Annotated in this window: 45 protein-coding genes and 3 tRNA genes; 42 read left to right on the top strand and 6 right to left on the bottom strand. The window is 48.8% G+C overall.

Going from position 1 to position 48,007, the window contains the following annotated elements; genetic code table 11:
* Positions 1–262 precede the first annotated feature (262 nt).
* The 5 genes from DWX59_RS27210 to DWX59_RS27190 all read right to left on the bottom strand — a co-directional run bounded on the left by DWX59_RS27210 (position 263) and on the right by DWX59_RS27190 (position 4,697).
* Entirely contained in the window at positions 263–1,477 is a 1,215-nt protein-coding gene (locus DWX59_RS27210) for a tyrosine-type recombinase/integrase (protein WP_117563284.1), read from the bottom strand.
* 172 nt (positions 1,478–1,649) lie between these two features.
* Positions 1,650–2,657, bottom strand: a complete 1,008-nt coding sequence (locus DWX59_RS27205) for a hypothetical protein (RefSeq protein ID WP_117563283.1) — start codon at positions 2,655–2,657, stop codon at positions 1,650–1,652.
* A 178-nt stretch (positions 2,658–2,835) separates the two neighbouring features.
* Positions 2,836–3,993, bottom strand: a complete 1,158-nt coding sequence (locus DWX59_RS27200; RefSeq protein ID WP_117563282.1) for an FtsK/SpoIIIE domain-containing protein — start codon at positions 3,991–3,993, stop codon at positions 2,836–2,838.
* 58 nt (positions 3,994–4,051) lie between these two features.
* Positions 4,052–4,408: a hypothetical protein gene (locus tag DWX59_RS27195; protein WP_117563281.1), complete on the bottom strand. Its 357-nt coding sequence runs from the start codon at positions 4,406–4,408 to the stop codon at positions 4,052–4,054.
* Positions 4,409–4,475: 67 nt separating this feature from the next.
* On the bottom strand, positions 4,476–4,697 hold the full coding sequence (locus DWX59_RS27190; protein ID WP_117563280.1) for a hypothetical protein: 222 nt from the start codon (positions 4,695–4,697) through the stop codon (positions 4,476–4,478).
* Positions 4,698–4,935: 238 nt separating this feature from the next.
* Between DWX59_RS27190 and DWX59_RS27185 the strand changes: the two genes are divergently transcribed.
* Positions 4,936–5,541, top strand: a complete 606-nt coding sequence (locus DWX59_RS27185; RefSeq protein ID WP_117563279.1) for a helix-turn-helix domain-containing protein — start codon at positions 4,936–4,938, stop codon at positions 5,539–5,541.
* A 59-nt stretch (positions 5,542–5,600) separates the two neighbouring features.
* Here the strand turns inward: DWX59_RS27185 and DWX59_RS27180 are convergent, their stop codons facing one another.
* Positions 5,601–5,858, bottom strand: a complete 258-nt coding sequence (locus DWX59_RS27180) for a helix-turn-helix transcriptional regulator (protein ID WP_117563278.1) — start codon at positions 5,856–5,858, stop codon at positions 5,601–5,603.
* A gap of 148 nt (positions 5,859–6,006) precedes the next feature.
* Between DWX59_RS27180 and DWX59_RS27175 the strand changes: the two genes are divergently transcribed.
* The 41 genes from DWX59_RS27175 to DWX59_RS26975 all read left to right on the top strand — a co-directional run bounded on the left by DWX59_RS27175 (position 6,007) and on the right by DWX59_RS26975 (position 47,845).
* Positions 6,007–6,459, top strand: a complete 453-nt coding sequence (locus DWX59_RS27175) for a hypothetical protein (protein ID WP_147325879.1) — start codon at positions 6,007–6,009, stop codon at positions 6,457–6,459.
* Positions 6,460–7,159: 700 nt separating this feature from the next.
* Positions 7,160–8,386, top strand: a complete 1,227-nt coding sequence (locus DWX59_RS27170) for a DUF3798 domain-containing protein (protein WP_117563276.1) — start codon at positions 7,160–7,162, stop codon at positions 8,384–8,386.
* Positions 8,387–8,538: 152 nt separating this feature from the next.
* Positions 8,539–10,125, top strand: coding sequence for an ATP-binding cassette domain-containing protein (locus tag DWX59_RS27165; protein ID WP_165643224.1), 1,587 nt, complete (start codon positions 8,539–8,541; stop codon positions 10,123–10,125).
* Positions 10,115–11,209 (top strand): ABC transporter permease subunit, encoded by a 1,095-nt coding sequence (locus DWX59_RS27160; protein ID WP_117563274.1) that lies wholly within the window; start codon positions 10,115–10,117, stop codon positions 11,207–11,209. Before DWX59_RS27165 ends, DWX59_RS27160 begins: the two co-directional genes overlap by 11 nt.
* Positions 11,202–12,689 (top strand): ABC transporter permease, encoded by a 1,488-nt coding sequence (locus DWX59_RS27155; protein ID WP_117563288.1) that lies wholly within the window; start codon positions 11,202–11,204, stop codon positions 12,687–12,689. Before DWX59_RS27160 ends, DWX59_RS27155 begins: the two co-directional genes overlap by 8 nt.
* 70 nt (positions 12,690–12,759) lie before the next feature.
* Complete coding sequence (locus tag DWX59_RS28960) at positions 12,760–12,897, top strand: hypothetical protein (protein WP_166460315.1); 138 nt, start codon at positions 12,760–12,762, stop codon at positions 12,895–12,897.
* On the top strand, positions 12,894–13,616 hold the full coding sequence (locus DWX59_RS27150) for a DUF554 domain-containing protein (RefSeq protein WP_117563273.1): 723 nt from the start codon (positions 12,894–12,896) through the stop codon (positions 13,614–13,616). Before DWX59_RS28960 ends, DWX59_RS27150 begins: the two co-directional genes overlap by 4 nt.
* Positions 13,617–13,649: 33 nt before the next feature.
* Complete coding sequence (locus tag DWX59_RS27145; RefSeq protein ID WP_117563272.1) at positions 13,650–14,816, top strand: aminotransferase class I/II-fold pyridoxal phosphate-dependent enzyme; 1,167 nt, start codon at positions 13,650–13,652, stop codon at positions 14,814–14,816.
* 68 nt (positions 14,817–14,884) lie between these two features.
* Positions 14,885–15,412 (top strand): VanZ family protein, encoded by a 528-nt coding sequence (locus DWX59_RS27140; protein WP_117563271.1) that lies wholly within the window; start codon positions 14,885–14,887, stop codon positions 15,410–15,412.
* Positions 15,409–16,158 (top strand): tRNA pseudouridine(38-40) synthase TruA, encoded by a 750-nt coding sequence (gene truA / locus DWX59_RS27135; protein ID WP_117563270.1) that lies wholly within the window; start codon positions 15,409–15,411, stop codon positions 16,156–16,158. The genes DWX59_RS27140 and truA overlap by 4 nt, the downstream gene beginning before the upstream one ends.
* Positions 16,155–17,339, top strand: a complete 1,185-nt coding sequence (locus DWX59_RS27130) for a cation diffusion facilitator family transporter (protein ID WP_117563269.1) — start codon at positions 16,155–16,157, stop codon at positions 17,337–17,339. Before truA ends, DWX59_RS27130 begins: the two co-directional genes overlap by 4 nt.
* Positions 17,340–17,365: 26 nt before the next feature.
* Complete coding sequence (locus DWX59_RS27125) at positions 17,366–17,899, top strand: RNA polymerase sigma factor (protein ID WP_117563268.1); 534 nt, start codon at positions 17,366–17,368, stop codon at positions 17,897–17,899.
* A 151-nt stretch (positions 17,900–18,050) separates the two neighbouring features.
* Positions 18,051–18,122 (top strand) — tRNA-Gln (locus DWX59_RS27120).
* Positions 18,123–18,274: 152 nt separating this feature from the next.
* On the top strand, positions 18,275–19,306 hold the full coding sequence (locus DWX59_RS27115; RefSeq protein WP_117563267.1) for a lysylphosphatidylglycerol synthase transmembrane domain-containing protein: 1,032 nt from the start codon (positions 18,275–18,277) through the stop codon (positions 19,304–19,306).
* A gap of 153 nt (positions 19,307–19,459) precedes the next feature.
* Positions 19,460–20,134 carry a YczE/YyaS/YitT family protein gene (locus tag DWX59_RS27110; RefSeq protein ID WP_117563266.1) on the top strand — a complete coding sequence of 225 codons (675 nt, stop codon included), beginning with the start codon at positions 19,460–19,462 and terminating at the stop codon, positions 20,132–20,134.
* A gap of 269 nt (positions 20,135–20,403) precedes the next feature.
* A complete protein-coding gene (locus DWX59_RS27105) occupies positions 20,404–21,432 on the top strand; it encodes a Gfo/Idh/MocA family protein (RefSeq protein WP_117563265.1) in 1,029 nt (342 codons plus the stop codon).
* 107 nt (positions 21,433–21,539) lie between these two features.
* Positions 21,540–22,532: a LacI family DNA-binding transcriptional regulator gene (locus tag DWX59_RS27100; RefSeq protein WP_117563264.1), complete on the top strand. Its 993-nt coding sequence runs from the start codon at positions 21,540–21,542 to the stop codon at positions 22,530–22,532.
* A 107-nt stretch (positions 22,533–22,639) separates the two neighbouring features.
* Positions 22,640–23,704 carry a uroporphyrinogen decarboxylase family protein gene (locus DWX59_RS27095; protein WP_235845203.1) on the top strand — a complete coding sequence of 355 codons (1,065 nt, stop codon included), beginning with the start codon at positions 22,640–22,642 and terminating at the stop codon, positions 23,702–23,704.
* Positions 23,694–24,740 carry a Gfo/Idh/MocA family protein gene (locus DWX59_RS27090; protein ID WP_117563262.1) on the top strand — a complete coding sequence of 349 codons (1,047 nt, stop codon included), beginning with the start codon at positions 23,694–23,696 and terminating at the stop codon, positions 24,738–24,740. The genes DWX59_RS27095 and DWX59_RS27090 overlap by 11 nt, the downstream gene beginning before the upstream one ends.
* 16 nt (positions 24,741–24,756) lie before the next feature.
* On the top strand, positions 24,757–25,935 hold the full coding sequence (locus tag DWX59_RS27085; protein ID WP_147325877.1) for a hypothetical protein: 1,179 nt from the start codon (positions 24,757–24,759) through the stop codon (positions 25,933–25,935).
* Positions 25,936–26,066: 131 nt separating this feature from the next.
* Positions 26,067–26,138 (top strand) — tRNA-Gln (locus DWX59_RS27080).
* A gap of 182 nt (positions 26,139–26,320) precedes the next feature.
* Positions 26,321–28,024 carry a methyl-accepting chemotaxis protein gene (locus DWX59_RS27075; protein WP_117563260.1) on the top strand — a complete coding sequence of 568 codons (1,704 nt, stop codon included), beginning with the start codon at positions 26,321–26,323 and terminating at the stop codon, positions 28,022–28,024.
* Positions 28,025–28,210: 186 nt separating this feature from the next.
* Positions 28,211–28,282 (top strand) — tRNA-Gln (locus DWX59_RS27070).
* A gap of 34 nt (positions 28,283–28,316) precedes the next feature.
* Positions 28,317–29,078, top strand: a complete 762-nt coding sequence (locus DWX59_RS27065; protein ID WP_227117241.1) for a Crp/Fnr family transcriptional regulator — start codon at positions 28,317–28,319, stop codon at positions 29,076–29,078.
* A 72-nt stretch (positions 29,079–29,150) separates the two neighbouring features.
* Positions 29,151–30,278, top strand: coding sequence for an anaerobic sulfite reductase subunit AsrA (asrA, locus tag DWX59_RS27060; protein ID WP_227117085.1), 1,128 nt, complete (start codon positions 29,151–29,153; stop codon positions 30,276–30,278).
* The gene (gene asrB, locus DWX59_RS27055) at positions 30,278–31,072 is read left to right on the top strand and encodes an anaerobic sulfite reductase subunit AsrB (protein WP_117563259.1); all 795 of its coding nucleotides are present in this window, start codon (positions 30,278–30,280) and stop codon (positions 31,070–31,072) included. The genes asrA and asrB overlap by 1 nt, the downstream gene beginning before the upstream one ends.
* 10 nt (positions 31,073–31,082) lie before the next feature.
* The gene (gene asrC / locus DWX59_RS27050) at positions 31,083–32,045 is read left to right on the top strand and encodes a sulfite reductase subunit C (RefSeq protein WP_117563258.1); all 963 of its coding nucleotides are present in this window, start codon (positions 31,083–31,085) and stop codon (positions 32,043–32,045) included.
* Positions 32,046–32,066: 21 nt separating this feature from the next.
* Complete coding sequence (locus DWX59_RS27045) at positions 32,067–34,172, top strand: molybdopterin oxidoreductase family protein (protein ID WP_117563257.1); 2,106 nt, start codon at positions 32,067–32,069, stop codon at positions 34,170–34,172.
* A complete protein-coding gene (locus DWX59_RS27040) occupies positions 34,153–34,575 on the top strand; it encodes a 4Fe-4S dicluster domain-containing protein (protein ID WP_117563256.1) in 423 nt (140 codons plus the stop codon). Before DWX59_RS27045 ends, DWX59_RS27040 begins: the two co-directional genes overlap by 20 nt.
* Positions 34,572–35,819 (top strand): NAD(P)/FAD-dependent oxidoreductase, encoded by a 1,248-nt coding sequence (locus DWX59_RS27035; RefSeq protein WP_117563255.1) that lies wholly within the window; start codon positions 34,572–34,574, stop codon positions 35,817–35,819. The genes DWX59_RS27040 and DWX59_RS27035 overlap by 4 nt, the downstream gene beginning before the upstream one ends.
* A 4-nt stretch (positions 35,820–35,823) precedes the next feature.
* Positions 35,824–36,762, top strand: coding sequence for a TDT family transporter (locus tag DWX59_RS27030; protein WP_117563254.1), 939 nt, complete (start codon positions 35,824–35,826; stop codon positions 36,760–36,762).
* A gap of 211 nt (positions 36,763–36,973) precedes the next feature.
* Positions 36,974–38,176 carry an acetate/propionate family kinase gene (locus DWX59_RS27025; RefSeq protein WP_117563286.1) on the top strand — a complete coding sequence of 401 codons (1,203 nt, stop codon included), beginning with the start codon at positions 36,974–36,976 and terminating at the stop codon, positions 38,174–38,176.
* A 90-nt stretch (positions 38,177–38,266) separates the two neighbouring features.
* Positions 38,267–39,019 carry an acyl-[acyl-carrier-protein] thioesterase gene (locus tag DWX59_RS27020; protein ID WP_117563253.1) on the top strand — a complete coding sequence of 251 codons (753 nt, stop codon included), beginning with the start codon at positions 38,267–38,269 and terminating at the stop codon, positions 39,017–39,019.
* On the top strand, positions 39,012–39,845 hold the full coding sequence (locus DWX59_RS27015) for a CvfB family protein (protein WP_117563252.1): 834 nt from the start codon (positions 39,012–39,014) through the stop codon (positions 39,843–39,845). Before DWX59_RS27020 ends, DWX59_RS27015 begins: the two co-directional genes overlap by 8 nt.
* Positions 39,846–40,067: 222 nt before the next feature.
* The gene (locus DWX59_RS27005; protein WP_117563250.1) at positions 40,068–40,910 is read left to right on the top strand and encodes a YitT family protein; all 843 of its coding nucleotides are present in this window, start codon (positions 40,068–40,070) and stop codon (positions 40,908–40,910) included.
* A 227-nt stretch (positions 40,911–41,137) separates the two neighbouring features.
* Positions 41,138–42,250, top strand: coding sequence for an ABC transporter ATP-binding protein (locus DWX59_RS27000; protein WP_117563249.1), 1,113 nt, complete (start codon positions 41,138–41,140; stop codon positions 42,248–42,250).
* 141 nt (positions 42,251–42,391) lie between these two features.
* Positions 42,392–43,480 carry a PucR family transcriptional regulator gene (locus tag DWX59_RS26995; RefSeq protein WP_117563248.1) on the top strand — a complete coding sequence of 363 codons (1,089 nt, stop codon included), beginning with the start codon at positions 42,392–42,394 and terminating at the stop codon, positions 43,478–43,480.
* A gap of 13 nt (positions 43,481–43,493) precedes the next feature.
* Positions 43,494–44,162 (top strand): cell division ATP-binding protein FtsE, encoded by a 669-nt coding sequence (ftsE, locus tag DWX59_RS26990; RefSeq protein ID WP_008726081.1) that lies wholly within the window; start codon positions 43,494–43,496, stop codon positions 44,160–44,162.
* Positions 44,163–44,168: 6 nt separating this feature from the next.
* Entirely contained in the window at positions 44,169–45,077 is a 909-nt protein-coding gene (locus DWX59_RS26985) for a cell division protein FtsX (RefSeq protein WP_117563247.1), read from the top strand.
* Between the two features lie 33 nt (positions 45,078–45,110).
* Positions 45,111–46,319 (top strand): murein hydrolase activator EnvC family protein, encoded by a 1,209-nt coding sequence (locus DWX59_RS26980; protein WP_117563246.1) that lies wholly within the window; start codon positions 45,111–45,113, stop codon positions 46,317–46,319.
* Positions 46,320–46,363: 44 nt separating this feature from the next.
* Positions 46,364–47,845 (top strand): S41 family peptidase, encoded by a 1,482-nt coding sequence (locus DWX59_RS26975; protein ID WP_227117081.1) that lies wholly within the window; start codon positions 46,364–46,366, stop codon positions 47,843–47,845.
* Positions 47,846–48,007 lie beyond the last annotated feature (162 nt).

The following is a 48,007-nucleotide window of genomic DNA, read 5'->3' as shown; positions in this document are numbered from 1 at the left end:
AAGGCGAGGGTCGCGGGTTCGAATCCCGTCTCGCGCTTTTTATGTGGGCTGAAATTTCCTTGATTTATAAGGGGTTTCAGCCTTTTGCGTTCCCCAAAATGTTGTAGACAGTTGTAGACACTTCTCATTCTGTCCTGATGGAGAAAAGGCGATAAAGTTCGAGTCCCGTCTCGCGCTCTTTTTATTTGTTGCGGAAGCCTTGATTTATAAGGACCTCCGCTATTTTTGTGTGTCTTTCAGGCTGTAGACAGTTGTAGACAGCTTACAAAGCCTTAGATATGAGGTCATAGGTTTCTTTCTCTGTTAATGGATTGTAGATATATCCGAGAGTGGTATTCAAGTTGCTATGTCCCAGAAGTTCCCGTATACAGTCGAGGGGCACACCGCTGGCGTTTAAATTGCTGGCAAACGTCTTTCTCATTTTGTGGGTGGACTTTGTAGACAGTCCTTGACGTTCCGCATACTTCTCCAGTACATAGGCAATCTGCCTAGATGTAAGCCGTTCCCCGTCTCTCATGAAAATATAATCGCCGGTACGTTCAATCTTTTGCAGAATATAGATTGCTTTTGGAACCAGAACCACGAACCTGTCACGGTTCGTTTTTGTATGTTCTACTACCTCATATTGGTTTGTAACCTGATTTCTGACTTCTTCACGGACAATATGCAGATGGTTGATATTGATGTAATCGTCCCATTTTAAAGCGACCAGTTCCCCCACCCGTAAGCCAAGCAGGAAATTTAACTTGACGGCTAGGAAAGCGGTATCTTCTGTTTCTGTATACATACAGTCAAGATACTGGTTCAAGTCTTTCAGTTCATCAGAATTATAGGTTTCTGTTTTTCCTGTTTTCCTGACTACCTGTTTAAACTTGACAAGAATCTGAACCTTGTCCATAGGATTCTCGGTGAGATACTTTTTTCTGATGGCATATTCAAACATACCATTTAAGATTGTCTTGATATTGCCCCATTCTTTACGGGGAAGATTAAATTCCCTTACAATGCGGTTGCACTCTGTTTCAAGCAGTAATTCATCTACCCGTTTGATTTTCTTATCATGCAGGGCAGACGGTTCAAAATATTTATGGTAATGCTGTTTATGCCGCTTAATGGTGTTGGGGCTATTGGTTACGGTCTGTTTATACTCCAACCATTCCTCATACAGTTCGTAAAAAGTCATTTTGTCAATGTGCGAATTTTGGAAGTATATTGGAATCAGCTTATCCAATAATTCATCTTCCGTTTGTGCCTTGATATTCTTTCGTTTTCCGTCTGAACCTTTATAACAGGTCTGCCACCGTCCGCTCTCTTTGGCTGGCGGGGTGATGGCGTAAGTATGTATTTTCCGGACTTGTTCTCTCTTTGTTGACATAAGCGTATCAAGCACACTGTCTGTACTGATTATACCGCAGTCAAGAGCCTCTTTCAATAAAGAAAGATTGAAGATTTCCGAAGTGTTTTTAATGTCATTCATATACGCCGCCTTGCAACAGGCACAGGGAACAAAGATTTTTTGTGGGATTGTTTGATTGAAATTTGATATGGTTTATGATTTTATAATTTGTAAGTATGATTATTTTTGTTATCGTTTTTGGTTTGTAGTAGTTTTATCAGCGTATATTGTGAAGTCCCAATGCCTGTCAGATTTAATTGTTAAATGGTGTATCTGCCCTGTTAGCCGGCTGGAATCCATGCAGATAATCAATAGTATCATATTCCTGCCATTCATCGGGAGCCGTGTATATCCTTACCTTGTGAATACGCCGTATAAGAGCGCTCCAAGTCTCTGCCTGTTCCAAGCGGATATTATGGTATTGGTCATCTAGTTTCCAGTTGGAAACGATATACACGAAGTTATAACAGGCTTGCCGGTTGTTGTATCGTGCAGGAAGTTGCAGGGGGTAGATGTCAAGATAGTTCAGCATATTGCCTATGGGTAAATCGCTTCTAAATTCTTCAAAGACTATCACATCTTCCCCGGAATAGGTGTCGAATGGGTGCTTGTAGTCCGTTACCCGATACACATTGGAATCTCCGTGGTTATCAAGAATATACCTTGATTTCCCATAGCCGGTTGAACCGCTCACATAGGTTACTAATAGATTCATGCGCCGTTCCGCCTTGTAGCGGCTGGAAAGTATCTCTAAACGTGCTTTGTCAATGTGCTGTAGGTTCAAGAGGTTGTCAGGATTGATTTCCAAAATCTCCACATTGGAATAGCCGTCTTTAATCATCTGATAGAGGTTGGCTAAATCACTTCTTCGTCCCTGTCCCGTTTGTGGCATGGTTCCCCATTCCTCAAAGGTATCTTTTAAATTGGTAGTTTCCTTTTCTGTATCTCCCCACTTGCCCTCTTTGCGGATATATGCCCGGTTTTCTTCTGCAGTTCCCTTCGCTTCTTCAATATGAGCAGAGGGAAAGGTTTTCTTTATGCTGGAAAAGTAGACAGGATTCTTAAATTGTGTAAATAGATGGGTATGCGGAGCCTTAGCAACTTCATCACACATACACCAGTAAATAATATTCTCCCAACTGGACAGCTTTTCTTTAATCGCCTGATGGGAACAATTTTTGTGCTTTTCCGGGTTGTTAAAGGTTAATTGGTATTTTCGGCTACGCCGATTATTATTTGTGTTTGTCTTTTTGGTTGTCATCGTATTTCCTTTCTAGGTTCCGACACAGAGCCGACACAATCGGAGGATATGCCGGAACCATTGATTTTAAAGGATTTTTGCGTTTTTAACACTGACACACGAAGTCTGGGTAATACTAAGCCAACTTCGGCAGAATGGGCGGCTTTCGCTCCGCTTCGCCACCCATTCTGTACGGTAATTAACGACACATGGCTTGTCTAATAGAGGCATTCAGCAGTTCAATATCTTTAATTGGAGCGACTTTCACCTTTTCAATTCCCTTTCCGTCAATGAGTAAATATCCTTCACCTAGTCCATTGTTGCGTCCGTCCATCTTGTCCTTGTAATCGCTAAAAAGCATTTGCCTTTGTTCCTTAGATAAGTTACCAAGGGCAAGGATAGCCCGGAACTGGTCGCGTGCGCCAGCTTTAAAATGTTCTGCATCGGCACGCTGTACGCCGATTAACAATCGAATACCCAAACTGCGCCCCATAAACAGCATATTAGCAACCATCATTTTTAACTCCTCGGCGGTTTTCTTGTCTTGTGCTGATATAAGTGCGCCGTACTCATCAATCAGTAACACTCGCATTTGTTTATTGCGATCTTCATTATTGGCTTCAAGCCGTTCAGAAAATTCTTGATAAAACGCTCTGATACCATCTGGTACATTCTCATAGCCATAAAAATTAGGCGTGTCCTCAAAATGTGCAAAGCTGCTTTTCTTGTAGTCACAAATCGTGATATTTAAACCGGGAATATACTTTGCATAAATTCCAAGCAGCACCGTAAGGGCGTAACTTTTGCCGCTTCCTGTATTGCCGACACAAAGAAGGTTAGGCAGCGTGCAGAACTCCTTTACAAAGTTTTCGTTATTCAGCGTAATGACAGTAGGTCGTACATACTTACGTGGTGTAGCATATAGACGTGTACGTGTGCTTTTATTGCACAGTTCTATACGGTCGATACGTACATTTAAAGCGGTATTAAGCTGTTCTACTTTGCCCTCTAATTCACTAACTGTTATACCTTTGTTTTCAATTTCATATATTACGCCGTGTAATCTGTACTTATCTAGGCAAATAAAACGTAAGCGGGGATATTCATTGGAAGCGTTTTTTATTCCATTACGCTCACAACATAGTTTAAATCGAATTGCCTTAAAAGGCGGGGTACAGAGCAGTTGCACAAGGCAAACGAACCCCGTCCCTAAAAGAGCAATAACAACCATATCACGGGTAAAGGCTCCAAGAGGTGCAGGAATTAAAGAACGTTGCAACCATATCCCAGCAGAAACAGGTAAATACAGAATCGCTAATAACCATTTCGGTTCCGTAAGATTTATAATTTTACTCATATAGTCTCCTTTTTATAGGACTGGGGGAATGACTGCTAGTATTCCCCCGTCTGAACCATTATTTTACTATTTCTACGCCTGTTGCCGTAGCTGACATTATCATCTTTCCTCCGATATTATACAGAGTGATACGGCAGTCGGTAAATTTCACTACAAATAACTCAATATTTACAAGACTTGTTTCAATTTCTTCATCGGTGATATTTGGAAGAGGGTCTGTTTTTCCCTCGATTTTGACCGTTAAAGAGGTAAAACAATTTCCCTGCAAAGCAACTGTAATTTTAGTACCGATAGGGGTCTCACTTGTTCGCTTGCCGTCTTCGTAGAAATAAATAGGACTTTTTCCAGTAAGAACTGCAAATTCCTGTCCTTTATTGATGGCAGGTAGAGAGACCTCAAGTTTGTTGTTTGCCATAATATTTTTTCCTTTCTTTAATACGCTGTTAATCTTCAGCAATACAATTTTGCTTGCTTTATTTTTCTTACTCCACAGTAGCGGTTACAACCCTAGGTACGCCCTCTTGTAACTCAATGAGCATACTGACTATCTCACCTTTTTCGCTAGGGACAACGTTAAACGCTGTAACAGGGGAAGAATCCTTGCCTGCAAGAAACTCAGCGTAGGCTTGTTCTTCCATGAAAATAATTAGATAACCGTTTTTGAGTCCTTGCGGTGCAATAATAGAAATTGCGGTTTTTTTCATTTGAAATTCCTTCTTTCTTTACCTTGTCGCTGCTTAGCTAAGGCGGCAACAAAGCTGTTTTATTCACAAGCACTTGTTGAATTTAATTATAATACTTATATGTTGTAAGTAAACAAAATGAGGGTATATTCACGGTAAACAAATATAAATGCATAAATGAATATATTACTAATCTTGGTTGACACATACACGAATATTTGGTATCTTGTATATAAGAAAAATATGGAGGTAATTATTTATGGATACTAATTTTCCGTCTTCTCGATTGGCTGAATTACGAAAGAAACATAAACTTACACAGGAAAAAATGGCAGAGCAATTAGGGGTTAACAAAAATACTTTAAGTGCAGTAGAAACATCAAGGCGGCTCTTGACTATTGATAAGGGAATTGAGATAGCAGAAAAATTTCATGTTTCATTAGATTGGTTATATGGATTGAAGGACGCAGAAAAAAAGAGTGATATTTTGGATAACTTTAGTTCTTTTTTTAATTTTAGCAAATGCACAATACCTGTTGAAGATAAGACACCATACGGTGGAGTTTCATTTTTGACTATGCAGCTTTCAAACGTTGTGAGGGATTACCTTTTAGAAATGAATGAAATTGAAAAGATTTACAATGAAAAGAATTTGCCGGAGCCTGCTTATAAGGCTTGGTGTGAAAGTGTAAAAGCTCAATACTTAGAAAGACTAGAGAGACAGGAAGAATGCGAAAAAATTGAATTTGTTTTGATTGAGAATGATAAAAAGTTAGGTGCTAACGTTGCATATGGCATAGCGCGCAGACAATTACCGGACATATCAGCACAAATTGAATTTGACAAATTAAATTCTAATGATTAACATAAAACACCCCTTGCTATACATTTATGTATACAGCAAGGGGTGTTTTCATAATACCGTTATTTATCTCCTGTTTTTTCAATCAGCTTATCCAAGCTAACCCCCAACGCAACCGAGATTTTATAAAAGGTTTCGACCGAAAAATTATAGCCCACCTTTTCGCTCTCAATCTGCCGTATAAAGTCATGGGATAAATCGACCATTTCCGCAAGTTGTGCAGAAGTCAGCCCCTTTTCTTTTCGATATTTCTTGATGTTGCGCCGTATCGTATCATATATATTTTCATCAAATTGTAGTTGTTCTACTTTTTTTGTCATATGAGCCACCACCTAACAAAATTGTACTGTCAGATAACATAAAAGTATGTTAGGGAATAGCTCACAAATTATACTTGATATTATGAATGAACAATGATAAGATAATTTTAACAGAAGCCATTTAGAGAACCGGGAAAGGGGTAATATTATGAGAAGAAAATATTTAGCATTGGCAACAGCAACATTTATGGCGGTTATGCTTATGAGTTCAACAGCTATAGCTGCGGAGTGGCAGCAAGATAACGTTGGTTGGCGGTATCAGGAAGATGATGGTTCTTATACGATGAACACATGGAAATGGATTGGGGATAAATGCTATTTTTTCGCCGCTGACGGATATATGCTGTCCAACACTGTAACACTTGACGGATATACCGTAGATGAATCTGGTGCATGGGTACAGGATATACCAAAGGTAGAACGGGATTGGTATATTGGGGAAGATGGATTAGCACATGGCCCAGAGGGGGACAAGGAAGGTTACACTTACATTCCGGGATATGGATATGTTGACATGAGCAACGCAGGCGGAGCTATACAGGGTGATAACGGAAATTTTGAAAGTGATTTAACTGGAATTAAAATTGGAAACATGGGATAAGAAATGGTATTTCGTTTAAAGAGTAATCAAGAGGTTGATAGATAAAAGCTGTCTATCAACCTCTTATATATAGTATGGGAGTATTCGACCGTAGTAGAAAGCAGTAAAGGGGCAAGATGTATCTGCTCCGCAGACCCCTTGACAGCTTTCCTCTCTGATTTACAAGTTGTAGACAGCCTGTAGACACACGTTAGACAGTGTGCGTTCCTCCTTGATTTTAGTAGCTTTTCCGACATTGGGAGAGTTCGAATCCCGTCTCGCGCTTTTTTATTGGCTGGAATTTCCTTGATTTACAAGGGATTTCAGCCTTTTGTGTTGTCATTGTGTTTTATCATGGACCGGAATCCTGCAGCAATGAAGGGTTCCGGTTCTTCTAAATTGAAAGTAAGCGGATATAAAATTTTTTTATTATCCCGCCTTGATTTTCCTGGATGAATAAGTTTACATAAAATTCCACCGCCTTCAATATTTTGTTTTGTAATATAAAAATCAAAGAAATTCTTATTTATAGGTAATAATATAGCAGAATTTAAAGTTTTCCGTTAGAAAGTAGTAAATAATGTATATTTTTAGTAGACATAAACTATTTTTATATGGTATAATTTTTAACATGACTGTACCTTAATTGGATGGTGTCCATAAGGCATTTCAGTCCATGAAAGGGAAGTTGAAGAAAACGTTTATTAAAAGGAGAGAGAGCATGAAAAAAAGATTATTGAGCTTTACACTGGCAGCCGCGATGGTATTCTCACTTGCCGGATGCCGCAGCGCAGAGCCCGCAGCAACTGAGGCCCCAACCACCATTGCAGCCACCACCGCAGCCGCAGAGGGCGGTGAGGCAGAAGCGGCAGAGGGGGAGGAGACAGAGGCCCCTGCTGCAGATTTCAAGATTGGTATCATTACAGGTACTGCTTCCCAGGGTGATGAGGAAATCACACAGGCCAACAAGATGAAGGAAAAGTATGGCGACATGATTGTTACCTCTACATACCCGGACAACTTCTCCACTGAGACTGAGACCGTTATCTCCAACGCAGTTGCCATGGCGTCTGACCCGGCTGTTAAGGCGATTGTTTGGTGCCAGGCCATCCCGGGAACCGCCGCAGCCATTGATAAGGTACGTGAGACACGTCCTGACATGATCTTCATCACCGGTACACCAGGCGAGGATCCAGGCGTCATCAACCCCAAGGCTGACATTGTTTTACAGGTAGATGAGCCAGGATGCGGAGTCGTGATTCCTCCTCAGGCAAAAGCCCAGGGAGCAAAGACCATGATTCACTATTCCTTCCCGCGTCATATGAGCTATGCCCTGATTGTTGCCCGTCATGAGAACCTGAAGAAATATTGTGAGGAGAATGGCATTGAGTTAGTTGATGTAACCGCTCCTGACCCAACCGGTGATTCCGGTATCACCGGCGCCCAGCAGTTCATCCTTGAGGATGTACCGCGTCAGATTGAGAAGTACGGCAAGGATACCGTGTTCTTCACAACCAACTGCGGCATGCAGGAGCCGTTAATCCGTTCCGTATTTGAGCAGGGCGCTATCTATTCCTTACAGTGCTGCCCATCTCCATTCCATGCATTCCCCGCAGCCCTGAACATTGATATGGCCGGACATGAGGCTGACGTGGACTACATGTTAGAGCAGCTTCAGGCCAAGGTTGATGAAGCAGGCATGAACGGAAGGGTTTCCACATGGGGCGTTCCGTGTAACATGCTGTTTGTTGAAGCCGGCGTTGAATATGCAAAGAAGGTATTAGAAGGACAGACCAACGGTGTTGTCCTGGACGACCAGCTGCTCCGCGATACCCTTCAGGAGTGCGCAGGCGAGATTAAGATGACCATTGACAATTATGTAGATGACAGTGGTAATGCAAAAGACAACCATTACCTGGTAATGGCAGACTTCGTTACATTTGAGTAATTCGTACATATTGTAAGAATTCATTGTATCTGTGGTTTCGCCGTCCTGCACTGGCAGACGGCGAAACCTTTTTAAGGCGGCCAGGTGTTTGTTAGAAGAAGTCCGAAGGAAAAGAGGTTGTTAACTTGGATAATACACAGTATGTCCTGGAAATGGATAATATCACAAAAGAATATTCCGGTAACCAGGTACTCAAAGGAGTAAACCTGCACATTAAACCAGGTGAAATCCATGCCCTGATGGGTGAGAACGGAGCCGGAAAATCTACACTCATGAATATTTTATTTGGTATGCCGGTAATCCACTCAACCGGCGGCTTTGGCGGAACCCTTAAGATGGCAGGCCAGCCAGTGGATATTGACACCCCATTAAAGGCAATGGAGTTAGGGATTGGAATGGTTCACCAGGAATTCATGTTGATTCCGGGTTTTACCGTGACGGAAAATATAAAGATTGGACGCGAAATTAGTACCCCGAATCTGGTCAGCCGTGTCTTTGGAAAGGCCATGGAAGGCCTGGATGTGGAAGCCATGGCAAAGGACGCAAGAAAGGCCCTTAAGACCATAGGGTTACAGATAGAAGATTATGTTAAGGTAGCCGGCCTACCGGTTGGTTACATGCAGTTTATTGAGATTGCAAGGGAGATTGATAAGACAGGAATCCGCCTGCTGGTATTTGATGAGCCTACGGCTGTGCTCACCGAATCCGAGGCTGACCGTCTGCTGGAAGCCATGCGGGTCATTGCTTCCCAGGGCATTGCCATTATTTTCATCACCCACCGCCTGGACGAGGTCATGGCAGTGGCAGATGGGATGACCATTCTCCGGGATGGTGAGTTCGTGGCGCGCAGGGAGATTAAGGACACCAATGTGGTTGAGATTGCGGAACTGATGATTGGCCGCAAGGTGGAGAAACTGGTGGACACCAGCGAAGAGGACAGGCGCGTAATTAATGACAGGGATATTGCGGTAAGCCTTAAGGATTATTATGTGGATATGCCGGGCGAGCAGGTAAAAGGGATTAACCTGGACATACGGAAAGGGGAAATCTTTGGAATCGGCGGTCTGGCCGGACAGGGGAAACTGGGAATCCCCAATGGTATCATGGGACTTTATAAGGCGCAAGGACAGGTCCTGATTAATGGTGAGCCTTTGAACCTGGATAAACTGGGCAGCGCCCTGGAACATAAGATTGCATTTGTTTCCGAGGACCGTAAGGGGGTCGGGCTCCTGCTGAATGAAAGCATTGAACATAATATCATCTTCTCAGCCATGCAGACCAATAACAAGTTCCTTAAGAGGGTCCTGTGGATGCGGCTTTATGACAAAAAAGCGGCCAGGGAACACGCCCAGGAAATGGTCAAACGGCTGGATATCCGCTGTACGGGTATCCGGCAGGCAGCAGGAAGGCTTTCCGGCGGCAACCAGCAGAAGGTATGTCTGGCCAGGGCGTTAACCCTGGAGCCTGATATCCTGTTTGTATCGGAACCCACCCGGGGGATTGATATCGGCGCCAAAAAGCTGGTGCTGGAGTATCTGGCAAGGCTTAACCGTGAACAGGGAATGACGGTCATTATTGTTTCCTCTGAACTGGTGGAACTGCGTTCCATCTCAGACAGGATTGCCATTATATCAGATGGCAGGCTGTCCAGGATATTAAGTCCGGATGCTCCTGACGCGGACTTTGGCCTGGCCATGTCAGGTACAAAAATAAAGGGAGGGGAAGCCTATGAATCATAATCCCGTGAAATCGGCAATACGGCAGTTTGGTCTGCCGCGTATCATCATCGTAGGTTTTTTTATCTTTTTAGTGATTGCTGCAGGCGGGTTCCAGATGAATCTCATGCAGCTGTTAAGTGACTGTGTCCGCAGGTGGGGCATGTTCGGCATCCTGACCCTGGCCATGGTCCCGGCGGTGCAGTGCGGCATCGGCCTGAACTTTGGTATCTCCATGGGTATTGTAGGCGGTCTGCTGGGAGGCCTGATTGTAATTGAACTTGATGTTGCAAGGATTCCTGCCCTGGTAGCTGTGGGACCCATGTTTGGGATGTGGGTATCCGTGCTGGTGGCCATCCTGATTGGCGTTGTCCTGGCAACGGGAATCGGATACCTATACGGCCTTCTGCTGAACCAGGTAAAGGGTTCGGAAATGACCGTTACAACCTATGTGGGTTTCTCCATCATCGCATTCATGAACATGCTCTGGATGCTCCTCCCGTTCCAGAACGGGGAACTGAAATGGCCCAATGCCGGTAAGGGATTGAGGAATACCATTTCCCTGTCCACATCCTTCAGCGGTGTGATGAATGATACCCTTTCATTTAAAATCGGTAATTTTACAGTACCCACGGGCCTGCTTCTTTTCATGTTCTTCATGTGCCTTTTGGTATGGCTGTTCATGAAGTCAAAGACCGGCATGGCTATGTCCGCAGCCGGATCCAACCCCATGTTTGCAAAGGCGGCCGGAATTAACGTGAACCGGATGCGTCTGGTAGGGACCACGCTTTCCACGGTCCTTGCCGCGGTGGGAATCATTGTATATGCCCAGGGCTTTGGATTCATGCAGCTGTACAACGGCCCCATGATGATGGGATTCAACTCCGTGGCAGCCGTGCTGATCGGAGGCGCTTCGCCAAGACGGGCAAGGATTTCCAATGTATTGCTTGGCACCTTCCTGTTCCAGGGCATCCTGGCGCTGGGACTGCCGGTGGCAAACCAGTTTATACCGGAAGGAAACCTGTCGGAGGTAATGCGTCTGATCATCTCCAATGGTATCATCATCTACGCATTAGCACAAACGAAAGAAGGTGATGGACGTGAATAGAAAGAAAGCATTGGATGTTTTATTTAAGAATAAAGTTGTCATATTGTTCGTCATCCTGTGTGTGGGCGGGACAATCGCTTCCAAGCAGCCCCTTACCTTTGTCATACCTGAGCTGTTTACGCGTATTGCACGTAACTCCTTCCTGGTGCTGTCCCTGATCATACCGGTCCTGGCAGGCATGGGACTGAACTTTGGTATTGTAATCGGAGCCATGGCGGCCCAGGTAGCCATTTTCCTGACTACTTACTGGGGCTTTGTGGGGATTGGCGGCTTTTTGCTGACCGTTGCCATTGCAACCCCGATTGCCATGTTTTTCGGCTTCCTGGTGGGCAAACTGTTCAACCACATGAAGGGCGCGGAGATGATTGGCGGTCTGGTCCTCTCCTATTTTGCTGAAGGCCTGTACCAGCTGCTGTTCCTGTTTATTTTCGGCGGCGTGATTCCTTTATACAATCCCACGCTGATGATTGCAACCGGAGTGGGTGTAAAGAATACCATTGACCTTAAGGATACGGTTAAGTATGCCCTGGATACGGTCCCCATGCTGACCATCATTGAGATTGGCTTCTATATCTGTGTGGCTGGCATCATTGCAACCATCATCATAAAGAAGACCAAGAATCTTGAGATTAACTGGAAGGCCGCCATAATCAAGCTGATCCTGGCAGCTGCGGTTTATGGTGTGACCTATGTGCCTGCAGTTGAACAGTTCCTGGCAACGGACCGTCTGCTTCTGCTCAACGCCATTGAGCTGGGCTGTGCCGGCACCTTTATCTGGCAGATATGGAAGTTCCTGGCATCTAAGTTTATTTACAAAAAGGACTTTAACAGCAAAAGGGCGGCTGTCAACTGTGTGCTGGCAGCAGCCGTATATGGCCTTACCTATATACCGGCTGTCTTTAAGGTCCTGATTGTGGTGCACCTGCCGGTCATGACCTATCTGTGCATCGCCGGACTGTGTTTCTTTAACACGGCCCTTATGCGCACCCGTCTGGGACAGAACATGCGTACGGTCGGACAGAGCCGTACCGTTGCCAATGCGGCTGGTATCAATGTTGATAAAACACGTATCATTGCCATGATTTTCTCAACGGTCCTGGCCAGCTGGGGACAGCTGATCTTCCTGCAGAACGTGGGGACCTTCTCCACCTATGGGGCACATACCCAGGTTGGGCAGTTTGCGATTGCAGCCCTTTTGGTAGGCGGCGCTTCTGTACAGAAGGCCAGCAATAAGCAGGCAATCCTGGGAATCATCCTGTTCCATACCCTGTTCATCGTAGCGCCCCTGGCAGGCAAGGAACTCTTCGGGGATCCGGTCATCGGTGAATATTTCCGTGTATTCGTATCCTACGGCGTGATTGCCATGGCCCTTGCAATGCATGCCTGGAAAAAGATAATGAAGCCTTCAGCCGCACCGCCGCCACCTGCGGGTGCCCTGAGCGGCAGCGGCGGCAATCCCGGTCCGGGAGCCGGCGCGTGATTTGATATTACCATGACAGCAGGCAGGAAGTTTCCTTTGGGAAGCTTCCTGTCTTGTCATATCTGGAAAATTGTACTATAATAGGCGAAATGGACTGTCCTATCCCAATGAGGCGCCAATCACGCGCATAGGAGCAGGAGGCGTTTTGGAACGGCGCCGTCTGCCAGGGCAGGAAAAGGTTACGGAACAGGCAGGTATAGAGGGATGACAGGATTAGGGACAATCGTAAATATAGGGGCCATTCTGGCCGGATGTCTGGTTGGGATGCTGCTGAAGGGAGGCCTTCCAAAACGCCTTCAGGACACCATTTCCAGCGCAGTGGGGCTGTGCGTGGTGTTTGTGGGGATAACCGGGGGCATCAAAGGCCTGATGACCATGTCCGGCAGCGGCTTTGAGACAAGGGATACCCTTGTGACCGTTGTGTGTATGGTGGCGGGAGCGGCCCTGGGGGAGTGGATCAATATTGAATATAAACTGGAGCAGCTGGGGGATTGGTGTAAGTCCAGGATTCCCGGGGGTCAGAAGTCAGGGACTTTTACAGAGGCATTTGTCAGCTCATCCCTGCTGTTCTGCGTGGGCGCCATGGCAATCGTGGGTTCACTGGAGGACGGGCTCAGCCATAATTACAGCACGCTGTTTACAAAAGCAGTGATGGATGGGGTGCTGTCCATTGTATTTACCGCGACCCTGGGCATTGGAACTGCTTTCTCCATCTTTCCGGTGGGGATATACCAGGGCGGCATGACTGCGCTGGCCGGACTGGTGAAGCCGTATCTCACGGACCTGATGATTATCAGGATGTCCTGTATTGGCTCCATCCTTATTTTCGGGCTGGGACTGAACCTGGTCCTGGGAAGCAAGATTAAAATCGGCAACCTGCTTCCGGCGGTGTTCCTGCCGCTGATTGCATGCGCCCTGGGTTTTTAGGAAGATTCGGATATATAAGGGAGGATGACGGAAATGGAATTTGCAAAGAGGATGGACCGTTTTGGGGAGGGAATCTTCTCAAAGCTGGCTGAGATTAAGAAACAGAAGCTTAAGCAGGGGGAGGAGGTCATTGACCTTAGTATCGGAGCGCCAAACATACCGCCCGCGTCCCATATCACAGAGGCGCTCTGCAAGGCTGCCGCCGACCCTAAGAATTATGTGTATGCCATCAGCGACAGGAATGAGCTGCTGGATGCTGTTTCCGGCTGGTACAGGAAACGCTATGGGGTTGTACTGGACCCTGACAGGGAAATCTGTTCCCTGCTGGGCTCGCAGGAGGGGCTGGCGCACATTGCGCTGACCATGGTGGATGAAGGGGATATGGTGCTGGTTCCTGACCCCTGTTACCCTGTGTTCGGGGATGGTCCCCAGATAGCGGGCGCCAATCTGTATTATATGCCCCAGAAAAAGGAAAACGGATATATGATCCGTCTGGATGAGATACCTGAGGACGTGGCGGAAAAGGCAAAGCTGATGGTTGTCTCATATCCGAACAATCCCACCACTGCCATGGCGCCTGATTCATTTTATGAGGAATTGATTGCATTTGCGTCCAGACATGATATCATCGTGCTTCACGACAATGCATACAGCGACCTTGTGTTTGACGGAAGGACCTGCGGCAGTTTCCTGGGTTTTCCAGGCGCAAAGGAGGTTGGGGTGGAATTTAATTCCCTGTCCAAGACATATGGCCTGGCAGGCGCCAGGATTGGGTTCTGCCTGGGCAATGAAGCGGTGGTTTCCAGGATCAAGCTGCTGAAATCCAATATGGATTACGGCATGTTCCTTCCCATCCAGGCAGCTGCCATTGCAGCCATAACAGGAGACCAGTCCTGCGTACATACCACGATGAAGGCCTATGAGACGCGCCGCAATATCATGTGCGACGGATTTACCGGAATCGGATGGAAGATGGAACGGCCCGCGGCCACCATGTTTGTGTGGGCTGGGATTCCGGGGAAGTTTAAATCCTCAGAGGAATTTGTGATGGCGCTGGTGGAAAAGGCCGGGGTCATGGTAACTCCCGGCAGCGCCTTTGGCCCGTCCGGTGAGGGATATGTGCGCCTTGCCCTTGTGCAGGATGAGGAAATGCTGAATAAGGCCATCCGTGCCGTGGATGCAAGCGGTATCCTTAAATAAGCGTGGGCGCAAGATAAGCTTAGGCGGGTGCGTGGGCGCGGCCGGAAGAAAAAAGGGGTAATGACAGGATGAAGAACAGGAAGACAGCGGACCAGTGTGGGCGGGGAAAGACAGCGGGACAGCCGGAACGCAGGACAGCGGCAGGCCCGGCACAGCGGGCGGCCTTTATCCTGCTGATTGCATATATCTGCCTTATTTACGGTAATTCCCTTATGCCTGCCCATATATCCTCAAGGGAGAGCGGGTTCCTGCTCATAAAGCTTCATGATTTTTGTGAAATGGCGGATTTGGACAGCGGATGGCTTACCGAACATATTGTGAGGAAAACAGCGCATTTTATAGAGTATACAGGTCTGGGCATCCTTTTAGCCTTAAATTGCAGGACATGGATGCCAAAAGGAATCAGGAAACCCAGGCTGGCAGCAGAACTGGCCTTTCTTGTGCCTTTTGTGGACGAAACCATTCAGCTGTTTGTGGATGGTCGGTCCGGGCAGGTGGATGATGTGTGGCTGGATCTGTGCGGAGTGGTGTGCGGGCTGGTATTGACCACCGCGCTGGCTTTTATGAGAAATACAGATAGGGGAAAATTAAGATGAATTATATCATATGGCTGTCCTATGACGGGACGCGTTATGACGGATGGCAGAAGCAGGGCAATACGGAAAAGACCATCCAGGGAAAACTGGAACGCATCCTGGAAAAGCTGGATGGGGAACCGGTGGAGGTACGGGGCTCCGGAAGGACGGACGCAGGTGTCCATGCCCAGGGCCAGGTGGCTGATTTCCGGCTAAAGGGAAAGAGGACTCCGGATGAGGTAATGGAGTACCTGAACCGGTATCTTCCAGAGGACATTGCTGTGTGGAGGATCCAAACCGGGCCTGAGCGGTTCCACAGCCGGCTGAACGCCGTGAGCAAGACCTACCGGTATCAGATTGAAATGGGACCCAAAAAGGATGTGTTCAGGCGCAGTTATTATTATGGTCTGGGACAGGAACTGGATGTGGACTCCATGGAAAGGGCTGCGGCATTCCTGACCGGCACCTGGGATTTTAAGAGTTTCAGCGGCAATAAAAAAATGAAAAAGTCCACGGTACGGACCCTGGAGTCCATATGCTTTGAACGCCTGGAACACACCAGGCTTCATATATCATTTACGGGAAACGGGTTTTTGCAGCAGATGGTGCGTATCCTTGCCGGAACACTGATAGAAGTGGGGCAGGGCAGGCGCAGGCCGGAGGACATGAGGTCTGTCCTTAAGGCGCTGGACCGGCAGGCGGCCGGGTTTACGGCCCCGCCTGAGGGGCTGTTTCTTGAAAAGGTAGAATATGGGGAATTGATATGACTGATTTTCTGGTAAAACATTTTGTTAAGAATCATGAACAGGTGGAGGAAGACGAGGTCAGGACAGAGTATGGCACCCTTGCAAGCGGGGTGGGGATTTTCTGCAACCTTCTTCTGTTTGCAGCCAAGCTGATGATTGGGATATTGGTAAACAGCATCTCTGTCATGGCAGATGCATTTAATAACCTGTCCGATGCAGCCTCTTCCATTATCGGCTTTATCGGCGTTAAGATGGCGGAAAAGCCAGCGGATGACGACCATCCCTTTGGACATGGGAGGATTGAGTATATTTCCGCCTTCATCGTGGCCTTCCTGGTCATACAGGTGGGTTTTTCATTGTTCAAGTCATCGGTGGGCAAGATCATCCATCCCGAGGATATGACCTTCCGATGGATTTCCATTGTCATCCTCCTGCTCTCCGTGGGGGTGAAGCTGTGGCTGTCCATGTTTAACAAGAAGCTTGGAAAACGGATTAATTCCAAGGTCATGATGGCAACTTCGGCAGATGCAATGGGGGATGTGGCAGCTACGTCGGCCACGATTTTCTCCATTGCTGTTTATGGCATGGCCGGTCTGAATGTGGATGGCATTGTGGGAATCATCGTGTCCGTGGTGGTCATGGTTGCCGGCGTGAATATTGCAAAAGATACCCTGGCGCCCCTGATAGGAGAGGGGATTGACCCGGAGTTTTATGAGGAAATCAGTAATTTTGTGGAGGGCTTTGACGGTATTGTGGGAACCCATGATCTGATTGTACATAATTATGGGCCAACCAGAAGCATGGCCTCCATCCATGCAGAGGTCCCCAATGACTGTGACGTGGAGTTCAGCCATGAGATCATTGACCGCATTGAACGGGAGGCGCTGCGGCGGTTCCGCCTCCTTCTTGTAATCCATATGGATCCGGTGGAGACGCACAATGAACTGGTTGTAAAATTCAAAGATATGGTGGCCGATGTCCTGGAAAATATTGACAGCCGCCTGGAATTCCATGATTTCAGGATGGTGGACGGACAGGCCCGGATTAACCTGATTTTTGATTTAGTAGTTCCCTGGGAATATAAACAGTCTGTGCAGGGTAAACTGAAAGCAAGGATTAGCGATGAGGTTAAAAAGCGGGACGGGCGTTGCGAGTGCGTCATTACCGTGGAGAACAGTTTCATGTCGGGAAATAAAGAGTAGGCTAATCCCCAAAGGGGGAAGGGCAGATGTCACAGGAAGAGATGATACAGGCAATGGCAGAGGGCGACAGGGAAGCCTTCCGCCAGTTTTACCAGGAAACGGCCCGCCCGGTGTACAGCTTTATCCTGTCACTGACAAAAAGCCCTTATGAGGCAGAGGACCTGATGCAGGAAACATATCTTTGCGTATGGACCAAGGCCAAATCCTATGTCCCTTTGGGAAAACCCCTGGCCTGGGTTTTTACCATTGCCAGGAATCTCTGCTATATGAGGTTCAGGGAACAGAAAATGGTAAGCAATGTGGCCTTTGATGAGCTGGAAGAAAAGGAAGAGGGAGCGTACTGTGAATCCCTGGAACAGGCTGCGGACAGGAAGGTGCTCCTTGATGCCCTTGGAAAAATCAGCGAGGAGGAGCGTCAGATCGTGCTTCTCCATACCGCGGCCGGGATGAAGCACAGGGAGGTGGCGCAGACCCTGGAAATGCCTTTGGCCACAGTCCTGTCCAAATACAACCGCTCCATGAAAAAGCTTCAGAATATCCTGAAATACCCAGGCGCCTGAAGGGCTGTCCGGAGCATATGCCAGGAACCGGAAGGGTCTTTGGAAAAATGTTGCCTGGAAAGATATTCAAAAAGGTACTGCTTGGAAAAATATTCAAAAAGGTACTTGACGAAAATTGAACTATGATATATAATAACTTTCGTTGTGTTATTGGGCTATCGCCAAATGGTAAGGCAACGGACTCTGACTCCGTCATTTCAAGGTTCGAATCCTTGTAGCCCAGTTGTTAAGTAAGCCGGGAATCCAGTTTATGGATTTCCGGTTTTTTGTGATGTGCCGCGGGCATATCGGGTTGCGGGATTACTTGGTTTATGGTATCCTATCCTGTAAGCGATGTTTAGCCAGAGAGCCGGCTATCTGGAAAAAGGGGTTTAAATGTCTAGTAAAAAGAAAAATATATTAAATGCCGTATTTTTGCTGGTTGTATTCTTTCTGACCATATACAGCGTGTTTGGGGGGGAAGACTTAAGCGATATAGCGGATACCATGACCGAGGCATCGCCGGTGTTCCTGATCCTGGGCGTGGCCTGTGTGGTATTCTTCATATGGGCTGAGTCGGCCATCCTCCATTATCTTTTTGGAACGCTGCAGGTAAAGGCAAAGCGGCGGACCTGCTTCATGTATTCGGCCATTGGCTTTTTCTTTAGCTGTATCACGCCCTCGGCAGGGGGAGGGCAGCCGGCCCAGGTCTATTATATGAGGAAGAATATGATACCGGTGCCCGTGGCAACCGTGGTGCTGATGGTTGTGACCATTACGTACAAGTCCGTGCTGGTCATTGTGGGATGTCTTCTGGCTGTATTTGGAAGAGGGCTGCTGGACCGTTACCTGTATGAGGTCATGCCGGTGTTCTATCTGGGCCTTACACTGAACGTGGTGTTCTGTCTGGCCATGCTGATCCTGGCATTCCACACTTCCCTGGCAAAGAACATTGTCATGAAGCTGCTGGGATTCCTGGTGGGACTGCATATACTGAAGGATAAACCGTCCAGGACAGAGCGGCTTAACCTGACCATGGACCATTACAATGAAACAGCATCCTACCTGCGCCGGCACAAGGACGTATTGGTGCGGGTGACGCTCCTTACTTTCTGCCAGAGGATAGCCCTGTTTTCTGTTACATATTTTGTCTATAAGGCATTTGGGCTAAAAGGAACCCATGCAGCCACCCTTATCCTTTTGCAGGCAACCATATCCATATCGGCAGATATGCTTCCCCTCCCGGGCGGCATGGGAATCAGCGAGCATTTGTTCCTGACCATATTTGACCCTATTTTTTACGGGGACCTGCTGCTTCCGGCCATGGTGCTTTCCAGGGGGATTGCCTATTATGTACAGCTGTTATTCAGCGCTGCCGTGACATTGGGGGCCCATATCCTGATTGACAGGCGGCAGAAAGGGACCTAAAAATTTTTTAGATACTCTAAAAATGATTGTGCACATTGCTGAATTTTCATCCTCAAGTTGGTCAGTATGCCCATTGTAGCGGATAATAGAACGTGCTATGATTAAATATATAAAATATTTTAGGTATACTAAAAAAAATAGAGGTGTCAGCACGTGAAAAATTCAGATATGTTTAAGCGTTATGGAATGTTCATTGCAGGAGTCATATTCAGTGCATTGGGAATAAGCCTGATAACAAAAGCAGGGCTGGGAACGTCACCGATTACCAGCCTTGCTTTTGTGTTGACCTTTATTTTTCCCCATACCCTGGGAACCTTTACCATGATGGTCAATTCGGTCATGTTCATCATCCAGGTAATCCTGCTGGGGAAAGCGTTTCAGAAAATCCAGCTGCTCCAGCTTCCGGCGGCACTTTTATTTTCCGTCTGCATTGACGGCTGGCTCTGCATCCTCAGTTATTGGCAGACAGGAGGTTATGTGGGACAGGTGCTGATGCTGCTGCTGGGATGTGTATTCCTGGGGCTGGGGATTGCATTTGAGGTCATCCCCAATGTCCTGATCCTTCCTGGTGAAGGGCTGGTCCGTGTGATTGCAGGACTTACCGGATGGCGGTTCGGCCGTGTGAAGACCGGGTTTGATATGAGCATTGTGGCCAGTGCGGTGGTGGTTTCTGTTGCGGTGACAGGACATGTGCTGGGCATACGGGAGGGGACCGTGATGGCTGCCCTGATTGTGGGGAGCATTTCCCATTTCTTTATTGAGAAGGTTTCAGCGGCCCTGGGGGGCTGGATACCGTCATACACAGAGGCAGGAGATGCCTGTTCATAAGGGGCGCAGGAAAATATCCATCTGCAGGGTGAAAGGCAAATGGATGTTTTTATGTGGGTTTACCCAGTACTGCATTATTAAATATGGTATTGTATAAAAAAATATTAATAATTGAGAAATAAAAGAAAAATGCTTGACAAATTAGTGGAACATGATAAAATGAGTTTTAGTTACACGCGTAACCCGCATGCATTTATCATATACATATATTTTTTTAACCATTAGTTACGCGCGTAACTATAAAAAGATAGGAGAAGGAGGAAGGGAAATTGGAACAGAATAGGTGTCCGAGGATTGGCATCATAGGTTGTGGGCAGATTGCAAAAATCCGTCATGTACCAGAACTTGCGGAAAGCAAGGATGCAGAACTTGCAGGTTTTTACGATTATGTGCCGGAACACGCCAGGTCCCTGGCCAATCGGTATGGGGGTAAGGTCTATGACCAATATGAAGAAATGCTGGATGATGAAACCATTGACGGGGTTGTAATCTGTACTTCCAATGACAGCCATGGAAGGATTTCCATGGAAGCTCTTAAGAGGGACAAGTATGTTTTATGTGAAAAGCCCATGTGCATGAGCCTTAAGGAAGCCGGTCAAGTGCTGGAGGCTGAGCAGGAGAGTAAGGCATTTTACATGGCAGCCCATAACCAGCGTTTTACCTTGGCCCATAGAAAGGCAAAGGAGATTTTAATGGGCGGTCAATTGGGAAAAGTCATTGCCTTTAGGTGTACACTGGCACATGACGGACCGGAGCGTTTCAGCATCAACCGGTCCACATCCACCTGGTACTTGAATAAACGGAATTCAGGTTTTGGGTGTATCACTGATTTGGGGATTCATAAGTGTGATGTACTTGGTTATCTTTTGGGAGAACCTTTTATAAGGGTTGGGGCCATCGCTGGTACCAGGGACAAGTGTGATGCAGAGGGAAGGCTTGTGGATGTATATGATAATGCAGTCTGTGTCCTGGAGAGCAGATCGGGTGTCATGGGTACCCTGAACCTGTCTTATTCTAATTACGGACCAATGGAAAACGGGACAGTTTACTATTGCCAGAAAGGGGTGCTCCGTGTTCAGTACAGTCAGGACTGCGCACTGGAGGTAATCATGGATTCCGGCGAGAAGGTACGGTATATAAGCCAGGAGAATCCGTCTTCACAAGTGGTCAGTACTTTTGTAAAAGCAATACAGGACCATGGTCCATCACCTGTGCCTGCAAAGGAGTCTTATGAGGCAATGCGTGTGGTATCTGCAATAGAGGAGTCTGCCAGGACAGGTGGTTTTGTCAATTTATAATTGGATATGTGAAATCACATAACCCTGAAGGAAATAGGATTATCCTTCCCTTTTTCTGAAACTGGTAATATAATAACACCAGAATAAATGGAAGGGAAAGAACGAGGATGTCAAAGCGAAAGGAAGTTGCAGCAGCAGCGGGTGTATCTGAGGCTACAGTATCCCATGTAATAAATGGAACAAAGTATGTGAGCCCGGAACTTGCCGCACGGGTAAGGAAAGCAATTGAAGAAAAGGGCTATTATCTAAACCAGGCAGCCAGGTGTCTGGCTACGAACAGAAGCGGCCATTTGGCGCTGGTAGTAAATAACTTAAAGAATCCACGTTATGCGGAAGTGGCGGAAGCCATGCAGGAGGAAGCCCGAAAACGGGGATATATTGTATCAGCCATAGATATTAATATCTTTAACTTTAATGAAGATGCCATTTTTGACCTGATAGCAAGGAATGTGGATGGATTATTCCTGGCAACATACATTGACAGCATGGAACCGGCTATCCGCCGGGCTTGTGCAAGCGGTATCCGTGTGGTCTCAGGCTGCCCGGAGTTTGGCAGGGTGCTGAAGATTGACTATGAGGATTCCATTGGGGAGATGGTCCGGTTTCTGGCAGGGACTGGTCATAAGCGGATTGCTTTTCTGAGCGGATATTCTCTAAAAGAGACATCTCATGAAAAGTATGCTAATTTCTGCCAGGCCATGAAAGCCAATGACCTGCAGGTACTGCCGGAACTTCTGATTGATGGCGAGATGCCTTATATCGCTGACCTGGATACAGGATTCCAGGCAATGAATCAGCTTTTAGAAAGGGGCACGGATGTAGATGCGGTCTTCGCTGTTAACGACCTGGTGGCTATCGGGGCAATGAAGGCTTTGCGGCAGAGGGGGATACGTGTTCCGGAAGATATTTCCGTGGCGGGCTGTGATGATATTCCATTTGCTTCCTATGTTGAACCAGTATTGGCTACTATCAATGTCCCTAAAGCAGAGATGGGAAAACTTGCGGCAGAAATGCTGTGTGATATCCTGAATAACAGGCCCTGTGAGGACCATTACCTGAAAACCACATTTAAAGCAGGAGCATCAATCGGACATGCGTAAAGCATAAAAGATGCTGGATTTTGTATTGCCAGACATGTTCCGCATGTGGATATCAGGGAAACCATATAAGAGAGGAAACTTAAGAGATGACGCATAAAGAACGTTTGATGGCAGTAAAAGAAGGAAGAAAGACAGACAGACCGGCGTTTGTGGCCTGGGGGCCCCATATGAATCTGGTAGACAGAAATGCAAAGGATTTTACCGAGGCAACCATAGCATATCAGAATACATATCAATTTGATTTTATAAAACTGATGCCTAATGGCATGTATTTTACCGAAGATTTCGGGCAGATGTTAAGACCGGCGGCCCATATTTATGACGATACCTGGATGAACGTACAGGCAAGCGCAATCAATGATCCGCACCAGTGGGCGAAACTAAAGGTGCCGGACCTGAAAACGGGTGCCTTGGCTAGGGAAATCGAGGTTTGTAAACGGGTGAATGATTATTATCAGGGAGATGTGCCTGTGCTGGCCACTGTTTTCAGTCCATTCATATGGATGGGGGAGATGACGGGAGGGTTCTTCCACCCGGAAGTAATCCTTTCGCATTTTGAATACTCCGGCAGCTATGCCAGGGCAGCCCTTGAAGTGATTTCCGAGACCAATGAGCGGCTAATGGAGGCGTTTGTTGATGCGGGTGCCGCTGGATTTTTCCTGGGGTATCAGTGTGGTATGGCTAAACTGATGGGCAGGGATATGTTTGATGAGTGTGCAAGGAAATATGATGTGAGCAATATTAATGCAATAAAAGACAGGACATGGTTTAACATGGCCCATATCTGCCATGGGGATGCCAGCACCAGCCAATGGTTTTTGGATTATCCGGTAGATGCATTTAACTGGGCGGATCAGGAGCAAGGCCAGCTAACCATTGGAGAAATGCGCCAGAAAACAGACCGGGTCCTTGTAGGTGGGCTGGATCATGCCAATGGACATGGTTATAAAGAACTTGAGGGCAGATATAAACCAAGCTCTGATTTTGCAGGGAATGACAGGGATGAGATAAAGGGCCATATTAAAATGAAGGTGATAGAAGCCTTAAAGGCAGGCGGTGTAAAAACAGTAATCTCCGGCGGATGCGGCTGGTCTGAAGGTTCCCTTCCCAGATTCCCTCTTTGGAGGGAAGTGATGGAGGAAATCGGGGAGGAAGGCTGGAATGAAGCATAAGATATTACTCCTTGGAATGGGATTCTGGGGCCGGCGGTGGCTGGAACTGATTTTAAAATCTGAACAATGCCATCTGGCAGGCGCAGCAGGCAGTGAGGACGAAATGCAGGAAATATGTGCAGATTATGGAATTAATCCTGTAATCACGTTTACTGACTTCAGGAAATCCATTGTACAGACAGATGCAGATATTGCCGTGGTAGTGCTTCCGGGCGTGCTGCACTTTGAGGCCGATAGGCTGGCACTGGAAAAAGGCATGAATCTGATTACAGAGAAGCCGCTGGCAATGGATATGGAGGAGGCCATGGAGTTACTGCGCCTGAAAGCCCAATATCCTGCCCGAAGATTCATGACCTCACAGAATTACCGATGGAGACCCCATAACCAGGCCATTAAACGAGCCATTGACCATGGTATGATTGGCAGGATGGAATCCATACTTTTGGAATTCCGCCAGCAGGAGGACCTGCAGGGATACAGGGCGGGATTAGAAATGCCTCTTTTGCAGGATGTGTCCATCCATCATTTTGACCTGATACGGTTTTTTACGGGCGCTGATTGTAAGGAAGCGTATTGCCGCGTTTCCAGACCGTCCTGGTCCCTATATGAAGGAAAGCCTGATACATATGCAGTCTTTCAGATGACCAATGGTGTTACGGTTACATATAGCGGAAGCTGGGCGGCCAGAGGAAAGGAAACCTCCTGGGACGGGAATTTTACTATTACAGGTGACAAGGGCTGCCTGACGCTGGATGCAGATGGAGCAGTGTATTTTTATAAACATGAAAGGGCAGAGGTGGTCGTACTTAATACCGGCAGACAGCAGGGAGAGGAAATCCTGCAGCCAGAAATGAAGTATACTGAAATGGAATACGGCTTCCATATGTTTCTGGACAGTCTTGAACAGGGGGATGTTCCGGAAACCTCCCTTGAGGACAATGTGAAAAGCTTTGCCATGGTCATGGCCTGCCTTGAATCTGCAAAGCAGGGAATGGTAGTGGATTGTAGTGAGTTACTGCGGCAATATGCACGGTGAAAGGATAAAGGATATTATGTTACAGGAAAAATATACGATTAGAATGCGTCTGTCAGTCTGGTTTGGACTTGCAGCCTTGGTTTTTGGGGCCTTTTGCGGAGGCGCGATGGCTTCCGGCGCTTATGCCACCAGCTATTTTGCCAGATATGGCGGCGGCCATATGCTAATTTTCATTCTGATTTTCATGACCATCATGGCTGTCTGCTGCATCCTGGGTATCAATGTAATCAGGGCTTATAAAGTAACGGATTACAATGGATTTTATCTTGCCCTATATGGTCTTCATAGGGATGGTTCCAACCCTGGACTTAGGAAGATTGTCACACTGTTTTTTGATTTTTATACCATATTATCAGGTATTGCCGCCTGTGCTGGAGCAATGGCCCTTTTCGGCGCTCTTGCCAATTCAACCACTGGAATGCCTGTACAGGCAGGTTCACTCATTGCAGCTTTTGTATTTGCCATCCTTAGTGTTTACGGCAGTGCATTCCTGCGCAAATTCAACACCGTGATGACCCTGGCTCTGACAGGCAGCCTTCTGGCGGTCCTGGCTGCTGTGTGTGCAATACGGGGAGATGTTCTTGTTGGCCTGCTGGGAAATTTTAGGACAGGGGTGGACTGGAGCGGAGCCTCTCTTGCCACGGGGTATACCATGCTTATTTCTTATTGTTTTAATGTTGGCTCATGGGGGGCCACCCTTAGCAGTTATTCAGAAAAAATCCGGGACCAGAAAGATGCGGTCGGTTCCGGTATCATGATTGCAATTTTTGTCAGCGTCCTGTTTTTTGCAACATCCTGTATCGTGCTTCCGTTCCTGCCGGAGCAGCTTAACTCCACCCCGATTCTGAACATCTGTCAGAATTATCTGGGAAGCACGCTTACCATTATTTACTGGGTTGTTATTTTTATTGCGGTAATTACTACCGGGCCCACCTTTGCATTCAGTATAGCGGCACGTTTTATCAAGCTTTGGAAAAACTCAGGGATTGACCGGAAGCTTAAGGTTTTTGTTATTGCACTTGCATTTATGATAGTGTGCTATTTTGTATCCCTTATGGGATTGATGAAAATCGTACAGATTCTCCTGACCTCTACTGGGGCAATCGGTGCATTTTCTATTTTTATTCCGCTGATTATTTCCATTTTCCGTATTCACAGGCTGAACCTTGCTGAGAGGAATGGGACTTCCGGTTGATATAAAATAGCTGAAACAAAATAATTGGATAAAAAAGTGCTTGACTATTTGCCACAATATGGGTATAATTAATCCCGCAGCTGTTAATCGGTACCGTGATTGCCAACACTGTGGGATTTAAAATTGAATAATGGGCTATCGCCAAATGGTAAGGCAACGGACTCTGACTCCGTCATTTCAAGGTTCGAATCCTTGTAGCCCAGGTAAGTGAAAGCTGATAAACTGAGAGGGAACTCTCTTGTTTATCAGCTTTTTTTGTCGCAGCCCAGCAGCGCTATTTTTTGAAAGATGTGACATTTTTTCCCTTATCATTAATTTGAATCAGTCGATATATTCACTAGAACGATAAGTTATGAAAAACATGAAGTTGACGAGGGATTTTATCATGAAAAAAAGGATTTCTACCTTGAAAATCAAACAATTACTGAGCATGTCTTTCGGGATTCTTTTAGTTATCCTGCTTTTGTTGGGCCTGACTTCCATTACTTACATCCATAATATATCCGGCAATACGGAGGTACTCTATGAACGGCCCCACACAAATCTGGTTGGAATGTGGGAGGCAAAGTCCAGGATTTCCCAGACCGGAAACGGGTTGAGGGAGATGATCCTTTACAATATCCCGCCTTCAGCGGATCTTACCGCTAACCTGATGGCTGTGGAGCAGGTAATCAGGGACATCGAAGGAAATAAGGTAGATAAAACCGCTCCTATGAGCGATAATATGAAGAATATCCTGGCTATGGTCGACGCCTGGTCCTCATCCGGGCAGCAGATTCTGGAGATAGTCAATTCCGGGCAGATTCCATCCGGGGAACAGGTGGAGCAGTATACAAAGCTTGAGCAGGATGCCATCAATGGTTTGGATGCCATTATTGCAACGGCTGCAGACAATGCCCTGAAGTTTAAGAATACTGCGATGGAAAGTGCCTCCGCCAGCAGGATGGTGCTGTGTTTTATTTTTGGGGCTGCCTTTATGTTAACAATCCTGATGCTCGGCATCCTGAGAAAACGGATTATTTCCCCTATTTATGTTCTGTTAGAATCTGCGGAGAAAATTGAACAGGGAAATCTGGAGGAGGAAATTCCTTATGTTTCCAGGGATGAGTTTGGGGAACTGGCTGATTCTTTCCGGCAGATGCAGGCGAGTCTGAAGGATGTGATCATGGATGTAAAGACAAATCTGGAACGCATGGGCGGCAATGATTTTTGCGTGGAGATCCATGCGGATTATCGTGGGGAATTTGAGATGATCCGAGAATCGATGGAGGCAATTTCGGATCATTTGAGTATGGCGCTTTTGCGGATTAATGAATCTGCGGACCAGGTGGCCGGAGGTTCGGACCAGGTGGCCGCAGGAGCCCAGATGTTGTCTCAGGGGGCAACGGAACAGGCGTCCTCGGTTGAGGAGCTTGCCGCGACCATTAACGAGTTGACCAGTCATGTGGCACAGAATGCAGACAGTGCTTCAAATGCAACCCGGACAGCGGAAGAAGTGAAAGATTATGCCGTGGAAAGCGGCAAAAGAATGGCGGAAATGCTGGAGGCTATTTCCAATATCAGCGACCGCTCGAAAGAGATTGGAAAAATCATAAAAACCATTGAGGATATCGCGTTTCAGACCAATATCCTGGCTTTAAATGCGGCTGTCGAGGCGGCCAGGGCAGGGGAAGCCGGGAAAGGGTTTGCCGTGGTGGCTGACGAGGTGCGAAACCTGGCAGGCAAATCAGCAGAGGCGTCCAACAATACCGCGGAAATGATTAAGGAATCCCTGAAGGCTGTGGAGAACGGGGCCGTTATCGCAGATGAAACAGCCCAATCCTTAAAAAATGTGGTGGAAGGCGTGCAGGGAATTACACAGGCCATTGAAGATATATCGGCGTCCTCAGGGGAACAGGCAAGTTCTCTTTCCCAAGTTACGATTGGCATTGACCAAATTTCCAGCGTGGTCCAGACAACGTCCGCCACCGCGGAGGAAAGCGCAGCGTCCAGCGAGGAACTATCGGATCAGGCCAGGAAGCTTAAAGAACTTGTGGGACAATTTCGGTTAAAAAAGGCTGCAATTCCAGAATTGAGAAATTTTGATTAAGGTATGCGGTAAGAGAATACCAGCGTCTGCGAGGAGAGGATTCCCGGGCGCTGGTTTGCAGCGTTTTGGAGGATATGTGAGAAGGTCCGAAACATTGGGCGGGGATTGGGCGAAAAAAATGTAAAAAGTCAAAAAAGGGCTTGCCTAAATTGCTAAAATATTGTATAATTCAAAACGTTGTATTAATGGGCTATCGCCAAACGGTAAGGCAACGGACTCTGACTCCGTCAGTTCAAGGTTCGAATCCTTGTAGCCCAGCTAAAGCAAGTCTTTAAATATGAGGAGGGGTTCCTTGTGTTTAAAGACTTTTTTTTACAGAACGGGACATGGGCAAAAGGTCATGGGAAAAGGCATGGGGGACTGCGGGATGACGGTTGGGGAAGCGTTTGGGATTTCAGATATATTAAGGGATGCCAGTCCGTCCAGCAGGGCAGAGATAATGTCCTTTGCCTGTATCAAACGGTATGAGAAGGGACAGCATGTGTTTTATGACAGTGAGGGGCTGTCCTGTTTCTATATTATATTAGAAGGGCTTGCCTCCCTCTATAAGCTGAACACCCTGGGGGAAAAGAAAGTGGTGTTCATATACGGGCCTGGAAAAATGCTCAATGAGATCATGTTCCAGGACCTGCCTGTCTCCATTAATTGTGAAATCCGGGAAAGCGCCCAGGTGCTGGTGCTTTCCAAGGAGCGGTTCTGGCACGTGATGGAGCGGGATCCTGGGTTGACCAGGGCTGCCTTTGACGCCATGGCCCTTCGGGTACGCAGGCTTTACAGACAGATGAAGAATACCACCAATGCCATGAAAGGTGAGAAACGGCTGGCTGCAAAGCTATACAAGCTGGCCAGGGACTACGGTGTCACGACGGATAATGGGGTGCTGATCCAGATGCAGCTCAGCATCACCTATCTGTCGGAGATGCTTGGCTCCCAGCGGGAGACCGTATCCAGACAGGCCAAGAAATTGGGGGATCTGGGCCTTATATATGTGGAAAAGAACCATTTCTGGGTACCTGATTTAGAAAAATTAAGTGATTATTTTAAACAGCCGTGATATAAATCACGGCATTTTTTGTTTTTATCTGTTATAGTTAAATTATTAACAAGGAAAAGGAGTATGTGCTGCATGGGTTACTGTCTGCGGGAAGATGGGCTGCATCAGTTGTTTGAGATGTGGAACCGGGATTATGTGGTTTATGGACCGAAGTGCATGGCCGGGGAAGGAATGTATTCGGATACGGATGTGGTAAGATATGGGCGGCTGAAACGGTTTGAGGAACTGGAATGGGAAACGAAGTCCGCGTATTCATTTAAGGAGGCAATCCTGCCTATTACCCAGATCCTTTTTTATTTTACGGAAGGGGAGGTAAAGGAGGCTGAGCCGGAGAGGAAGAAACCGGCGCTCCTGTTCATGAGAAGCTGCGATATCCACGCCCTTAAAAGGCTGGATGCGGTTTATCTGGAAAATCATTTTGGGGACAGCTATTATGCACGGCTGAGGAAGGGGCTGCGCCTTGTGCTTTTAGGCTGCAGCAAATCCTGTGACAACGGATTCTGTGTGTCCATGGGAACCAACCAGACAGAGGAATATGATGCTGCCATGAATATAAAGAAGGTTGACGGACAGGTCCGGGCAGAAATCACAGGCACCATGGATGGACTGGAGGGGCTGCTGGACGGACTGGGCGCGGATAGGACTGAGGCAGGGCCTGATTTTGTCAGTGAAAACCATGTGAAGGTAAGGATACCGGAGGAATGCGGGCCTGAGCATGTAAAGGCCGGGTTGTGGAAGGATTACGACAGCCGCTGTATTGGCTGCGGCCGGTGTAATTTTGCCTGTCCTACCTGCACCTGCTTTACCATGCAGGATATATTCTACCAGGACAACGAAAGGGCGGGAGAGCGGCGCAGGGTACATGCTTCCTGCATGGTGGATGGCTATACGGATGTGGCGGGAGGAGGCTGTTACCGGGATTCCAAAGGAGAGCGCATGCGCTTTAAGGTCCTGCACAAGATATCTGATTTTAAGAAACAGTTCGGATACCAGATGTGCGTGGGCTGCGGCCGGTGTGACGACATCTGTCCGGAATATATCTCATTTTCAGCCTGCGTGAACCGTTTGGTGGATATGGGAAACGCAGATCCGGAGGGCGGGAATCAGGCGTGCGGGGACCAGGCGCGCAGGAACCAAGGGAATAGGGTCCGGGAGGGCGTATGTGCCGGCGCCGGGAATACCAAAAAGGAGGTGCGCTGATGAAGGGACAGGAGTATGCACCATTTTTGTCAAAGATAGTAAATGTAAAAAAACATACGGAGATTGAGTACACCTTTTCCATGGAGTATTTCGGGAAAGTGAAGCCGGGACAGTTTTTCCAGGTGTCCATTCCAAAGTACGGCGAGGCACCTATCTCGGTCAGCGGGATTGGGCCGGACTACGTGGACCTGACCATTCGGCGGGTGGGCCGGGTGACCGGAGAGGTATTTGAACGATATGAAGGGGATTCCCTGTTCATGCGCGGACCTTACGGAAATGGCTTTGATGTGGATGATTATAAGGACAGCGAACTTGTAATCATTGCCGGAGGCACCGGGGTGTCGCCGGTGCGCGGGGTGGCGGAGTATTTTTCCCATCATCCCGGGGAGCGAAGGGGCATGACGATGATTGCTGGTTTTAAAAGTCCCGGTGATATCCTGTTTCAGGCGGACTTTAAAGAATGGGAAAAGACCATGGACCTGTTCCTTACCGTGGACGGGGCGGAGGATGGCTATGAAGGACGGGTGGGACTCGTGACAAAGTACATACCTGACCTGGACCTTAAGGATGCCTCATCCGCAAAGGCAATTGTGGTGGGACCGCCGGCCATGATGCGTTTCTCTGTCAAAGGGCTTTTGGAGCGCGGCTTCCTGGAGGAGAATATCTGGGTGAGCTATGAGCGGAAGATGTGCTGTGGGATCGGCAAATGCGGACACTGCCGCATCGGGGATAAATACGTCTGCGTGGACGGACCGGTATTCCCCTATACGGTGGGAAAGAATCTGTTGGATTAGGAGGCGTGTAATGGATATCAATACAAAGAAGTTAAAGAAAAATGCCTTCCGCGTCACCAAGGAGCGCGGACTGACCGCATCCCGCGTCAGGGTGCCGGGCGGACACCTGGATGCAAGGTACCTGTCAATGATACAGGAGATTGCCCAGCAGTATGGTAATGGCAGCGTCCACATGACGGTGCGTCAGGGGTTTGAGATCCCAGGCATCCGGTATGAGGACATGGATAAGGTAAATGAGCTTTTACAGCCCATCATACAGGGCATCGGGATTAACCAGGACCAGCCGGGCCGCGGATATCCGGCGTCGGGTACCAGGAATATTTCCGCCTGCGTGGGCAATAAGGTCTGTCCCTATGCCTGCTACGATACCAGCGAATTTGCATTTAAGATTGAAAAGGCGGTATTTCCCAATGACCTTCATGTAAAGGTGGCCCTGACCGGGTGTCCCAATGACTGCGCCAAGGTCAGGATGCATGATTTTGGCATCATGGGAATGACAAAACCGGAATACAGGCAGGACCGCTGTGTCAGCTGCGGCGCCTGTGTGAAAGCCTGTGAGAAAAAATCGGTCGGCGCCCTGAAAACCGTAAACTACCGGGTGCAGAGGAATCATGAAAAGTGCATTGGCTGCGGCGAGTGTGTCATCCAGTGTCCTACCAGGGCATGGGTGCGCAGTGAAAAAAAGTATTACCGCCTGACCCTTCTTGGAAGGACCGGCAAGAAGAATCCGCGCATGGGGGAGGATTTCATCAAGTGGGCGGATGAGGAGGGGATTTTAAAAATCATCACAAACACCTATGAGTATGTGAAGGAATACATTGACCCGGAGGCGCCCGGCGGCAAGGAACATATCGGGTACATCGTGGACCGGACCGGGTTTAAGGAGTTTAAGAAGTGGGCCCTTAAGGACGTGTCCCTGCCGGACCTGGCTGAACTTGAGGAGCGGATTTACTGGAGCGGGATAAAATATTAATGGGGAAGGAGTAAGGAACGCATGAAAAAGGTACAATCAACCTGCAACTACTGTGCCCTGGACTGCAACATGGATTTTTACGTGGAGGATGGGCGGATCGTGAAGGTGCTGCCCACCAAGGGGTATCCGGTCAATGACGGGTTCTGCTGCATCAAGGGGCTTTCCCTGGACAGACAGCAGACCGTGGTAAAGACATCGCCCCTTCCAAAGATACGCCAGGCAGACGGTTCCATGAAGGAGGTCACATGGGATGAGGGTTTTTCTCATGTTGCGGATAAGCTGAAGGAACTGCAGGAGAAATACGGGAAAGAGAGCGTGGCCGGAATCAGCACGGGTCAGCTTACCATGGAGGAATTTGCACTGTTCGGCCATGTGATGAGGAATTATCTGGGGACCAATGTGGACGGCAATACCCGGCTGTGCATGGCAACCGCAGTGGTTGCGCATAAGCAGAGTTATGGATTTGACGCGCCGGGATATACGCTTAAGGACCTGGAGCTTTCCGATACCATCATATTCGTGGGGGCCAATCCGGTGGTGGCCCACCCGGTCCTGTGGAAACGGGTACGCCAGAACCCTGACAAGAAGGTGATTGTCATTGACCCCAGGAAATCAGAAACAGCCATGAACGCGGATTACTGGTATCCGGTTAAATGCAGGGGGGACCTGAGGCTGTTCTACATCCTGGCGGGGGTGCTCATTGATAAGGGATATGTCTGTAAGGAATATATAGAAGCGCACACAGAAGGATATGAGGAATTTAAGGAGTTCGTGAAGGATTACACCCTGGACAATGTGGAGGAGACGACCGGGCTTTCAAAAGAGCAGGTCCTTGAGCTGGCCGGGCTGATCCACAGCGGGAAGCGTGTTTCCTTCTGGTGGACCATGGGCGTGAACCAGGGATACGAGGCAGTGCGCACCGCCCAGTCCATCATCAACATCGCGCTGATGACAGGCAACATAGGCCGTCCGGGAACCGGGGCCAATTCCATCACAGGCCAGTGCAACGCCATGGGCTCCAGGGCCTACAGCAATACGGCTGTGCTTTATGCGGGCGGGGATTTCACCAATCCGGCCAGGCGCGCCAGTGTGGCAAAGGCGCTGGGGGTGGACGAGGGCGTGCTGGCTGAGAAGCCCACAGCCACCTATAACCAGATCATTGAGGGGATCAATGAGGGAAGGATTAAAGGCCTATGGATCCTGTGCACCAATCCAAGGCACAGCTGGACCAACAACGAGACATTTGCCAGCGCGGTGAAGAAGCTGGAGCTCTTTGTGGTCCAGGATATCTATGACACCATTGAAAGCGCTGAGGAATGTACGGTATTCTTCCCCGTGGTTCCGGGAATCAAGAAAGAGGGGACCTACATCAACCTGGAGAGGCGCCTTTCCGCCATGCGCCCCTGCCTTGAGAAAGGGGAAAATGAGATTACGGACTACGAGGCCATCCTGGGCGTTGGAAAGGCCCTGGGTATGGGCAGTCTCCTGAATGGCTGGGAAACCCCCAGGGGATGCTTTGAGCTGATGAAGAAATGTTCAAAAGGCATGCCCTGTGACATTACCGGCATTACCTGGGAAATGTTAGAGGATTCCCACGGAATCCAGTGGCCGTTCAGGGAAGGGGATGTCCTTGACGAGGATGAGCGCAGGCTTTACGGCGACGGCTGTTTCTTTACACCCAGCAGGAAGGCGCAGTTTAAGTTTGAAGCGCCTAAGGAGAACCCGCTGCCTGCGACGCAAGGGTTCCCATATGTGCTCAACACGGGACGCGGCAGCGTGGGTCAGTGGCATACCCAGTCCAGGACCAGCGAGGTGCGGTTTATCGGGGATGTGTCGGCAAAGGAGGCATACCTGTATATGAATCCGGACACGGCCGCCGCCGGGCATATTGAGGAAAACAACTGGGTCCGGGTCCACTCCGCCAACGGGCAGCAGGCCGATCTGAGGGTCAGGATATCGGAGCAGGTAAGGCCCGGGGAGCTTTACGCGCCCATCCATTACATTGAGTGCAACCGGCTTACCCCATCCATTTACGACCCATATTCCAAGGAGCCGTCCTACAAGGCAACACCTGTGTGGTTTGAGAAAATAGAAGGAGGAAATGCATATGCTTCGGATAAAAATTGACAGGAGCCGCTGCATTGGCTGCCTGACCTGTGTCACAGCCTGTGTGGTCAGCCATGAAAGCTGCGATGCCAGGAACCGGGTGGTCATTGACAGCGGGGCAAAATGCGCGCCCATATTCTGCCGTCATTGCCAGCGCCCGGAATGTGCCTACACCTGTATGACCGGGGCCATGCATAAGGATCCGGATACTGGTTTTGTGGAATATGACAAGGAGAAGTGCGCCAGCTGTTATATGTGCATCATGGCCTGTCCCTACGGCGTGTTAAAGAGCGACCGGCTGGAGCATAAGGAAATCATGAAATGCAACATGTGCGTGCACCGGACGGAGGATGGTACCCCTAAGCCCATGTGCGTGGAAATCTGTCCCATGAATGCAATCACACTGGAGGAGGTGGATGAATGAGATATGTGGTATTAGGCGCGTCTGCCGCAGGGATAAACGGCGTGCGGCAGCTGAGAAAGCAGTGTCCGGAAGCTGAAATCATCCTGGTATCTAAGGACAGCTCGATATATTCCAGATGTATCCTGCACCATTATCTGGGCAATATGCGGACAAAGGAGGAACTCTGTTTTGCAGAGGATGATTTTGAGGACAGGTACAAGGCAGACTGGAGAAAAGGCGTCACCTGTACGGGGCTGGATGATAAAGAAAAACAGGTATGCCTTTCAGATGGGACCAGCATTGCCTATGACCGGCTCCTGATTGCTACCGGCTCCCACACGCTCCTGCCGGCCGTTAAGGGACTGTTGGGAACAGAGGGCGTGTACGGCTTCCATAACCTGGACGAAGTGGAAGCCATTAAGAAAGGGGCCGTGAAGGCGGAACACATCGTGGTCATGGGCGGCGGCCTTACGGGGCTGGACGCAGCGGTTGGATTCCTCCGCCTTGGGAAAAAGGTGGGGTTGGTTGAGATGGAAGGGCATCTGCTGGCAAAACAGCTGGATGCAAGAAGTTCAGGAACCTATGAAAAGGCCATGGAACATAAAGGTATCGTCCTGCATCTGGGCGTGGGCATCCGGGAAGTGTGTCAGCAGGAGGGAACCGTCACATCCCTGAAGCTGACCGACGGTTCCGAACTGGCATGTGATATGCTGGTCGTCACCGCAGGCGTGCGCCCCAACATTGATTTCCTGAAAGGGTCCGATGTGGAGTGCGACCGGTTTGGCCTTGTGATTGACCGGTACGGGCAGACCAGTGTTCCTGACATATACGGCGCAGGCGATGTGACCGGACGTTCCCCCATCTGGCCCGCGGCAGTGAAGCAGGGCATGGTGGCTGCGGTGAATATGGCAATGGGCCATGGGGCAAATGGCAGGAGGGCTACCATGGACGACTTTTTTGCCAGCAAGTCCACCATGAATTTCCTGGGCATCCCCACCATGTCATTGGGAATCCCGGAAAGGCCGGATGACAGCTATGATGTGGTCATGGAAGACAAGGACGGCATTTACCGGAAGGTCATCCATAAAAACGGAAAGATATACGGCGCCATCCTTCAGGGAGATCTGTCCTACGGCGGTGTGCTTACCCAGCTGATTGCAGGGAAGATAGATGTATCAAAAGTGAAGAAGCCATTATTTGAGATTGATTACTCAGATTTCTTCCATACAAAGGAGAACTTTGAATTCTATTATGAGGAGGCTTAAGCCTATGAAAGAGAGACTGAAAAACATGCCCATCCCGGTAGTGGCCACCATGCTGGGCGCGGCAACGCTGAGCAATATCTATCAGGGACTTGGATATGACTGGATCCGTCATCTGACCATGTGGGCGGCCACGGCGGTGCTGCTGTGTTATATGGGAAAAATCATCCTTTACCCTTCCGTTGCAAAGGGGGAATATAAGAATACGGTCCCGGCCAGCCTCTATGCGGGAATCACCATGGTAACCATGATCCTGTGCAGCTATTATAAGGACTGGGCTCCGGGGCCTGCCAGGATCATCCTGATTGCGGCTGTCTGTATCCACGCCGTACATATCCTGGTTTTCCTGTTTAATAATGTGTTTGGCGGAGTGAAGCTTGATACCTTTGTCCCAAGCTGGTTCGTTACATTTAACGGAATCATGGTATCCACCGTGGTGGGGGCTGCCATGCTGCCTCCTTTCATGGCTAAGGCCGTGCTGGTCTGGGGCCTGTGCATTTACACCATTACCATCCCCTTCATGGTGTGGAGGCTGGCCACAAGGGAAGTAAAACCGGTGTTCTGCCACACCCAGGCCATTGTGCTGGCTCCCTGCAGCCTTTGCCTGGCAAGCTACCTGAACCTGGCCCAGGAACCAAGCATGGCTCTTGTGGGCATCCTGTTTTTCTGTGTTCTTGCCTCCCTGGCATTCATCATCATCAAGCTGCCCGTATTTTTTGCAGTTCCCTTTGCACCTGGCTTTGCAGGGCTTACCTTCCCCATGGCAATCGGGATCGTGGCCTCCAACAAGGCGGCTGCCTTTTTCACGGGCGCGGGCCAGGAGACCCTTGGTTATGTGGTGAAACAGATTGCCGGTGTACAGATTTATCTGACAACGGCCATCATCGGCATGGTATTGTTCGGTTTCCTGAAAATGCTCTTTGGCACCGGCAAGAAGGCGGGCTGACAATCATCTGGTTTACCCTTGCGTCATGGATGGATTCTTATTCCATATATCCATTCCATATACCCATTTCATAAAAATATGCGTCCGCTTTAGCGGGCGCATATTTTTATGGACACCGTCAGGGAACTGGTATATAATTTCCCTAACAAGTATTTTCCTGGGACAACAGGATGGGTATTCAGGCATTTCCAAGGGGAAAGGGGAGGGTCACATGAAAATTCTGGTTATCAACAGCGGCAGTTCCTCACTGAAATTCCAGGTGATTGATTCGGAAACCGAGCGGGTCCTTGCAAAGGGACTTTGTGAACGGATTGGGATTGACGGCCGCTTTACCTATAAAACAGATACAGGCGTTTCCTTGAAGGAGCGGGTTCCCATGGAGGACCACAAGCAGGCGGTACATACCATCCTTGACACGCTGTCAGACCCGGACAGGGGTGTGATCCGGGCGTTTTCCGAGATTGACGTGGTGGGCCACCGGCTGGTCCACGGAGGGGAGAAGTTCACTGGCTCTGTTGTCATCAGCGAAGAAGTCATCCATGCCATGACAGAGTGCAATGACCTGGCGCCCCTCCATAACCCCGCCAATCTGGTGGGTGTGGAGGCCTGCCGCCAGCTGATGCCGGACACCCTGATGGTGGGGGTGTTTGATACGGCATTTAACCAGACCATGGAACCCAAGGCATTTCTGTACGGCCTTCCCTATAAATACTACGAAAGGCATAAAATACGCCGCTACGGTTTCCATGGGATCAGCCATAAGTATGTTTCACGCAGGGCGGCCCAGTTCATGGGACAGGACCCGGGGCGGGTGAAGACCATTGTCTGCCATCTGGGAAACGGCGCCAGTATCTGTGCGGTCAAATACGGGCAGGTGGTGGATAACTCCATGGGCTTCACGCCTCTGGAAGGGCTGGTGATGGGAACCCGCTGCGGGGATGTGGATGCAGGGGCGCTGGAGTACCTTGCTAAAAAAGAGGACCTGGACATCCGCCAGATTGTGGCCATACTGAACCAGGAATCCGGCGTACTGGGCATATCCAAGAACTTTTCCAGTGACTTTCGGGAGTTAAAGGACGCGGAAATCAAATACCATGAAAAGGCGGCCCTGGCCAGGGAGATATTCGCATACAGGGTGGCCAAGTACGTGGGCAGCTATGCCGCTGCCATGAACGGCGTGGACAACATTGTCTTTACGGCCGGAATCGGTGAAAATGATTCCGATATACGTGAGGAGATATGCAGTTATCTGGAATACCTGGGCATTGCCATTGACGAGGTAAAGAACCGGGAGCAGGCAGAGGCTGTGAAGATATCGGACGGCACCTCCCGGGTCAATGTGCTGGTCATAAAGACCAATGAGGAACTGGAGATTGCCCGGGAGGCTGCCGCGGTGGCGGAAGGGCTTGTATAATCCGCTTTATATGTGATACAATGGCTTGGTACGCTGATTCATGATAGGATTCATGATGAAAGGCAAAACGAAACACAGAACGAGGTAAATATGTATACGATTAACAGCAGGGTCCGTTACAGTGAGACGGACGAACGCGGGCAGCTCTCACTTACCGGGATCATCAACTATATGCAGGACTGCAGCACCTTCCAGTCAGAGGATGCAAGGGTTGGGGTGGAGTACCTGGACACCGGCCACAGGGCGTGGCTTCTGTCCTCCTGGAGGATTTTGGTTGACCGCTATCCAAAGCTTGGGGAACGTCTGGTGGTAGGGACATGGCACTGTTCCTCCAGGGGGATTTACGGATACCGCGACTTTGTGATCCGGGATGAAACGGGCGGCGACTGTGTCAGGGCTGCATCCGTGTGGTTCCTCTATGATACGGAGAAGAACATGCCGATCCGGGTGCGGCCGGAGGACACGGAGCCGTACGGAGACAGGGAGGCGCCCCTTGAACTGGGCCCGGCGCCCAGGAAGATAGCGGTGCCGGAAATTTATGAGACAGGGGAACCGATTGTGGTGGCGCGGCATCATATTGACACCAACCATCATGTGAATAATGCCCAGTATGTGGATATGGCCAGGGAATCTATCCCGGAAGGGCTTAAAATCAGGGAAATACGGGCAGACTATAAGAAAGCGGCTGTGCTGGGTGATGTCATCATTCCCCATGTCAGCCAGGAGCCGGACCATGTGTGGACGGTTGCATTAAACAATACCAAGGATGACGCCTGCGCAGTGATATGGCTGCGGACCGAACCGGAAGAAGAGGCCGGACCAGAGGGGGAGAACGATGATTGAATTAGGAAAAGTACAGGAACTTGAGATATTAAGGGAAAAAGATTTCGGCGTATACGTTGGCGAGAACGCAGGGGATGAGGCATCGGTCCTCCTGCCAAAGAAGCAGGTGCCGGAAGGGGCAAAGGTAGGGGATAGGATACAGGTGTTCATCTACAAGGATTCCTCGGACCGGCTGATTGCCACCACGGCCGCCCCCAAGCTGCAGGTGGGGGAGACAGCCATGCTGGAGGTAAAGGATGTGGCTAAAATCGGCGCTTTTCTGGACATGGGCCTGGAGAAGGACCTGCTGCTGCCGTTCAAGGAACAGACCCATCCGGTGCGCAAGGGGGAGCGCTGCCTTGTTACCCTTTATGTGGACAAGAGCAGGCGCCTGGCAGCCACCATGCGGGTATATTCCCATATGAGCAACCAGTCCCCGTATAAGGCGGATGACTGGGTGAATGGCACGGTTTATGAGATTAATGATACCATTGGGGCATTTGTGGCAGTGGACAATAAATATTATGGGCTGATACCAAAGAAGGAGCTTTTCGGGAAGTTCCGGGAAGGCGATACGGTGCAGGCCAGGGTGACCAGGGTGCGCGACGACGGGAAGCTGGATCTGTGTGCCCGGGAGAAGGCCCATGTGCAGATGGGGACGGATGCAGAGGCCGTGCTCAAGGTGATTGATGATTTTGACGGGGTGCTTCCATTCAATGACAGGGCCAATCCGGATGTGATCATGCGCGAGTTCCACATGAGTAAGAACGCATTTAAGCGTGCGGTTGGCCGCCTTCTGAAGGAAGGCAGGATCCGTATTACGGAGAAGACCATTGAGCGTATATGAATGCGGATAGATGCGGGGGAATGCAGATGGATGCAGATTAATATGCACAACCGCAGATGGAATGATCAGGCAGCCCCATATCAGGCGGCTGCCTTTTTATGTACCAGGGTGTGCCGGGGCAGGGTATAGGGAGACCACGGGAACACACGGACGGCAGGGCGCGGTTCCCAAATCAGGGCGCGGCTTACAAATACACCTTAGGGTGGAGAGGGAGATGTGAATATGAACAGGAGAAGCACGGCAGTGGATTATATCCTTATTGTGGCAGGGACATTCCTTATCGGATTTGCAATAAAAAATATATATGACCCGGTCAGCATGGTAACAGGAGGCGTGTCTGGCCTGGCCATCATTGCAAAGGAGCTGTGGTCCGTGCCTTTGTGGCTGACCAATACCCTTCTCAATATCCCGCTGTTTGCGGCGGGCCTGTTTGTCATGGGATGGAAATTCATCAAGCGCACCTTATTTGCAACCGTGATGCTTTCCGTTTCCCTCTATATCCTGCCCGAAGGCTCATACATGGGAAATGACATCCTGCTGTCAGCCCTGTTCGGAGGCATCATAAGCGGCGTGGGCACCGGGATGGTGTTCCTGACCAGCTGTACCACGGGCGGCACCGATATGCTGGCAGCCCTGATCCAGAAACGGATGAAGCATTATACCCTGGCCCAGATCATGCAGGTGCTGGACGGGCTGATTGTGATAGCCGGCGCGTCCGTGTTTGGAATCCGAAGCGCCTTGTACGCCCTGATAGCCATTTTCTGTGTTGCAAAGGTGACGGACGGACTGATTGAAGGGCTTAAATTCTCAAAGCAGGCATACATCATCTCTGATGTATACGGACAGATTGCGGATGCCATCATGGAGCGCATGGGCCGGGGGGTTACCAGCCTGGAAGCCAGGGGCATGTACTCGGACCAGGAGAAGAAGATGCTTTTCTGTGTGGTTTCCAAGAAAGAAATTGTGCAAATCAGAGAAATTGTGGCCGAGTTTGACCCCAAAGCCTTTGTGATTGTTAGTGATGCAAGAGAAGTTTTTGGCGAAGGATTCATTGAATTTCATTGATTTCCGGGTTTGATTAACATAATTAACAAAAAATTTACGGAAAATATTGGAATGCATTGTGATTTACAGCACATTTTTTTTTTCGTATACAAATTAGCTAAATCCCCAAAATGGATTTTGTGGATTTACAATATGGATTCCTCAATTGCTTTCATGTATGATATTAACAGTTACACGAAAGGCGTTCATGCATGTAAGCAAAGCGAATTTTAGGAGGAAAAGACAGGATGGCTAGTTTATTACTGAAGAATGTAACTAAGAAATATCCAAACGGTTTCGTTGCAGTTAAAGAGTTTAATCTGGAAATTAAAGATAAGGAATTCATTATTTTCGTAGGACCTTCAGGATGTGGTAAGTCCACCACCCTTCGTATGATTGCTGGTCTGGAGGACATTTCTTCCGGCGAACTTTACATCGATGACAAGCTGGTGAACGATGTTGAACCAAAGGACAGGGATATTGCAATGGTATTCCAGAACTATGCCCTTTATCCTCATATGTCCGTATATGATAACATGGCATTCGGCCTGAAACTGAGAAAGACACCAAAGGACGAGATTGACCAGAAAGTACGTAATGCAGCTAGGATCCTTGACCTGGAGCATCTTCTGGACCGTAAGCCGAAAGCGCTTTCCGGCGGTCAGAGACAGCGTGTTGCCATGGGCCGCGCCATTGTCCGCAGTCCCAAGGTATTCCTGATGGACGAGCCGCTGTCCAACCTGGACGCCAAGTTAAGAGGCCAGATGCGTGTTGAGATTTCCAAGCTTCATCAGAGACTGGAGACAACCATCATCTATGTAACACATGACCAGACCGAGGCCATGACACTGGGAACCAGGATTGTAGTCATGAAGGACGGCGTGATCCAGCAGGTGGACAGCCCGCAGAATCTGTATGATAAGCCATGCAATAAGTTCGTTGCAGGATTCATCGGAGCACCTCAGATGAACATGATTGATGCGGCAGTGGGCAAGGATGGCAGTGATGTGACGCTCAGCTTTGGCGGACACACGGTTGCGCTTCCGGAAGGAAAGGCAAAGAAGCTGGAGGAAGCAGGTTATGTGGGCAAGACAGTTACCCTTGGTATCCGTCCGGAAGACCTGCATGATGAGGAATCCTTCCTTTCCATGTCACCCAAGAGCGTTTTTGATGCCACCATCCGCGTATACGAGATGTTAGGTTCCGAGGTCCTGCTGTACTTTGATATTGATGACGCTGATTTTACCGCCAAGGTAAACCCGCGTACCACAGCCAGACCAGGCGATACCATCCAGCTGGCATTGGATTTAGAGAAGATCCATATTTTTGACAAGGACACGGAACTTGTAGTTCTTAACTAACTTTCATATTCCGTAAATGAAAATTAAGGTAAAAAGAAGCAGGAGAGTATACAACTCTCTTGCTTTTTTTGTAATTTTGCATTAAAATATGAAAATAGGGATATTAGTTACTCCGAATACGTTTGAAAAGGAGATTATAGAATGATTTCAAATCAGATACTTCAGACCACACTTGATGGATTAAAAGCAATTACGAGAATTGATTTGGGTATATGTGATACAGAGGGAAAAGTGCTGGCATCCACATTTACAGATGCAGAGGATTCCGAAAGCTCCATATTGGTGTTTGTGGATTCACCGGCAGACAGCCAGGTGATTCAGGGTTACCAGTTTTTTAAGGTGTTCGATGAACACCAGCTGGAATACATCCTCCTTGCCAAGGGTGCAAGCGATGATGTATATATGGTAGGAAAGCTTGCGGCATTCCAGATCCAGAACCTGTTAGTGGCATACAAGGAGCGTTTTGATAAGGACAACTTCATCAAGAACCTGCTTCTGGACAACCTGCTTCTGGTGGATATCTATAACAGGGCCAAGAAGCTGCACATTGACACGGACGTAAAGCGTGTTGTATTCATCATCGAGACCCACAATGAGAAGGATGTCAATGCACTGGAGACCGTAAGGAGCCTGTTTGCATCCAAGACCAAGGACTTTATCACGGCCGTGGATGAGAAGAACATCATACTTGTGAAGGAAGTCCGTCAGGGTGAATCCTACGGCGAGTTGGATAAGACTGCCAACACCATCCTGGATATGCTGAACACCGAGGCCATGACCAAGGTGCGGGTTTCCTACGGAACCACGATTAACGATATTAAGGAAGTATCACGTTCTTACAAGGAGGCCAAGATGGCCCTGGATGTAGGAAAGATTTTCTATGCCAGCAAGAATGTGATTGCATACAACAACCTGGGAATCGGACGCCTGATTTACCAGCTTCCCATTCCGCTGTGCAAGATGTTTATCCGCGAAGTGTTTGACGGCAAGTCACCGGATGACTTTGACGAGGAGACACTTGCCACCATTAACAAGTTCTTTGAGAACAGCCTGAACGTGTCTGAGACTTCCAGACAGCTGTATATCCACCGCAACACCCTGGTATACCGTCTGGATAAGCTTCAGAAGAGCACGGGCCTGGATCTTCGTATCTTTGAGGATGCCATCACGTTTAAGATTGCGCTGATGGTTGCAAAGTATATGAAGTATATGGAGAGCCTTGACTATTAGACCGGAGTAACAGATGATAGAATTAAGCCGCGTATGCAAGACCTATGAAACCGGCAGCAAGGCCGTGAAGGATATTTCCCTTACCATTGATGACGGGGAATTTGTATTCATTGTAGGCAGGAGCGGTTCCGGCAAAAGCACGCTGATGAAACTGCTTTTAAAGGAACTGGAACCCACAAAGGGGCGTATCGTGGTAAACGATATGGACCTGGGAAGGATGCCGAGACGGTATATTCCCAAATATCGGAGAAGACTAGGCGTGGTCTTTCAGGATTTCAGACTCCTGAAAGACCGCACTGTGTTTGAGAATGTGGCATTTGCCCAAAGGGTAATCGGGGTGCCTGGCCGGGTGATTAAAGAGACCGTGCCGGAGATGCTCCGTCTGGTTGGGCTGTCTTCCAAGTACAAGGCGTATCCCAGGCAGCTTTCCGGAGGAGAGCAGCAGAGGGTGGCCATTGCCAGGGCTCTCATCAATAATCCGGAAGTACTTCTGGCGGATGAGCCCACAGGTAATCTGGACAGCTTTAACACCCACGGAATCATGAAGCTTCTGGAGGAAATCAACCAGAGGGGGACAACTGTGATTGTGGTCACACACAGTCAGGAAATGGTGGATGAGATGAATAAGCGTGTCATTACCATGGAACGGGGGTCGATTATCAGTGATGAGAGGGGCAAATAAACAGCAATGAGGATCAGTACATTTTGGTATTGCCTGAAACAGGGCGTCATTAATATATGCAGGAATATTTTGTTTTCGCTGGCTTCCATAGCGACTATTTCTGCATGTATTTTTTTATTCTGTCTTTTTTTTGCCCTGGTGGCCAATGTGCAGAATGTTTCGGAGACAGCACAGACAACGGTTGGCATAACCGTGTTCTTTGACGAGCAGCTGCCGGAGGAACAGATTCTGGCAGCAGGCGATGATATCCGAAGCTGGGGAGAGGTCAGGGAGGTCAATTATGTATCGGCCGAACAGGCATGGGAGAATTTTAAAATACAGTATTTTGAGGGGATGGAGGAACTGGCTGAAGGGTTTGCGGATGATAACCCGCTGTCAGGCTCTGCTTCCTATGAGATTTTCTTAAACAGCCTGGATGACCAGGAGAGAATCGTGGAACGCCTTAACGGTATGGAGGGCGTGCGCAAGGTGCGCTATTCCAGCGCAGCGGTCGCGGGCTTTACCAGTGCGGGCAGGATGATCGGGGCGTTGTCCGTGGTCATTATCGGCGTGCTGCTGGCAGTGGCCGTGTTCCTTATCAGCAACACAATTTCGGTGGCAGCCTCCTTCAGACGGCGTGAAAATGAAATCATGCGGTTCATAGGGGCTACCAATTATATGATACGGGCGCCTTTTGTGGTGGAAGGGGTGCTGTTAGGCGCCTTTGGGGCGGTAATCCCCTTGATTGGGATGTATTTCCTGTATCAGAAAGCGGTTATCTATGTAAATGAACAGTATCAGATGATAACAGGGATTTTCAGGCCCATTGCCCTGGGGGATATTTTCCCTTATATGGCGGGTACGGCAGGTGCGCTGGGGATTGGAATCGGCTTCTTTGTAAGCTTTTTCACGATCCACCGCCATCTGAAGGTATAGGGCGTGTCTGAAACTTTGGGAAAGGAGCGTTCCATGAAGGGAAACAGAGGAATCAGGGCAGCGGTCCTGGCCGGCGGCCTTCTCATGGGAGGGATGTGCGCATTTTCTTCCTATGCCACGAACGTGGAGATTGAGGACGCCAAAAAGCAGGTTTCGGCCCTGGAAGAGGAAAAGAAAAAAGTAGAGAGCACCCTGAACCAGCTGGAAACGCTGAAAGCGGATACGGCTGCCTATGTAAAGAAGCTGGATGGCAGCTTATCGGAACTGTCAGATGAACTGTCACGTCTGGAGGCACAGATTGCGGTTAAGGAGTCAGAGATAGGGACAGCAAAGGCACAGTTAGAGGAAGCAAAGGGTGTGGAAGAACATCAGTACAGCACCATGAAGCTGCGCATTAAGTACATGTATGAAAACGGGGAGAGCAGTTTTGTGGATATGGTCATGGAGTCCGGAAGCATTTCCGAGCTTCTCAACAGGGCTGAATATGTGAGCCAGATTGCTGAATATGACAGGAAGATGTTAAAGGAATATGCGGCTGTAAAGGATGAGGTGGCGGACAGGGAAAAGAATCTTGAGGAAGAACACCAGGGACTCCTGGTGCTGCAGGAGACCACCCAGGCCAAACAGGCGTCCATGCAGAAGCTGATGGATTCCAAAAAGTCAGAGCTGGATTCCTATAATTCCAAGATCGCATCGGCCCAGTCTGAGATTGACCAGTACAATGCGGACATCAAAGCCCAGGAAGACCAGATGAAGAAAATCGAGGCTGAGATGAAGCGCAGGGAAGAGGAAGCCAGGAAAAAGGCAGAGGCGGCCGGCAAAACGTATACCGTATCAAATTTGGGGAATATTAGTTTTAAGTGGCCCTGTCCGTCCAGCAGCCGTATCACCTCCAATTTTGGGGACAGGGAATCGCCCACAGAGGGCGCTTCCAGCAACCACAAGGGAATGGATATCGGCGCTGCAACAGGGGCGGATATCATTGCGGCGGCTGACGGCGAGGTGGTGATTTCTACATACAGCTATTCAGCTGGCAATTATATCATGCTTGACCATGGAGGCGGCGTCAGCACGGTTTATATGCACTGCTCCAAGCTTTTAGTGGGGGTGGGGGAGAAGGTGAAGCAGGGGCAGGTGATTGCAAAGGTGGGGTCCACCGGCTATTCCACCGGCTCCCACCTGCACTTTGGGATCCGTTCAGGAGGGACTTATGTGAATCCCCGCAGTTATGTTAGCCCCTGATACGTCATAAGTATAGATTAGAAGGGACAGATAGGAGACTTAAATTGGATAATCGCGATTTTAATCAACAAAGAAATATGGATGGGAACAGCAATCCGGCAGGTGGCGCCGGCGGCAGATATCCCGGCCCGCAGCCGGATCCTGATAAAGGATGGCCGGGCAATGAAGGACGCCCGGATAATGAGGGACGTCCGAACAACGAGGGACGCCAGGGCAATGGAAGGAACCGGTTTTGGGCAGGGGTACTGGCCGGAGCCTTGGTTACTGCCTTTGTGGGCCTGATTGTGGTGGGGATGTCGGCCGGCATATACATTTTCGGAAAAAAGGTGCTGAACCATCAGCCGGGTACCCAGACAGAGGGTCGGGCGCCTGCGATTTCAAGCGGGGCCAAGAAGCCGGAAGGCGTGGATTTTGGGCGTGTGACGGCCAAGATGGATTTAATCCAGCAGATTATAGGGGAATATTTCCTGTATGAAGAGGATGCGGATAATGTGGAGGATTTCATCTACAGGGGCATGCTGGCAGGTCTGGACGACCCATATTCTGTGTATTATTCGGAGTCGGATTATAAGTCGCTGCAGGACAGCACCAAGGGCACCTATTCAGGTATCGGCGCCATGATCAGCCAGAACCGCACCACCGGCCTTTGTACCATCGTAAAGGTGTTTGAAGGATCGCCTGCCCTGGAAGCAGGCATGCAGCCCGGGGACATCATCTATAAGGTGGGGGAAACCATGGTTGCTTCTGAGAGCCTGGATGTGCTGGTGAATAACTATATCAAGGGCGAGGAAGGCACGCCTGTAAAGATTACGGTTTACCGCGCGGATAAGGATGAGTATGTGGACCTGACCGTGAAACGGCGCAAGATTGAGGTGCCCACCGTGGAGCACAGGATGATGGATGGCAATATTGGATATATTGCTGTCAGCGAGTTTGACATCATCACAGTGGAGCAGTTTGAGGCTGCTGTGGACGAACTTCAGAAAAACGGCATGGAAGGTCTGATCATCGACCTGAGGAGCAATCCGGGCGGTGTCCTGGACGGAGCCGTGAAGATGGCGGATTACCTTCTTCCAGATGATATTTCCAAGTACGACAAGGGAGAGGGCAAGACCCTGATTGTGTACACGGCTGATAAGAATGAGAAGGGCGATGTATATACTGCGTCCGACAAGCATGAGCTTGACCTGCCCATGGTCATCCTGATAAATGGAGACTCTGCAAGCGCTTCCGAGGTATTTACAGGAGCCATGAAAGATTATGACAGGGCAACCGTGGTGGGGACCACCAGCTATGGAAAGGGAATCGTACAGAACCTGATTCCTCTGGGTGACGGCTCTGCAATTAAGATTACCACTGCCCATTATTATACACCAAGCGGATTCGACCTCCATGGAAAGGGGATTGAGCCGGACGTGGCAGTGGAACTGGATGAGAAGCTTAAGACCCAGGCCGTGGTGAAGCCGGAGGAGGATAACCAGATCCAGAAGGCGGTTGAAGTGCTGGAAGGTAAACTGGGGAAGTAGACGGCATTGGTTTGGTTAAGGAAAATGGGATATATGGGAGTGGTCTGCCGGCGGCAGCCACTCCTGTTTTATTGGCTCTTTGTCAATAGTTGGGGTGGGATTTATTAAAATCCCGCTTCAGTTCTATGAAAAGGGCTCTTTTTATGTTTGGTTCCAGGTTTT

The sequence above is a fragment of the Enterocloster aldenensis genome, assembly GCF_003434055.1.
GTDB lineage: Bacteria > Bacillota > Clostridia > Lachnospirales > Lachnospiraceae > Enterocloster > Enterocloster aldenensis.
This window is presented reverse-complemented; position numbering and strand designations above follow the sequence as displayed.

Coding starts and splice junctions, on each gene's coding strand:
- DWX59_RS27210 (WP_117563284.1), bottom strand. CDS start 1,477: ATGAATGACATTAAAAACACTTCGGAAATCTTCAATCTTTCTTTATTG.
- DWX59_RS27205 (WP_117563283.1), bottom strand. CDS start 2,657: ATGACAACCAAAAAGACAAACACAAATAATAATCGGCGTAGCCGAAAA.
- DWX59_RS27200 (WP_117563282.1), bottom strand. CDS start 3,993: ATGAGTAAAATTATAAATCTTACGGAACCGAAATGGTTATTAGCGATT.
- DWX59_RS27195 (WP_117563281.1), bottom strand. CDS start 4,408: ATGGCAAACAACAAACTTGAGGTCTCTCTACCTGCCATCAATAAAGGA.
- DWX59_RS27190 (WP_117563280.1), bottom strand. CDS start 4,697: ATGAAAAAAACCGCAATTTCTATTATTGCACCGCAAGGACTCAAAAAC.
- DWX59_RS27185 (WP_117563279.1), top strand. CDS start 4,936: ATGGATACTAATTTTCCGTCTTCTCGATTGGCTGAATTACGAAAGAAA.
- DWX59_RS27180 (WP_117563278.1), bottom strand. CDS start 5,858: ATGACAAAAAAAGTAGAACAACTACAATTTGATGAAAATATATATGAT.
- DWX59_RS27175 (WP_147325879.1), top strand. CDS start 6,007: ATGAGAAGAAAATATTTAGCATTGGCAACAGCAACATTTATGGCGGTT.
- DWX59_RS27170 (WP_117563276.1), top strand. CDS start 7,160: ATGAAAAAAAGATTATTGAGCTTTACACTGGCAGCCGCGATGGTATTC.
- DWX59_RS27165 (WP_165643224.1), top strand. CDS start 8,539: ATGGATAATATCACAAAAGAATATTCCGGTAACCAGGTACTCAAAGGA.
- DWX59_RS27160 (WP_117563274.1), top strand. CDS start 10,115: ATGAATCATAATCCCGTGAAATCGGCAATACGGCAGTTTGGTCTGCCG.
- DWX59_RS27150 (WP_117563273.1), top strand. CDS start 12,894: ATGACAGGATTAGGGACAATCGTAAATATAGGGGCCATTCTGGCCGGA.
- DWX59_RS27145 (WP_117563272.1), top strand. CDS start 13,650: ATGGAATTTGCAAAGAGGATGGACCGTTTTGGGGAGGGAATCTTCTCA.
- DWX59_RS27140 (WP_117563271.1), top strand. CDS start 14,885: ATGAAGAACAGGAAGACAGCGGACCAGTGTGGGCGGGGAAAGACAGCG.
- truA (WP_117563270.1), top strand. CDS start 15,409: ATGAATTATATCATATGGCTGTCCTATGACGGGACGCGTTATGACGGA.
- DWX59_RS27130 (WP_117563269.1), top strand. CDS start 16,155: ATGACTGATTTTCTGGTAAAACATTTTGTTAAGAATCATGAACAGGTG.
- DWX59_RS27125 (WP_117563268.1), top strand. CDS start 17,366: ATGTCACAGGAAGAGATGATACAGGCAATGGCAGAGGGCGACAGGGAA.
- DWX59_RS27115 (WP_117563267.1), top strand. CDS start 18,275: ATGTCTAGTAAAAAGAAAAATATATTAAATGCCGTATTTTTGCTGGTT.
- DWX59_RS27100 (WP_117563264.1), top strand. CDS start 21,540: ATGTCAAAGCGAAAGGAAGTTGCAGCAGCAGCGGGTGTATCTGAGGCT.
- DWX59_RS27095 (WP_235845203.1), top strand. CDS start 22,640: ATGGCAGTAAAAGAAGGAAGAAAGACAGACAGACCGGCGTTTGTGGCC.
- DWX59_RS27090 (WP_117563262.1), top strand. CDS start 23,694: ATGAAGCATAAGATATTACTCCTTGGAATGGGATTCTGGGGCCGGCGG.
- DWX59_RS27085 (WP_147325877.1), top strand. CDS start 24,757: ATGTTACAGGAAAAATATACGATTAGAATGCGTCTGTCAGTCTGGTTT.
- DWX59_RS27075 (WP_117563260.1), top strand. CDS start 26,321: ATGAAAAAAAGGATTTCTACCTTGAAAATCAAACAATTACTGAGCATG.
- asrA (WP_227117085.1), top strand. CDS start 29,151: ATGGGTTACTGTCTGCGGGAAGATGGGCTGCATCAGTTGTTTGAGATG.
- asrB (WP_117563259.1), top strand. CDS start 30,278: ATGAAGGGACAGGAGTATGCACCATTTTTGTCAAAGATAGTAAATGTA.
- asrC (WP_117563258.1), top strand. CDS start 31,083: ATGGATATCAATACAAAGAAGTTAAAGAAAAATGCCTTCCGCGTCACC.
- DWX59_RS27045 (WP_117563257.1), top strand. CDS start 32,067: ATGAAAAAGGTACAATCAACCTGCAACTACTGTGCCCTGGACTGCAAC.
- DWX59_RS27040 (WP_117563256.1), top strand. CDS start 34,153: ATGCTTCGGATAAAAATTGACAGGAGCCGCTGCATTGGCTGCCTGACC.
- DWX59_RS27035 (WP_117563255.1), top strand. CDS start 34,572: ATGAGATATGTGGTATTAGGCGCGTCTGCCGCAGGGATAAACGGCGTG.
- DWX59_RS27030 (WP_117563254.1), top strand. CDS start 35,824: ATGAAAGAGAGACTGAAAAACATGCCCATCCCGGTAGTGGCCACCATG.
- DWX59_RS27025 (WP_117563286.1), top strand. CDS start 36,974: ATGAAAATTCTGGTTATCAACAGCGGCAGTTCCTCACTGAAATTCCAG.
- DWX59_RS27020 (WP_117563253.1), top strand. CDS start 38,267: ATGTATACGATTAACAGCAGGGTCCGTTACAGTGAGACGGACGAACGC.
- DWX59_RS27015 (WP_117563252.1), top strand. CDS start 39,012: ATGATTGAATTAGGAAAAGTACAGGAACTTGAGATATTAAGGGAAAAA.
- DWX59_RS27005 (WP_117563250.1), top strand. CDS start 40,068: ATGAACAGGAGAAGCACGGCAGTGGATTATATCCTTATTGTGGCAGGG.
- DWX59_RS27000 (WP_117563249.1), top strand. CDS start 41,138: ATGGCTAGTTTATTACTGAAGAATGTAACTAAGAAATATCCAAACGGT.
- DWX59_RS26995 (WP_117563248.1), top strand. CDS start 42,392: ATGATTTCAAATCAGATACTTCAGACCACACTTGATGGATTAAAAGCA.
- ftsE (WP_008726081.1), top strand. CDS start 43,494: ATGATAGAATTAAGCCGCGTATGCAAGACCTATGAAACCGGCAGCAAG.
- DWX59_RS26985 (WP_117563247.1), top strand. CDS start 44,169: ATGAGGATCAGTACATTTTGGTATTGCCTGAAACAGGGCGTCATTAAT.
- DWX59_RS26980 (WP_117563246.1), top strand. CDS start 45,111: ATGAAGGGAAACAGAGGAATCAGGGCAGCGGTCCTGGCCGGCGGCCTT.